The organism is Pseudomonas sp. LBUM1674 (assembly GCF_059695635.1).
Window position 1 is genome coordinate 3724158 of record NZ_CP166779.1, and the last position, 56504, is coordinate 3780661.

The window sequence follows — 56504 nt, forward strand, 5'->3', positions numbered from 1 at the left end:
AAGAGCAACAGCAACTGGTCCTGACGGCACGAAACATTGTTCGCTCCGAGCTGCAAACAATTTCCCAGTCCCCCGAGCACGACGACTACTACGGCCTGATCCACGCCGATTTTGTGCCGGAGAATCTGATGATCTCGGGCGATACCGTGCGTCTGCTGGACTTCGATGACGCTGGTTTCGGATGGCATCTGTTTGAACTGGCCACTGCGCTTTACTTCGTCCGCCGAGATGCGAATTTCAAGGTTGCTCACGACGCTCTGATCGAAGGCTACCGAGCATATCGAGCTCTACCTGAAAAGGTCCTGGCCAAACTGCCGGTCTTCATGATGGCACGGGGCTTCACCTACTTGGGCTGGGTGCAAACCCGAGAAGGGTCGGACGTCGCCAGGGAACTCGCTCCCTTCTTGACCGAACTGGCATGCGATCTCACCGCCGAATTTGTCAAGACCTATAGCAGTTCCGCCAAAGCCGAGTAAATGGCCAACCATCGATATACGACAGCCCATACAAGGGCGTGGTCAATCAAAGGGGTGATGTATGTTTAGATTGAAAGGAAAAGTAGCCTTAGTGACCGGCGCCAGCCAGGGCATCGGCCAGGGCATCGCCGAGGTGTTCGCCAAAGCAGGAGCTCACGTTGTGGTGGCGGCTCGCAATGCTGAAAAAGGTCGTAAGGTAGTCGCCGACATCATCGCCAGCGGCGGCCAGGCACAATGGCAGCAGACCGACCTCAGTACAGCGGATAATGCCAGGCATCTGGTCGAAGCTGTACTCGCAGAGCACGGTGCATTAGATGTTCTCGTGCATAACGCTGGGGTATTCCCGATGGCGACGATCGACGACCTCAGCGACGCGCAACTGGAAGAAACCTTGACGGTAAACCTGAAGGCCGCCTTCTGGCTGACTCAGGCAGTGTCACCATCGATGCGCGAACGCGGCCATGGCCGCATTCTCTTCACGTCGTCAGTAACCGGCCCACGTGTGGCGATGCCGCTGCTGGCTCACTACGCGGCCAGCAAGGCCGGGCTGAACGGATTCATCCGCGCTGCTTCGCTCGAATACGCACGAGACGGCATTACCGTTAACGCCGTTGAGCCCGGCTACATCCTCACCCAAGCAATGGACCAACTAGTCAGCCACGAGGAACAAGCGGAAATGGCCACTCAGGTACCGATCGGAAGACTCGGCCACCCTCACGACATCGCTCACGCCATGCTCTATCTGGCGAGCGACGAGGCGAACTACGTTACCGGGCAGAGCATCATCGTCGACGGCGGTTCATGCACGCCAGAAAGCTCAGTTCAATTGCAAGGCTTCTATACAGACCGCGGCCGATAAGTAGTGATGTCTCGGGGCAAGAATCCTGCCATTGCGCTGGCTGATACCGATCCGGCGCTGGTCATCGAGGGGTTAAGTCGAGTCGACTGACTGGACGCCTACTGCGAAACCAAGTCCGTGTGTTTGCGCCGCTAAGGCCGGAGAACATTGCCCCGCCTGAAAATAACGATGGGGCGATGTGATCGTCATTCCCAGGGCAGAGATAGAGCCCACTTACGCCAGATCAACCGTGACACTCGCGGCATTTACTTCACGAGTGTCCGGTAAAAACCGAAGGGGGAGCTTGCTCCCCCTTCGGTTGGCGGCCGTCAGTCATAATCTGATTTTTCAGACTCGATTTTGACTCATGTTTACCAGCACCCGTTTAGCCCACCTACTCAGTGCGATCCCGCGTCAGTTTTTCCGGCAATCCACCGAAAGGCACCGGGCGGATCGCTATGTCAAACGCTGCACGTCCTGGCAATTGCTGGTGACACTGGTCAGCGGTCATTTGACCCAAGCCCCAAACCTGCGGTCCTTGGCGAATTTCTCCGAAACTCTAGGCCCGCATACCCCAGCGTTGAGGGACCGACGAAGGCTGGAGCGAGAAAAGCTGAAGGCTGCCCAAGACAGCCTTCAGCTATGAAACGTGTTTACCGGACACTAGTGGGCGTTCACGTGGACTCATGCCGAAGCGCGCCTTGAAGGCTGTGTAGAAGTAATCGCCAGAGCCCCATTGACCAACGAGTGTTGAAAGGGGCTGCCCGACTGGTGCCCAACGTAGAACCTCGGCACAACGTTCAAGTCAGCAGCCTTTGATATGCTGCGAGACCACCAGCCAGCGGCGAGCAAACATCCGATACAGCCCCCCGAACAGAAACACCGACCTGACGACCGATCAGTTCCGGACACAGATCAGCTTCGTGGATGTGCGCATCGATAAAAGCAATAGCCTTTCGAAACAGACGATTGCGCCTGTCCTGCCCCTCACTTACCTCAATGACTGGGCGCAATAGCACCAACAGCGCCTCCAGCGTAACCTCGCCATCACGGCCCATTGGAAAATGACCCGATCTTCCCATAGAAACCTTCACTCAAGTAGCGCCCGGCAAGTGCCCCGCAGATTCGATTGATATCTCGCATCCAGTCGTCCCAGGCCACAGTTGGGCCTGATGAACTGAAACTCATAGCCCTCCCCCTGCCGTAAATTGCTCGTCAGAAAAATCAGGTTCGAAATTGCTGAACCAGCTCTCGGAGCTCTCTTCCCAATCGTGCAAGCTCTGCACTGGAAACTGCAGTTCGCTGACTTGCATCGGCGCTTTGCTCTCCAATGCCACGAACCCGGCTGATGCTTCCATTGATGACCTCTGCAACTACGCTCTGCTGCTCAGCCGCAGCGGCGATCTGCTGGTTCATTTGCTCAATCGTACTAACCGAACGGGTAATGCGGATCAGAGCATCGCCAGCTTCGCTGGCCAGAGCAACGGTGCGCTGAGTTTGCTTACAACTGCTGTCCATCTGCTGCACCGCGTTACTCGCCAAGGTTTGCAGGCCAACTATCAGCCTTTCAATTTCCTCGGTGGAGTCATGAGAGCGGCGAGCCAGAGCGCGCACTTCATCGGCGACCACCGCAAATCCCCTCCCTTGTTCACCCGCACGGGCCGCTTCGATGGCCGCGTTGAGCGCCAACAGGTTAGTCTGTTCAGCCACCCCGCGAATGACTTCGAGCACGCTACCAATGCGCATGCTTTCCTGATTCAACGCGGCGATAGCGTCAGAGGAACGCGCCACTTCAGTTGCCAGATCACCGATCTGGCCGATTGCCTGCTGCACCACCCAATTGCCTTGCTGCGCCTGCGAATCAGCCTGTTGGGCCGCCTGCGACGCCTGCTCAGCGTTCCGGGCGACCTCCTGCACAGTCGTAGCCATCTGATGCATGGCTGTAGCTGTCTGCTCGACTTCCAGCTTCTGCGTCTGCACTCCACTACTGGTCTGAGCAGTAATGGAGGAAAGTTGTTCTGCGGAGCCAGATATCTGAGTAACGCTCACACCTATGCGCCGAATCAGGTTCCGTAGATTGAGAGTCATGCCTTGCATGGCCGTCATTAGTTGGCCAACCTCATCACGACGCTCTGATGTGATGTCCTGGCTTAGATCACCCCCGGTAATGCGCTGTGCTAAGACCACTGCCTGGCGCAGCGGCAGGACGATTTGACGTGTTATCAACAAGGAGGCGGACAATCCGATCAGCACAGCTATAAAGCCCATCAACCCGAGCAGAAACAACGCGCGGTGACTGCCAGAGCTCATCGCTTGGCCTTGCAGTTTTTTGGCCGTTTCGGCCAGCGTTAGCACAGTCAGGGCTCGGTCAAGCATCACTCCTTCAATCTCGGCAGTCTTCTTAACCACACGCTGATAATTGAAGAAAGCGTCCTGGTAACTCTTGAGTGCAGCAAGGGCTGCATCGATGTTATTGCGCTGCCTCTCATCCAGCCAGATGCTCAGATTACGTGCGAGTGCGCCCTGCTCTGTGCTGATAGAGAGCCAAGCGTCCAAAGCTTCGGCAGATCCATCGATTATGTACAGACTTTCATTGCTACGCAGGTCGAGCATGCGTTTGCTCATCCCAGACACTTTTTCGGCCAAATCCAGTGGATTATTATCATTGGACTGACCGCCCTCATAGTTCTTCTCACGCAGAGCATCGTATATATCCAACTCAATTGTCTCGAACTGCCTGCGTGCCTCGTTGGCTGTCTGGGTCATTTGCTGTCGAGCCTGGAGGGCTTTAGCATGCTGCTCAACAAACGCCTCAAATTGTTCGAGATAAACCGATGCAGCCTGATCCATAGCCTGCAGACGAGCCTTCTCGTCCCCGTCCACCGACTCCGAATATTGCCCGAACAACTCACGCACACGGGCAAGCCCTTGGCGTACCGCCTGGGCGTCAACCTCGGCACGGCTGATTGCAAAGTCCCGCTCACTGCGCCGTGCTTGCAAGATCAGCGTATCAATGGTCGACAGTTGCATGACCTGCCGGTATTGCCCGAGCACCGAGCCTAGGGCAAAAAAACCTGTGCCCATCACCGCTATTGTCAAGAAAAGAACCAACCCGAAGCCACAGAGCAATTTCTTGCCCACAGAAAGATCAACTAATAAGCGCCTGACAAACTCAAACATTTTGAGCACTCCATTTTTTTGGATGGCGCGACGCGCTGGACTTCTTGGTAAAAGCTAAAACCTTTCGGGTGCACTCCCGGCCTCGTGCAAGTCGACCGTACGAATATGGGGGTTATGGCACACTTTGAAAAATCGCAAAAAAATGCCAGTCCTGCAGCTATCAGACAGACTGACAATTACTCACATCGGCAAATCGACCTCCATACGCCTTATGACTGGCAAAGCCGATTGGGCAAAAATTGGAGGACAGATAAAGAGAGCACCGCAAAGTTTTCAGCTGCATGAAATTACACCTAAAAAATGGTGCCCACTTAACTAAGTGGACACCATTTCCCGGTTTAGCGGCCTTTAACAGGTGACAGTGCCAAATATAGATAGATTATCTAGCGCAAACTGTCGCCGACCATCGAGTCGGCCGAGAACGCATCTTTGTCGAAGCGTGGGGTGAGCGCGTACTGTTTCGGTTTGTTATTAATGAGAGACTCAAAGCTTGTACCCGATATGAGGTCGTTAAAACCAAAACTTGTAATCACCACTGCCGGAGCGTCAGGTGCAACAACAGCGTCCGCATGAAGTGTCTTCCAGAGTTGACCATTAGCGTCCCAGCGATCGCCCAACAAGCATGTCCAACTGTCCTCGTCACAGTAATAGCGACTTCTCACCGCTTGGTGGCGCTTGCCATTGCGCAAGGTGGCTTCCACCACCCAAACCCGGTGCAATTCCCAACGTACGTGCTCAGGATTGAGGTGATGCTTGGACAGCAACTCTTTGTCATCTTTTACCTGAAGCGCACCGTTACTGTTGTAAGGGACATACTTTTCCTGTTTGCCGATAATTTTCCAGTCGAACCGATCGAGCCGACCCGAGAAGGTCGAGATTTCGTCGTAGCTCATCACCCCGGCAGTGGCCGTCGATGGTGTATCGCAACAGGTGTTTGGCAGCTTGCGCACCCGACGTTGGCCAACGAGATATATCCAGTATTGTGACTTGTCACCGTCCAGGTTTTCGATGCCGGCAAGCGCCTCTCCTGCACGGATTGGCGGTGCCATGGTATCCAGGCGGGAGCGCCAATAATTATTGGTCTTGGCCAGTTCTTCAAGATTACTGTCTGGCAAGTAGTAAGGCATCTCGGTGTTTTGAACAAAGTCAGAAACCAGTACGGCGTCGCCATTGGCGGTCAGCTGATAGGTCTTGATCATTTGCGATGTTGAAGTGCCACGCCAGCGCAGCACGTGATTCCACATCAACTCCGCACCGCTTTGCGGAATGGGGAAAGGAATACCGCCATAGACACCTTGCGGAATGTCACCATTCATCTTGCCATTGGTCGCATTTTTGAAGGTGTTGTCATACACCCACTGTGGTGCGGCTGCGGTTCGTTGGGTCTTGTAAACATTGACCCGGAAGCTTTCCGGGTACTTCTTCAACAACGCCTGGGTCCCCTCGGTGAGCTTATCGGCATACTGGCTGACATTCGCCGGCGTAATTGAGAACAGCGGTTTCTCATCCTTGAACGGATCGCCACGACGCCCGCCCGGCTCGTCCCCAGGAATTGGCTTAGTATAGCCACCCGTCCAAGCCGGGATTGTGCCATCCTTGTTCCCGGCCTTTTCGGCTCCTAACGGAGTGAGTTCGTTGTTCAGCTTCGCAGCCTCTTGGGCAGAGACGGCTGCAAACGCCTCAGGACCACACGCTAGCAAGGCTACTAGCAGAGGGGGGAATAATAGTTTGCTCATTTGTTTGCTCATTGTGTGCTCCTGTGTTTTAACTTGCGGTGGAGCGGCATATTGAAAGCGCCCCTGAGCGACTTTTATAAGAAGCGTTTTATCTTTCACTACTCAGTAAATTGCACCTCATGGTAATACTGATGCCTGCAAGAGTACGAAGCGCAAAAGAGTAGTGTTAGCCAGATTTGGCATAAGGTAAAACAACTCGTGCCATCCGTCAGAAGGCAGAGGCTTCCCCCATCGATAACGGAAAGTGGCGACTGCATCACCAGCCAAGCTGGCTGTCGGAACTGATTGAACGACAAACCGAACCTCTTATCTGATTTCCGTACAATCACAATTATGCACCCGAGAGAGAGGGCGATTTGCAATGGATAATCGATGCCGGGCGATGAAGGCGATGACCAAGCTGGATCTCCCATCAATGCCGATTCTGATCGGTATCGAGAAGGCTATCTATATTGGCATCGGCCAGACTGTCGATACCGAGGCGACAAGCTGCAGGAGGTTGCCGAAGACATCGCAACCCGCAGTGACGCTTTGATATTTTATATACGCACTACAGAGCGCGTATGTCCCGCTTTACGCGATTTAATGTCTCCGAAGGAAGCTCATTGAATATTTTTTTATACTCAGAGCTGAAACGACTCAAATGCCAGAACCCCCAACTCGCCACAACATCTTTTACTTGCACCGCACCATCACCCGCACTCACCAAATCACGACGAGCTCCATTCAGCCTGAGCAACCGAAGGTAACTCACCGGGTTGATATTCAACAGATCCTGAAAACTGTATTGCAATACTCGTCGAGAAACACGAAGCTCACGACAGACATCAATAATCTGCATGGGCTCTGAAATATTATCAACTAAAAATTCGCGTGCCCGGCGCACGATCTGCACATGATTGAACTCTCGATGGACAATCGCTGGTACTGTAAAATTTTTTAGGATAATAGGGGCCAGTGTCTCCATCGCCTTTTGCATCAAGGCTGAGCGTACCTCAGGATGACTAAGCATCTCCGGATCATCATGACAGACGTCGAGCATACCAATGAACACTTTGGTCATGCTTGCCGTGCATGTCGAGTCGTCGACCAGGAACATCCCACGTTTCAGCCAGTCTTTTACCGACACATGTTCGACTGACTCCATATATTCAGCAACCACTTTACGAGAGACTGCCACAATCAGCAATTTGGTCGGGGGAACCAATGCATCATAATCATTCTCGCCTCTAAAAATGACGAGGTCACTTGCCATCCAGCTTCGACCATTTATTCGTCCTTCGCGCTCCATGCACCAAGGCAGGGCAAAAACAAATGAATCAGCCCACGCAATACCAAGTTGGTGGCTCGTTACATTTCCGACCTCTGTATAAATCTGTAATCCAGAAAGCCATAATTCCTTAGTATTACATTGATATTGCCCTGAAGAAAGTTGAATGTACTCCAGATCCCAGCCATCAAACGCTGCAGAATTGGTGAACGGGTCTGAATGATGACCCGCATGAACATAGTAATCTTTAGTACGGCAAACACTCTCTGATCTCATATTGTTATAGCCTTCGAAAGATACGATTTTTGCCGACGCACCGAAAAATCCGGCCACTAAAAAACATGCAAAAGACGTTCCAGAATGCCGAAAGACTCAATAACATCATCACTAAATTTATTAATGTGACGAACAGCTAATCAAAACGCAAAAAAACCGAAGCATGGTTATAAAAACACCATTCCTACAAACATCCAGGTATTTTGACAACATCCAAAACAGACTCGACTTTGATATCGAGAGCATTTCGGCCGGCTGCCCACGTTCAAAACGTAACGGAAATTCGCGTTTTTAATGCAGTGCAACCAAAGTACACCCATCCAGAATTCGAGCTCGCCATAATCACTGATAAAGAAGAAAAAAGAGTAAAAGGTGAAAGATCGGCCGAGTCCTTATAAAGAAAAGTTACGACCGATCTGCCTCTAAAATGATCGTCTTCTAAAAATGCGCCCTATTCATGTGCATAACCGCAGTTAGCACCGCAAATATGACCTTTCATCGCGCTGCGTTTTATCGGCCGCGAACGCTCCAGGGATAACTCGCCCCCGTCTAAGCGAGGTATGACACCAGCATCAAAAACATCCTTCCCCCCCATCACCGTACGCAGGACTTGCGTGCTGGCTAATTGGTCGAGGCTGCATGTCCGAATATTTTGATCAATGATGGCAATATCGGCCTTATATCCCGGCATCAGCGCACCTATACCTTGCCATTGCATCAGTCGGGCATTGTTTATCGTCCAGGCGTCGAATGCTTGTTGCCGATCGATTGTGTTACCAGGGCCGGAATGCTTGCGCCCCGAACCTGAAAACTCGCGCGTCTCAGCAAGCGCCATGTGCTCGAATGGACTGGTTGGCCCCCAGTCAGAACCCAGCCCGACGTTGGCACCGGAAGCCATCATCTTACCAATCGGCACCAGATCCGGGAGCACATGTTCGCCAATACGCTCCTGATACAAATCTCCCTTGCCCCAGCAGAAGCTCAAGCTGCTGGTCAGATGGAAGTTCAGTTCGGCATAACGCTTGATAGTTTTCTCATCGATGAGGATATTGTGCTGCATGATCCACTCCCTCTCCCGCACATTCCATTGTGAGAGGAAAGGCTCAAGGGACTCGAGAAACTCTCTGTGATCCTGATAGCCGCCCTGTACCATGTTCAATCGAACATTGTTACGCAGGCAATATTCAATGGCGTTGCGCTCGATGCTTTGTGGTACGAATGTACGTCCATTAGTTGGACGTCCATAGGGATCCTTGTAAGTCTGATCGATTCTAAGAAAACCAGACCAGGCGCCTCCCCCCCTTGCCAGCGACATACCATTAACTCGGTACAAGGGATCGCTGGTTTGCGACAGTTTCATCGCCAGCTCGAAATTCTTGTACACATTCTCGTCAGTTAGGCCGAGCCCTAAATCCCAGGACGTTGGTGCGACATCAAGAGCGGACATGACTCGCATACTCAGCAGGCCTTCATCACGTACGCGCTGGTAAGCAGCGATATGGGAAGCGTCCATCACATGCGCCTCATAACATGCGGTTACCCCTTGATTGGCCGCCCTGATTTGACCCGCCAGCGCACCGTGATACCAAAGATCTGCGGGCGGCAGTGGCATTTGCGAAACCACTCGGGTCATCCAGAACGCGCTGTCGTTGTAGTAATTGATCACGCTACCCCGGAAGATACCGGTCAACTCACCGGAATCGTCCTTTTCAATCCAGACATTGTCCACCACATCGGGCAAATCTCGTCCGAGTCCCAGGATCTGCAATGCCTTGGAGTTCAGAACACTGATGTTCGGCACTTGCGGCGCGTAGGCCTGAATCCAGACCGGATGATCAGGCGCAGCGGCGTCGAGCTCATATCGATTTGGCAGACGTCCTTCAGGCAAGTCGCGCCAAGAGCGGCGAATAAAGTAATGGGGTTCACCCACGGGTGTGGTGACAATCCAACCATTGACGGGAGTAACTGCCGCACGCTCTCGAATCCGCGCACGTATATCATCGTGATTGCGTGCATCGTACAGATCGACACACATCGCATCAAAACTGGCGAGGTGAAGAAAATGTGGGTGGTTGTCAATGATGCCCGGAATAACACAGGCGCCACCAACATCAATTTTGTGTGCTGCGGGCCCCGCTAAACTACGCATGTCCGCCAACGCTCCGGTAGCAACCACCGAGTCCCCCTCAAGAACGATGGCTTCGTGAGTTTCCCTCCCCTGATTCTGAGTTAAGACAGGGCCACCGAAAATCAGCGTGCGACGAGTTGAACTTTCCATTTCTGGTCCTCGAAGAAGGTCTTTCTGGATTTAATCAACCTGTCCGCCAGCATGCGGCCACCCAAGAGGGTTGCAGGTCATTCTCATGAGAGTACGAGCGCGGCAAAAGTGCCCGTTATCCAGTTTTGGCATCGCGTCTTCACAGCACAGCCTATGCGTACTGAGCAGATGATCTTCATCAGTGCAATAGAAGCAGTTGCCTCCATCGTGAGCGATGTTGTGCAACCTGGTTGGGCCCCTGCCTGATCGGGAGGTGACTAATTGCTGTCTGTTGAGCAATAACAGCCAGACTGCTGCTCAATTGATGCTTTGGCAGTCAGCCCCCTATAAAGCAGCTGGTGAGAGAAACAAACCCACCGCGCATCGCCCCGCCGCTGCTTCCCCTCGAAGCAGAATCACTTGCTCATCATGCTGGTCGCTTCCTGCGTGGCTTCAGTGGTTCGGGTAGCAAGTTTCCTGACTTCATCGGCCACCACCGCAAATCCGCGCCCAGCCTCGCCCGCTCGGGCTGCTTCAATAGCAGCGTTGAGTGCAAGCAAATTGGTTTGGCTGGCAATGCTCTGGATAGTGCCCACAATTTGCGTCAGCTGAGCAATGTTCTGCTCCAGATTCTGCTGATGCTTGGCTTCGGTTTCGCGCAACTGTTCTTGTTCGTGCTGGAAATGGATGTCTACCAGCGCACCAACCGCTCGCAGTGGTGTGCCGCGCTCATCCCTACGGGTTTGGCCACGGGCGCGGAACCAGCGGAACTCACCGCTCTTGAGCTTGAGCCGATATTGAATGTCGAACGCGGTTCTGCCGGAGCGGTCATTCAAATGCTCAGCTAATGCCGTCAGGCTGCGCTCCTTGTCCTCGGGGTGCAGGCGTGAAGTCCAGCTTTCGAGTACATCCGGAAATTCTTCGACTGTCTCAAAACCAAGCAGGCGCCGGAATTGCAGAGACCACCATATAGGGTTTCGTGGGTTAACCGGATCGCCAGCGATCACTTCCATGTCCCATAGACCATCGGTTAGCAACTCGCGGGAAAGCTCGAACCGGGTAAGGGTCACATCCAGCGCTCTTTCGCGCTCCCAGTCATCATGAATATCCCGTATCGATCCGGCGATCCGGATAGGCACGCCTTGCAGGTCGCGCAGCGTTTCTCCTTGTGAGAAGAACCAGCGGTACCCACCGCCCTTCAATGCCATGCGGATATTCACGCGATACGGTGTCTTCCCGGACTTATCATTCAAGTGTCGGCCAAACGCCTCAAACGCGGTTAGTCTGTCATCTGGGTGCATGCGATCAGACCAGCTGGATATGGCATTGGGAAATTCGCGCTCGTCGCTAAAACCCAGCAACTCACGCAAAGTCTGTGACATCCAGCAGATGTTGTTCGGGCTCATTGGATCACCACCGACCACCTCCACGTCCCACAGACCTTCGTTGGACGCACGGTTGATAAGGTCAAAACGCTCCCTTTGGGCTTCAATCTTGTTCTCCGCTGCTGACAATAGCGCACGAGCTGCCTCAAGCTCGGCTTCCAATAAACTGACGTGTGCCGTCAGTCCCTTTTCTCTATTGGCTGCGCTCTCCCATGCGCGCTTGAGTTCTTGATCCCTGGCGCTTGCGCGGAACTCGGGTTGGTCTTGCTTTCCCTCTAAGGCAGCTATGAGCTGCAGGCGAGTTTTTCGATCACCGCGCGAACCTGGAAGACTGAACATTGTGGGCATGCTCTTCTTATTGGATGAGTTCTAAAGCACCTACAGGGTAAGGGAAACTCTGAAGAGGACTTCCAAATCTGGTGAAAAACCCGCCTGACACGAACACGACGGTTGAGTCCCGATGAAACAGATGTCCTTCGCCGATGCCGAGTACGCCGGCAAACGTAAGCAGACCCGCCGCGAGCGCTTCCTGATCGAGATGGATCAGGTCGTGCCCTGGAAGGGCTTGGTTACTTTGATCGAGCCGCATTGTCCAAAGGGCGAAGGGGGCCGTCCGGCGTATCCGTTGATGGCCATGTTGCGCGTTCATTTGATGCAGAACTGGTTCGGCTACAGCGATCCGGCGATGGAAGAATCACTATATGAAACGGCGATTCTGCGCCAGTTCGCGGGCTTGAATCTGGATCGGATTCCCGATGAAACCACGATCCTCAACTTCCGCCGCTTGTTGGAAAAACATGAGTTGGCAGGCGGGATTTTGCAGGTCATCAATGGCTATCTGGGCGACCGTGGCCTGCTGTTGCGTCACGGCACGGTGGTCGATGCGACGATCATTCACGCGCCGAGTTCGACCAAGAACAAGGACGGCAAACGCGACCCGCAAATGCACCAGACGAAGAAGGGGAATATGTATTTCTTCGGGATGAAAGCGCACATCGGCGTCGATGCCGAATCCGGCTTGGTGCATAGCCTGGTGGGCACGGCGGCCAATGTGGCGGACGTGACGCAGGTCGATCAGTTGCTGCACGGTGAGGAAACTTACGTGTGTGGCGACGCCGGTTACACCGGCGTGGACAAACGTCCCGAGCATCAGGATCGCAAGATGATCTGGTCGATTGCCGCGCGGCCCAGCACGTATAAGAAGCACGGCAAGCAGAGCTTGATCGCTCAGGTGCGTCGCAAAATCGAAGACGCGAAAGCGCAGGTGCGGGCCAAGGTTGAGCATCCGTTTCGCGTGATCAAGCGCCAGTTTGGTTATACGAAAGTGCGCTTTCGTGGCTTGTCGAAAAACATCGCTCAACAGACAACCTTGTTCGCTTTGTCGAATCTGTGGATGGTGCGAAAACGGTTGATGGGGATGGGCGAGGTGCGTCTGTAATGCAGGCTGATCGCCCTGAAACAGCGCGATCAGAGGAAAGAACCATGAATTAAGGGCAAGAAAGGTCTGATTTTCGACCGACTTATGATTTTTCAGCCTCAAGTAGCGAGGGCATGAAAAATCGGTGGGTACTTCAGACCTTCCCTAGATAATCCAGGTCGATTCTTCATGCGAGATATCAAACTCTCAGCTACAAAAAAACGAACTTCCGTATTTGGCCGCTCTCTGCCGGTCGTCGATACGGTGTGAGCAGGTCAATTCGAAGCAATTACGCAGACAAGCATCACACCGCTGAAACTGTGCTGAAAACGGATAGGTTCAACCTTTATCGCCCCATAAGATGCCCCATATCGTCGATTCGATCAGGGGGGCGCCATGCATACCGAGACCAACTATACACTGCCCCTCGGCTTGCTCGGCAGGTCTCCGGCGGCAGACGCTACCGAATATGGTAGCCCGACCACAATGCCTGGGGTTTACGATACCGGTGCAGGCATCAGTCCTTCGCCCACTCCAGATGTGACGCTGGGAATTCGCACATGCAATCACACCGCCAATGAGCTGAAAGGCTATCGAGGAGCGCCCTCAGATAACGCCTTCAGCCAGAACCTACTGCGCATCGCCATATTTTACCCGCGGATAATCGGCACTACCGTATTTCGAGCCAGCCATGGTTCTGGTGGAGTACTACCTTTGCTCAAGATATGTTTAGAGGAGGACGTACAAACTTCTGCAGACGCACAGACCATCAACGCCGATCCCTTCCCTCTATTAATTCCTCTGATCCTTCAGTGGAACCTGCCCCACCATCTTTTCATCCACACCGCCCCTATAGGTAACGACAGTAACTCGGGATTGAGCACCTCATACCCACACATGCGGCCAGCATTTCATGGTTGCGCCTCAATAGAGCATGAATCCTTCAGCAATGCTGATTGGATCTCTTACTAACATCCGCTGAAATAGATGGAGCCACTCATGTCCCTAAAGGACCAAATACAACTCGCAGAGAAAAAACTGGCTGACGCCATTGCCAGCCAGAACAGCCAAATCGTGGCTGAGCTTTATACCGATGACGCTCGTTTTCTTCCCGACGGCGCACCAACGCTCAAAGGCAGAACTGAGATCGCCGGCTTCTTCGAAGACATTTTTAGGAAAGGCATCGTCGCTGGGAAATTCACAACATTGGAAGTCGATGGAGATGAGAAAGCAGCAACCGAAATAGGCGCCTATCAACTCTTTGCTCAATCCCCACAAGGTCAACGCATCACTGCTGTGGCGGGACGCTATCTGGTCACTTGGAAACGTATCGACGGAGCCTGGCAGTTGCATAGGGACGTAGTCAGTCGGGATAAAAGCGACGACTGAACATAAAGCCTTTCGTCGCGCGCGCGCGCTCTTAGATCAAATACAAAAGGTAGAAACAGATGAAAACCGAGCCAATCACATCAGCATTTGAGCAGAACAATACCCCACATACCTCAAACGAACCCTGGACCTGGAGTGCGGTGGATCTGGCCAAAGCGATCAGAACTCGACAACTATCCTCTCGTGAAGTTGTACAAAGCTGCCTTGACCGTATCGATGCGATAAACCCCATCATTAACGCCTTCACCGAGGTCAATCACGAAGAAGCATTAGCCTCGGCAGATGAGGCCGACCGCGCCGTCGCCTCTGGAAAACTGCTCGGGCCTCTACATGGAGTTCCGCTATCGACCAAGGTCAACATCGACCAAACTGGCCGAGCAACTACCAATGGGGTAACTCTATTCGCCGGCAATATCGCTACCGAGGACTCACCATCGATTGCCAAGTTGCGGCAATCCGGGGCCATACTGACTGCACGAAGCAATCTACCCGCGTTCTCGCTACGCTGGTTCTCCAGCAACAACCTACACGGAGTGACCCTCAATCCATGGAGCAAGGACCACACACCTGGCGGTTCGAGTGGTGGTGCCGCGGCAGCCATTGCAGCAGGCATGATGCCGCTTGCAATCGGTAATGACATCGGCGGGTCGATCCGGTACCCCGCATACTGCTGTGGAGTGACAGGAATCAGACCGACGGTTGGATTAGTTCCTCGCTGGTATGGCCCTAAAAACCTAGATCAACCTCTTTGCGTGCAAGTCATGGCAACAGACGGGCCTATTGCTCGGAACGTCGGGGATCTGCGACTAGCTCTTTCGGCTATGAGTGGCTTCGACTCAAGGGATCTGTTGTCGCTGCCCATGCCCGGCAACACGAAAAACGCCGAACGCCCGATGCGAGTCGGAATTCTGCGCACATCCGCTGCGACAACTACCTCAAAGGAGGTCTTGGAAGCTCTAGATCGTGCTGCAACTTATCTGTCAGACGCGGGCTACATCGTCGAAGAAATAGAGTTACCCTTCCTAGAGGAAGCCTATCGTCTCTGGTATCTACTTGCGATAGAGGAGTTTCGTGAAATGCTCCCGCTCATGGAGCAAGCAGGAGATCAAGGAGCGCTGACGGCTATGAAGTTCACCCTTGAAGTAGCAGCCGATTGGTGGGGCACGCAGCCCACTTTAAGAGACTACATGCACGGCTATGCACGGCGCGGCAGCTTGATAGCCCAACTGCAAGCAGTTCTGGAGTCCTATCCGGTCATACTGCTTCCAGTATCTGACGAACAGGCCTTTCCGCAGAATCTGGACATCGAAAGTCTTGAAGGCATGCGACGAGCGGTAAAAGCCAACTGGTCCATGATGGGGATCGCCAACCTGGGCTTCCCGGCAATGTCAGTTCCAGTTGGTATCGAGAGCAGGCTACCCTGCGGAGTGCAATTACTCGGCCGGCGCTATCGCGAGGGAGACCTGTTTGACGCCGCGGAGATCATCGAAGCACGGGCAGGTCGACTAACACCAATCGACCCGCGCTGAGCAGGTGACACGATCGGGTACATCCGCGAAAAAAATCGCGGTGTACCTGACCGTCGTGAGCGCACCGCGATGTTCAATCTTGTCCCCTCCCCCCCAACGAGTATCTTCTTCTTTACTCCTGCTTTTACTGGGCCTTAGAGTACCGGCTTTTCGGAACGTGCCAGTGGATTGCTGTCCGCGGGCGTCGCCTGCAACCATCCCGCTTCAACTGCATGCAGCAGGTGGCCGAGCTGATCAAGTTCACCCGGCACCTGGGTCAATTGTTCCAGACATTCAAGGCTCGTCTCGGCTAGTCGGGTAATCGCAATATCAACCAACCGCATCCCCTCGTCACTCAGCTGGATGAGTTGGCTACGTCGGTCTTCAGGATCATAAATACGTTGTGCCACTCCCTTCTCTACTAGCCGATCTGCCCTGTAGGTGGCGGCTCCCGAGGTTACCCGAAGCAGGCGGTAAATATCCGTTGGCCGCATACAATAGGGTTTTCCGCTTCTCCTGAGCGCAAATAGCAGCATCAGATCCTTGTGGTCCAGTGCAAGATCGTCTGATGGCTGCCTCCATTATTTTTATTCAGGCAGGGCCATGCTAGGACGAAGAAATTGGGCGGACTATCCGCCGAGTGCAGACCTGCATCCGTTTTGTGCAAAGGGATGAAGCGTCAGTCACGACGCTTAAGGGTGTCCGACGGCAATTCGCCGAACTGCTTGCGATAGCTGTCGGAAAACCGTCCCAAATGCAGAAACCCATAATCCATCGCCACTTCCGTGACATTGCGCACGTTGCAGGTCGGGTCGCTCAGGCAGGCGTTGATGCGCTCCAGGCGTTTTTGCCGGATGTAGTTTTTCGGCGTGGTGCCGGCGTTGCGCTCGAACAAGCCATACAGCGAGCGCAAGCTCATCCGCGCTTGGCGCGCCAGCTCTTCGCTGTCGATGTCTTGCTTAAGGTGCTGGGCGATGTAGTCGGCAATCACCTCGAACGTGGCCGTCTGCGAGCCGAGACTGATGCGGCTGACGTTGGTCTTCATCAGGCTGAGCATCTTGCTGACCACGATTTGCGCGTAGTGCTCCTGCACCTTGGGAATCTGCTCAGTGACCTCGGCTTCCTGGCAAATCATCGCCAACAGACCGACAAAACCTTCCAGTTCATTGAGCTGATAACGGTTTTCCAGAAAACGCACGCCCTGCCCCGGATACCGCCAGCGCTGCTCGTCGCACACGGAAGTCAGCAACGGTGTAGGGATTTTCAAGATGAACTTTTCGCAATCGTCCGAATAGGTCAGGTCCACTGAATCGTCGGGATTGATCAACAGCAATTCGCCAGGGGCGAAGTAGTGCTCCTGACCGTGGCCGCGCCACAGGCAGTGGCCGCGCAGCAAAACTTGCAGGTGATAGATGCTTTCCAGTGCGCCCGAGGTGACGCGCACGCTGCCGCCATAGCTGATGCGGCATAGGTCCAGGCTGGCAAACTTGCGGTGATTGAGGCTGGCCAGCGGTCGCCCGGCCCGGGGCATCAGGATGCAATGGTTACCAACATGCTGATTGACGTAGCCCGACACCGCGTAAGGATCGGCGTGATCAAAAACGGTGCTGCGCTGACTCAACAGTTGCGCTTGCATCATCGGGTCACTCTCATTGTTGTTATAGGGTGCGTCGGGACGATCCAGCGTAACGCCGGGAATGCAGAAAGCCACGGGATAAACGGTCGGTTATCTCGTGGCCCGGCTCCGCTTTTCGAGGATATCAGTCCTCTAGGGCGCGGGCTCGTTCGTGACGTTGCTGCTCGTCGGGTTGCACGGACGTCTGCAAGGTGAAATCGAAGTCGATTTCGGCAAAACAACCGCTGACGCCGTGCGCAGTTGCGCAACACTCCATCACAGCTAGTTTGCGGTTCGCATGGGTGGTCTTCGCTAGCAGCAACTCGATGTTTAACTCCTGCCGCTCGAGACGTGATCAGATCCTCGCCGCAATGACGACCGAGCGGAAGAAAGGGAACGGGGTGTTGCAGATGTGGTTCGAGGCCCTCGCCGCATCCCCTGCACCGCCGCAAGCTGATGCTCAGTTGGTGACCTGCGATCACGAATGGACCGATGACGGAATGTTCATGCTGGTCTGTACGAAATGCGGGGTGCAGGAGAACCACGACCCGAAATGGCGCGACATGGCAAGCGCGCCAAGGGACGGCACGCTGGTTCGTCTACTTGTCGAGTTCGATGAACACTCAACCGATGCCGATGATGAGGCCGCCACGATAGGCGCGAACAACTTCGACAATGACGAACAAGATGAATGGCGGTTTGCCGGGTGGTGCTGGACTCACGACCACTTCACGCAAAGCGTCGGCGCCCCTATAGGATGGTTGCCGATGATTGACGCCAACCCCGATGCGGGTGAGATCGAGCGCCTAACCGCCGAGCGTGACGCCCTGCAGCTGCGCCTGAACGCAGCGGATCAGCGAGTTGATGAGCTGGAGTGCGTGCTTCTGGAGTTGCGACAAACCGCACGGATGACCTTGGAGAATGCTGTCGATGCAGACGGCGCCGACGAGATCGTTGTCCAGCGGTCGGACGCTGTTGAGCTTCAGGCGCTGATCTCACCATTCAAACTCGCAAAATCAGGAGCAATCGCATGACGACCAAAACCTACACCGTTGCCGAGCTGCGCCACTCGACGATGACGGGCGGTTTCGTGCGGGCCGAGGAGTTGGCTCGCGTCCAGAAGATAAGCGACAACTACTACGCCATCTGCGTCGAGCGCGAGCAAGAGCTGGTTGCGTTGCGGGAAGAACTGGAATCTCACAAGACCGCTTTGCGGGAAGAGATGAAGGACGCATTCGAATTTCAGCAGAAGAATGCAGCGCTGATCGAGCTGCTGCGTGAAACATCGGACTACCTAGACGGAAGCACCAGGAATTCCGTCTGGTGCGACTCGATACTGCATAAAAAGATGAAGGCCGCCATTCCGCCAGTCGAATCTGGAGCAAGCGCATGACCACCCACCACCTGAAGATCCATCGCCAACCGTTCACGGACCTCGTAAGCGGCCGAAAAACAGGCGAGATGCGCAACTGTGCCGACCGGGAGTTCCGCGAGGGAGATCAAGTCGAGTTGTTCCTGATAGACGAAACCGGGAACCCGGCAAACAAGAGCATCGTCCGCACCATCACGCATATTCAGCGCGGCCACGGCCTACCGGATGACATCTGCGTGCTGAGTTACGCCGCCCCTGTCGCTGAGCGCCAAGAGCCGGTTGCGTGGTTTACCGACGACCATCTGACCGATAAATCGGCTACCACATATGATCCTCTCGTCTGTTTTCGCTGGCTCTCGAAGGGATGGCCTATTACGCCCCTCTACACCTCGCCGCCCGCGCCGGTATCGGTGGTGCTGCCTGCACGCAAAGTTGAATTGACGACTTATGAGCAATTAGACCCTGATTGCAATCACGAAGGCGGCCTCATAGACGGCTGGAACGCCTACGACGATGAGCTGAAACGCCTCACCCCCTCCCTGTAACTCCCTCCCCCTTCAAAGTCAGCCGCTATAGCGGCAAGGACCACGTCATGCCTGAAACAATGCATCTGGACTTGGACGCTCTCGAACTCCAAGCCTCCGGCCTCATCGGATGGGACAACCTGACCGAGTGCTGGCCCGCCGAAAACAAATGGGACTGGGAAGTCGGTCACCGCTCCGAATCCGGCAACACCTATCCAGTTTTGACGATATCCACGGCTGATTATGGCGCTCCATATGACACGGAAAAAATGGCTCGCTACCACGCAGCACTTCGCCCTTCCGTCGTCCTGTCGCTAATCCAAGAAATAAAAGCTTCTCGCAAGTTCGGTCCCGCTGAAGTGAAACGGGACCACAACGGCTGGTGGTGGCACCAGGGGATCCCGGATTTCGGCGGTACCGAGGACCCTGCGCCATACCATGCCTGGCTGACCGAACAAGGCCTGGAGTTGCGCGAGTGGGGAATGGAGCGCGATCTCGATGTTCACCCCCACTTCGACGGAACGGTGGGTTGTGAGGGTTGCGTCGGCTGGGATCCGCAGTCACCAGGTCCGGAATGGTTTCTCCTGGGAATCTTCGACACAGAGGACGGCCCGCATGTGCACTGGGCGCGCCGGGCGGTGACCGCATGATCATCCCAGTCTATGCCCTCGCCTACATGGCCTGGCTCATCTACTCGGGGCCACGGCGATGAACGAATACCAGCTCTATCTCGGCGACTGCTTGGAGGTGATGAAGCAGTTGCCAGACGCCAGCGTCGACATGGTGCTGGCCGATCTACCCTACGGAACAACCCAGTGCGCCTGGGATACCATCATTCCGCTCGAGTCACTCTGGCGGGAGTACCTGCGGATTGCGAAACCAGAAGCAGCGATCGTGCTCTGCGCCGCCCAGCCGTTCGCATCCATGCTTGTGGCGAGCAACCCGAAGCTCTACCGGTACGAGTGGATCTGGGAAAAAGGCAACGCCACCGGGTTCCTGAACGCCAAGAAGCAGCTACTTCGGGCGCACGAAAGCGCCCAAGTCTTTTACCGCCAGCAGCCTGTGTACAACCCGCAAATGACGAGCGGACATGAACGCAAGACCAGCAAGCGCAAGACAGTCAATTCGGAGTGCTACGGGAAAGCCTTGGCGCTTACCGAATATGACTCGACAGATCGGTACCCGCGTTCAGTGCAGTTTTTTTCGAGTGACAAACAGACCGGCAGCTTCCACCCGACGCAAAAGCCCGTCGCATGGATGTCTTTCCTGATCAGCACCTACACCCGACCGGGGCAGGTGGTGCTCGACAACACAATGGGCAGTGGCACCACCGGCGTGGCCTGCATGCAGCTCGGCCGAAAGTTCATCGGGATAGAGCGCGACCTCGATGAGCACGGCCAACGGATCGGGTACATGCCTATCGCCCATGCGCGCATAACTGACGCAATCGCCGTGCGCGACGCCCCGGTACCGCAAATCGATTTATTCGCAACAGCCTAACCCCTCTTCCACCTACCAGCCTGCCGGTGAACGGCGGGCGAGGAATCGCTATGTCTGACGAAAAACACCAACTCCGCGAGGCCGCTATCGACGCAATCTCGGATATCGCCCAGCACCTGCCGCTCGACTGTGAAATGTTCCTCATCGCCTGCCGCCCCGGGAAAAAGGATTTCGACCTGGTGCTGCCATCGCCAGAGGCGAACCTGAACAATGCCCTCGACGCGCTCCGCCGCCAGGGCCTGAGCATCGATGGCGACAACGCCTATAAACGCGACTTGCTTGATTCGGCCGTGGGAGCGATGGCCTTCGGCGTTCAGAACCGGAACCCGCCGCCCGCCGGGCACTGGGGACAGCGCTTCTGGGATATCGGCCGAGAAGAACGTGCACAGCAGAAAGAACTGCTACGAGCAGCCCAAAAGGTTCTAACCGGTCTCAACGCGCGAATTGATGAGGCGAGTGCCAGCGGCTCACCGGTTCCGGTCTTTGACGGTATCGCCCAGCTGCATGCCGCGATCGCCAAAGCCACCCAATAACCACCTTCTGCCGCTACGCGCGGCATGGAGCAGCTCTTGAGCATCCAGTTTCTATCTCACGATGAGGTTTGCGAGCTAACCGGCGCGCGGACCAAGGCAGGCCAGATCCTCAACTTGAAGAAGAACGGCGTCAGGCACACCATCAAGGTGAATGGCTGGCCAAGCGTGACGGCGATGGCCGTGACTGCGGTCGGTATGTTTGAAGCAGAAAAACCCGCATGGACACCACGCAAGGCTGGCTGAAATGGGACGACGACCAAGTAAACCCGGTTCAATAGCCCGGCTGCGAGAGCGCAAGAAAGCAAGCGGCCGGGTTTTCTATTACTACGAGATGGGCGGCAAGGACCGCAAAGAAATCGCACTGGGTAGCGATTACGGCTTGGCCATCATGAAGTACGCCAAGCTGGAGCGCGACCGCACCGCGACAGACCTGGTCGCCAAGGTGATCACGTTTCGGTACGTGGCCGAGAAGTATATGCGCGACGTCGTGCCGTCGAAAAAGCCCGCCACCCAGAAGGACAACATCCGCGAGTTGAAAAACCTGATGTCATTTTTCGACGATCCGCCGGCGCCTCTTGAGACAATCCAACCGCTACACGTTCGACAGTATCTGACCTGGCGCAAGGCGGCGCCTGTTCGGGCAAACCGCGAGAAGGCCTTACTCAGTGCAATCTGGAACTTTGCGAGGGATGTTGGATACACAGCCTTGGCCAACCCATGCGCAGGGATCAAGGGCAACAAGGAGACAGGTCGGGACATCTACATTGAGGACGCATTGTTCAAGCGCGTGTACGAAAAAGCAGATGTCGGCCTTCGGGATGCGATGGACCTTGCTTATCTGACTGGTCAGCGTGTGACCGATACCCGATTACTGGACGAGCGTGATGTTCGCGACGGACAAATTTGGGTGCTGCAGGGCAAGACGAATGCAAAACGTCGGATCGAGATAACTGGCGAACTGAAGGATCTGATCGATCGAATTATGTCGAGGAAGGCAGGACACAAGGTCCGCTCGACGCGGATGATCGTAACGGAGGATGGCACACCGATGTCGGTGGCAATGTTGCGGGGAAGGTTTGATTTGGCCAGAGAGGCGGCCGGTGTCGCGAAGTCCGAGTTTCAGATGCGTGATTTACGCGCTAAAGCTGGTACGGACAAAGCCGAATCAAGCGGGGACATCATGCAGGCGAGAGATCAACTTGGGCATACTACCGTCGTAATGACCGAGCAATACATCCGCAATCGGAAAGGAAAGAAAGTCTCGCCGACCAAGTGAATTGCGACCCAACTTTAAAATTGCGACCCAGAAACGAACAAGGGTTTGCATCAGCTTTCGCCCGCAAACCCCTGATTTTAAATGGTGCCCGAAGCCGGAATCGAACCGGCACGCCCTTACGAGCGGGGGATTTTAAGTCCCATGCGTCTACCAGTTTCGCCATTCGGGCGGTAGCGCGGTGAAGCTGTCTGAATACTGCAAATAACGATCTGGCAGTTCTGACGCTTGTGCAGCAGAGGTGGAAATATATACATACCGCCCCGGTGAAGCAAGTTTGCAGATGCCCATTTCAAGACTAAATCTTGCTGGACTATGCAAATAAAAAAGCTCCGTAAATCATAGATCTACGGAGCTTGTTTAAAGTGGAGGCCGAGGTCGGAATCGAACCGGCGTAGGTGGATTTGCAATCCATCCACAACACAAGCAATTTCAATAGGTTAGCATTATTAGCGTTCCGCAAGCTACTGATTTTTCACAGCTTGCATCCCTCAGCCTACAAGGACACGGTGTTTGGTTGCGGAACGGATTTCTAAAGTTTTTGAGTCCCACAGATACCAAGGCTTGGCAGGTACTGCGCAACCATTATGGTCGTAGGTCAACGACGTGGTTTTGTCTAATCTTTTCGGTGTGCCGATTGAACGTCGTCCTCAGCGCAGCGCCCTCAGAACATTCGACGACTCAGTGAAATAATAGGGAAGCCCGTCTCCCGGCAGGGTCAAGCCCTGAGACCTGGGGCGAATTCCAAATGAGAATTTGTTGAAGCTCCAGCCGGGCGCATTCACCGCCATATAAGAGAAAATTTGTCTGAAATGTGCCTCTGAGATCACACTCAAAAGCTCCACATCGGAGCGAAGCAGTTCAATAGCCTCCTGCGTCTCACGCAAGCTTCGCTCGGAGGAAGCAATGCAAGAATCAAGAGTGATCATGAAAGCCAGAAATTGAGCTAGGTCTTCCGTGCCCTCATAGCCACCTATCCCCTTGGAAATGTATTCCTCTCCGAACGCCAAGCAAGCATGCAGAACCGCTTGGCGTGTTTCTGCCCGCTCGAGATACCCAATGATCGCAGCCAACTCTATCTTTTCTTTACGCAGAAGCTGTAAATCACCCGATATTCGCTCAAGATCTTGCGTGTAAGCGGCCATCATTTCCTGCGCTGCTTCAGCTTGCTGGACGACCGCCTCGCGATTGATACATGGAATTTTCATCGCCTGCTCCGAAAGAGTTAACTTCTAAAAATTGTCAGAATAGAAATCTTTGGTGAAATTCGATAGGGATTCGAACCCCTTCACGCGCGCCAGTGGACCGCTCAAAGCCATTAAAAGCGGAATTTTCGTATCATGGCTAAGGCGCATTGCGGCCTACGGCGACCATGAATTTGCCCTAATTTTACCCTGAACCTTTCCCGCCCTTATTCGCCCAGGCTAGTCATCTTCATCCTCTAGAGCTTCCTTTGATTTTCGTTGACGTGCTATCGCAACGCGCGCGCCCTTGAGTAGGTCATCGTACAGCTCAAATGAGGGCTCGGCGCGGCTGAGTGATGCGAGCATCTTTACGCAGTGTTGCTCTTGCCGAACGTCCTCCGGGAACGGCTCACCGGGTGCTCCTCCTCGCATACCAGAGTGTACTGAGGCCTCGATTGATGAACGAATATCAGCTAGCGCGTCTTCGCCAATGAGTTCTGCCGCGTTGAGGATGTCCCGGATGAACTTTGGATGATCATAAATGAGGGTCGGCTGACTATCGAACAGTACTCTGGCTACGAGCCGGGCATGAGCTTGCGAACCCGACGACATCCATGCAAGGAGTAGGTCAAGCAGTAGTTCGTCGTAGTCGCCGCAGAGGCCAGAAATTGCCTCGCCAAAACGCTGCACCCCCTGAGTATCTGCCGGTTCGTTGAGCGCCCAGTCAAGAAGCTCTCTTATCAAACGGGGCCCAGCCTCCATACTCATGAGTCTAAGGCTGTTTTCGTTATGTTCTTTGCTCAGGGGCTCATAAGACCAGTCGTTTCGACGCGTCGCCTCGATGAGACGCGCTTTGACCAACGCGACGACAGCGGCGGGGTCCTCTTTAATTGACGATGCGAGGAAGAACTGTACCCAGTAGTCATCAAGCTCCTTCAATACTACAAGCTTCTCCAATAGCTCGCTTCGTCTGCTGACGACATAATCTTTTGGAATGGGTTTTCCGCCGGCGATCAACATGAACATGCCATGAGTTGCCGTAGAATTAACTTCGAAATCTGCCAAGCAAATGAGTTCGACTGCCAGAGCCGGGCTTTTATCAGCTACCTGACGCGCAAGGTTCGACGCGGCCAACAGTACACTCGGGGCTTCAGACTCAAAGATGCGCCTGAACAGGGTAACTTCTTGCGGAGTATAGGGGCGTGATGGTTCAAATCTCGTGTATGCCTCAGCGAGTTGGGCCAATACCTCGGCGGAACCCTCCGAGCGAGTGACGTAGTCCACTACTAAGTCCGAGTTTCCGGTCTCAATGGCCACGCTCAGAGCTTTGCCTACATACGGGGCGAGTTGACCGACTCGGCACTCGTTGTTCCTACAAAGCAATTCGATAGCAAGACCTGGCACGAAGCTAAGCAGATGATTCACGAGCAGGAATGGAGAGCCATATCCCTCGGGGACTACGTTCACAATGTCTTGCAAACAGTCATGCAATTCATCGAATAAGCTACCTGCATCAGGGAACTCAGCCATCAACTCAGTCGTCAAGAGCTCACGGTCGCTCTCATGCTCCTCGCGTTCAAGCGACTCGCTGAGTTTCCATGTTTCCGTTCCCCAGCCGTCGATAAGCGCCCGGAGGAATCGGGTCCTCAAGTCTCGGTTCAACAAAGCCATGATGGCGCGAGCCTCGTCAGATGTCTCCGGCCAGCCGCGAAACGCATGCCAGGAAATGGACTGTGCGAGACGAACCAATACTACGGGCGATACGTATACTTCACGCAGCACCACCTGAAGCTCCCGCAAGAGGTTCTGGTGTTCTCGTTTCCATTCTTGATCGGACGTGTCGCCATGCATTGGACCACGCAAGGCTTGAGCAATCGTCTGTGCTGCGAGAAACGCTCTTCGCGGCGGGCCTTCCCGCAGGTACTTGAGCAATGCTCCGGTTACCTCATCCCTAACGATTTTTGCCGCTTTAAGGGAAAGCTGGTAGCGGGTGATAGTGAAGGTCGAGCGTGAATAATTCGTCGCCTCAATCTCAGTGCCCAGCGCTCCCTCAAGGATGGTGAAGGGCGTGTAAACCGAGCTGAGCGAGGCAGGCCTTTCCAGAAGCGCGAATGCGAACCGAATAACCTCGCGCACGTACTCGACCGGCTTGTTCAACTGAAACGTAGCCAGTTCCTTGAGGATGCGAATGCCGTGGCCCGGCTTCTGATTTAGCGCGCGGGCATCGCTGCGGCCTGCGGTCCATAGAAGGTGACATGCTTCTTGGACGTGGTCGTACGTATATGCTGCATTGCGCACCATGTTGCACACAACCGAGCTGTCTCCATGCTTTTCGGCGATGAGCTGCTTCGCGAAGTCAAGCGCAAACCTGGGCTGGTAGTAGGCAACGGCCTCCACTGCTTCTACGTGCGGATTGTTGTACCTGCCGCCCCAACACAGCTTGGGACTGAGACTGGTCAGAAGCGCACTGTCGTCTGTTTTTCCTTCGCGTAAGCGCCAGTCCAATCGTCCCAGATTGACGAATAAGTGCTTCAGTTGGTCCGCACCCGCGAGGTCGAAGATTTGTGTAACGAGCTCGTTAGCTCCGCCATCCGAATTGAGGTAGTTCGAACGAATGATCTGATCCGCCAGCAAGTCTGGAGCGAGCCTCGAGCGAACCCCGCGTTTGAATAGAACTCCTGCCTCCCCTAACAAGCGCATCAACCGACTGGCGTCTGGCGCCTCGATCCTTTCGACCTTAAACAAGATATTAAGCAGACCCGGATCGTCCGGAATGATGGGCTGAAGCAGCGCGACTACCCGTAGGACGGCCCTCAGCTTCGCAACATCCTGCCCCGAAACCAGGGTAACAGCAATGACGTCTTGAAGGCGCGACAGCACATAGGTTTGAAACTCCCCCGAATTGCACAGCAGCGTCAACGGCACATCATCGCGTGCGACCAACTGCGCCGCCAAGACTGTCACCAAGGGCGTCGTGTACGTTGCGCGGGCGATTTCAGCAGCGGCTGCCAGTGGGCCATTGCACTTGGCGAGAACCGATTCGGCCAGTGCTTGCGCTTCATCTCGCGTTTGCTGATGCATATCGACAAATTGGACCAAAGACCCCAACAGGCTTACGTCAGCCGCTTGAAGACGCAGCGCTTCCTTTCCGTAGGGACGAAGCGATAGAAGCAACCGCGTTCTATTGTCCGGCACTGCCGCGTGTCTAAGGAGGATGCCGAGGTCTTCTCGCTCGTGAGCATCATCGACAACAAGCAGTGTCACGCCACCGAGGCTGTCGCGTAGTTTGTCCAGGTGGTGAGCCCTGACGTCTTCGGTCGGCGACACAAATCGAACTTGCAGGGAAGTGTTTTCCGCCAGTTGATGGGTGACTTCGCGAAGAACACGACTCTTTCCAAACCCAGGTGCCCCGACGAGGCAGGTTAGGAGTACCGACTCGTCTCGGACGTAGTCCATAACCTGTGAAACCTCTGTGTCGCGACCAACAAGAGCCCAGGAATGGTTGAAGAAGCGGTCAGGAACTAGGAACGGTTTGAAAAAGGCATCTACAGTCTGAATGGGTCCCGGCTCATCAATTCCAAGTAAATCTAGGCGCTGACCATTGAAGTAGCGATCCACCAGATCCAGGCGGTCGTACATCGAGAGATCATGAAACTTTCGGGTGATATCCTCTCGGTCCCACAACTCCCAGCCAGCATGTACAGCCATTGCATCGCGAGCCCTTGGACTCGCGACGCTAGACAACAAGAGCACCTTTAAGTCTGCGACGTAGGTCTGCTCAGCCACCGCGGTATGGACCTTCTGGGCACCAAACTCATTAACTCGCTTGCACTGAAACGAGTAAGTACCGAATGAACCGGTGGCGACGATGTCGATGCCATGCTGCTTATGGCCTGTGCCCCCATAACGATGCACGCTGCCTGCGCTTGGCCGGTACATGCGATCCAAGAGGGCCGAGCAGAAACTTTCGAATGTATCCGGCGGCAGGGCGGAGAGCGGGAGCGAGCGGTCGTATGTGGTCGCCGTTTCGATGCGAAGATCTGCTAGTGCCATTTTGTATCCGGCGGCTACTAAGAGCTCGTTTTCCTTGGCTCCAACCAACCTCTCCAGCAAGGGGATATCATTCGAGCGTGGGCGAGCGACCCCCTTCTCCCAGCGACTCACCGACTGCTGGGTTTTGCCTAAGGCTGTTGCCAGTTCTTGCTGCTTTGGGAATCCCGCCGCTACGCGAAGTCGAACCAACAGTTCGCCGAACGATGCGTAGGGTACCGGCTTAGGAGCTGTTTTCATTTTTTTGTACCAGTTCACGTACACATAAAATAGTGTTCCACAAATAGCTTCGCACAGCATGCCACCAAAAACCTTCACACAGTTCTCAGCTCGTAGATTTACCAGGATGCAGCCGGGACCAACTTGGGAAAATCGGTGGCAGACAACGATTAATTTAGCGTCTGTTTAATCATTCAAGCCAAAAATCGTGGCCTGTCCCCGAATTACTCGAATGACTCGAATTACTTCCGCTGCTAGTTTCGGTATTCTGGTATCTCATCAACATGTACCGAGGCGGGATCATGGAGCGCTATCGCTACCCCAATGTGTTCAATCTGCTGGTCGACACGATTCCGCTGTTCTGCAAGGGCAAGAACGACATCTTGCTGTTCCTGCGCGGTGCTGGTGTGCCACGATGAAAAGGGGACACCCATTAGCCTTGACTCGAGACCAGCTAATGGGTGTCCTTTCTTCGCAAAAGTGCCGCTGAGCTAATCTGATGTTTCAGCAGGAGGACATCACCACGTGCGGACGACTTCCTCAATACGATGGCATCCATGAATGCCCAATGCGTTCGTAAAAAATACCGGCGACCATCGGTTCGAGTGGTACAACGCCGTATCGACAACGTAGCTCGCCATCTCCACTAGGAAACAGTGCGCAGCGGTCGCGCCCGCACTGGGCCAAGGACCGCGCCGCTGCGAGCCACCCGCCCGTGATGAATACTGCGTCATTTAGTTTCAGCAGTTGATAATTTGTATTGCGATAAACAAAGGTTGCCTTAGACCAAGTTGAGGCGTGAGTGGTTTAAAAATGAGTCTATTCTTTATCTGCTGCGGAAGCTGTCAGTGCAGCCCATCAACAAAAGGATAGGGTCATGAAAAAAATGCTGGGTTTATTGGCGTTGGCGTTGAGTATAAATGCTGCTCATGCGCAGGAAATAGTTGAGGTCAGAGCACAGGATTATGTAGCCTCGCAAAACGTCGCAAGCGGGGCGCCTGATGGATTTGGCGATTGCATCGTTACGAGAAGGCCTGGAAACCTGCCAACTTCCGCTGAATATGAAATCACCGTTCAAGAGTCGGGCCCCTATCGACTCTCGCTTAGTTACGCAGCTCTAGATCCGCGCCCCATTACAGTCAATGTGAATGGCCAAGTGATCTCCAGTAACGCTGCGTCTGCGCCGACTGGAGGGTGGTATGAGGGTAATCGTCTTGTGACAAACGAAGGTACCATCAGACTCAATGCTGGAGTCAATCGCATTCTCATCTCAAGAGGTTCAGATTTCCCCCATTTGCACTCTATTAAAGTAGTCGGCCCATAGAACTGATCCGAATATCCTGCCACTTCTTTGCTTCTAAATGGGTCGCGGCAGGGATTCGATTTAGGCATCTAAAGGCCGAGTTATATTTTTCCAAACGAGGTGCTTTGCTATGCTCCCTCAATCAAATACTTCAGCAGTAGCACGTTGGCTCGTGTTGTTGGGCTGCACTTTTATTGGCGTTGTGTTTATCATCGGCACGACGTTGTCGATGTTATCTACTACAGAACTATTTCAGATCGTTGTGCACCACTTCCCCACAGTAGTTGGACTACCTTGTGCCGCCCTAGCCTCTCTTTGTCTTGTAATGTTCCTTGAGCACACCTCGGGCCCAATCGAATTCGAAGGTTTTGGCTTCAAATTCAAAGGTGCATCAGGTCCCGTAATTTTGTGGGTAATCACATTCCTAGCCATATGTGCCGCAATCAGATTGACATGGAATCTGGTCTGACCTCATCTTTGGGCGCCTGCCGACGGAACACAGACGAACCTCCCTGCACTACCACGACTGCGCATAAAGGCTGCCGTCGATTTCCTCCAATCTGTTCAGTAACCCACTTCTCTGACGTATGCCTGGCACGCAGCAAGCGCAATCAATCCTTGATCGCCGGCATCGGTGATGCTGATAATTCGTTGAGCATGCGCTGGGTCAAGTTGGGCTTTTGTGGGGCCATGAACCACGCCGCTGGCAGGGGTGGTAGTTGGCACTGCACAGCCACTGGCTGAATCGGTGACAGCGAGTAGGACTGACAGGCGCAGATCAGCAGTGGCAAGGCGGTCGCGCAGGCGACCTTGATCACGTTGGGCATCGCTTAGGGCTCGGTAATGGGTTTGTTCACTGGCTGAAAGGCGCTGCTCTAATGCCAGGTGTTTGTCGTGCTGAGCTCGTTGCTGTGCTGCAGCCGTCTGCGTGATTTCGTTGAGCGTGTCGGTCTGCAAGCGGGCTTGTTGCTCTAGTTGCTGGCCGAAGCGCCAGTCCTGTATCTGCCAGGCAAACACGGCAGAGCCACTGATTAAAACTGCCAGCCCGACGCCGACGGCAAACAGGCGATAAGGCATTGGGATCAGGTCGACGAGACGCATAGCACCGTCCTCGCCCGAGCCCACAGCTGCAACCGATCTTCCAGACCGTTCAATCCGCCGTTGATCTTGCGGGTGATCGCTTCGAACTCGTCTCGATCCGCCAGGGCATTCAATTCACGCACCGACCAGAACCACGCGGCTGACTCTGCGGCCCATTGCGGCAGTTCCAGCAGATCAGGCGTGTGCAGCAATCGTTCATCACCAAATAGCGCCAAGCTGCAGCGCAGGTAATTGTTGCGGCCGGTGATCTGAATAAGTCCCCGCCCGCGATAACGCTGGCCATCCCCATCCGCTTCCGGCGTGTTACCCAACTTCACGGCCAGGGAGCCGGTGTCGTACTTGCTCAGATACTGATTGCCACCCAGCTCACGGACATACTGCAGTTGGCCAGACTCATGGCCGACCTGCGCCAGGAAAGCGGCCTGACGGTTGGGGGTATCAATCTTGCGCCTCGCCATCGCATCGTTGAGCGCCCGGACATACGTTAAAACTGCGTTATGAGCATTCGGCATGATGCGCAAGAGTTGTCGTTCAGTGATGGACATGCTGCCTCCAGAGACGAAAAAACCCGCTCAAGGGCGGGTTCGCGTTGGTGTCGATTCAGTGCTGCAGAGCGTGCTCCGTTAAAGGTCGAGCACTTTGACCTCCTTCGATTTTTTCGCTTTCTTACCGGCAGCCTTGGCCTTGCCCTTCTTGCCGGCATTGCACTCGACCGTGGTGCTCCAACCTGACTGGGTAAAGACCTGCTCGACCGAGTCCACCAGGTAATCCCCATCAAGGCCGACCTTAAAATCCATGGCCATGATCTGGCGCTCGGCGAACAAATCGGTACGCCCTGCCATCTCCAGCCGGACATCCGCCGTCGAGCGATTGAAAGCCACGAGCCGGGCCTTGGCCGCCTGCTCGGCCGCGCTCTTGTTGGTGTAGATGTGCCGGTCGGTGTGCACCGGAGGCAGACCGGCCGGGGCTTCATCGTTGTCGAGACTGAGGTTCACCAGTTCGCCGGTTTTCTGGTCCTGGTACTTGGTCCGGACCGCCTTCTGCGTACTGCCATCATCAAACGAGAACTGCCACCGACTGACGTCGCTTTTTCTGATGGTGAGCATCGGTAGTTTTTTGCCACTGGCGGTCGTACCGTTTTGTCGGGGCAGCACCAACAGCTTGTTGTCAGCCACCTTGGCCGTACAGTCGTGCGACTTGGCCAAGCGGGTGATGAAGTTGAAGTCCGACTCGTTGAGCTGATCCGCCCGCGGTACCACAGTGCCGACCGGACACTCCGGACTCCAGCCGTTACGGGCCGCGATGTCGCCGACGATCCTCGAAAGCGGCACATCTTCCCAACTGCCACTGCGGGTGGTTTTGCCGCTTCCGCGCATATCGCTGGCTCGACCGCGAATGACGATCGTTGACGGTGGCCCGGAGGCTTCAACACGATTGACGGCATAGCGACCCACGCGAACCAAGGAAGAATCGGTGTACCCCAGGTACACCTCAATGCTCGCCCCACGTGCCGGCAGGGCAACCGCGCCGTCTCGGTCATCAATGCGTAGCTCGAACTCATCCGAGTCCATACCAGGCTTATCGAGGGTACGCAGCATCAGAAGGCGGTCGTTGATCAAGGCGGTGATATCCGCCCCATCGGCCACAATTTGAAAAGTGGGTTTCACAAAACAAACCTCCAAGAACAGAAAAGCCCCGCACAACGGCAGGGCTCAAATGGGTGAAGCAGATTTAATCTGTAGGCTGATTGGGCACTGCGAGCACCCGGATCAACTCCACAGCTGAACTTGTTCCAGATCCGCTACCACCAACTCCGGCAAGTGGATCAAAAGCCCCGCCCGATACGGTTGCGGCTCGTCCGCCAACCCCTGATTGGCTTCCAGCACCGCCTCTACTGAACCGTTGAGATGGCCATAGAAGTGGTAGCAGAGTGTGTCGAGCAGGTCGCCATCAGACGTTCTGCATATCGTCGCCATAGCGCACAAACTCCAACGTGAAAGACTGTTTGCGTGGGATGCCGCCCTGCAGGAACGCACTCTGCTCTTCCTCCAGATTCTTGAGGCACCAGTTGCCCAGTACGTCGCCATAGCCGGTGGTCAGCCCCAGCGGCATAAGCTGGGCGCCGATACTGCGCAGGATATCCAACTGCTTGAGGCCACCCTTGAAACCCGGAAAGATCGCACCCTTGAGGGTCAGTTTTTCTACGCCCATGCCAACAGCCTGTTGCGCCGGGCGCCGGGTGAGCCGTTCTTGTGAGGCCCAACGAAACTCAGTCTGCCGCCGCAGTTCATCAAAGGCTGCCGTGTCCAGATTGAAGTAGTACGGCTGGGTATTGGGCTTGAGCGGCTGGATGATCAGCAGGTGCGGAAACGGTTTAACCGCCTCCGGTACCGGCGTCGCGTCAATGCCGAAGCCTCCCGTAGGCAAGATGTTGGACAGTGCCGGGCTGACCTGGCCAGCGAGTTTATTGACCATCGTGGCCGCTTTCGCTGCCTGCTCTTTCAACGTACCCAGCCGCTCTTGCACTTGCGTCGCAGCGCGAGTGGCACGGCCGTAAGTGGCCAGGACCGTTCCAGCTTTGGATTGCGCGGCGTTAACACTGCGCATCACCCGCTGCAGCTTGGCACCCACCTCCGGCCCAATGAACGGGATGTTTTCCAGCTCGTCCGTTGCGCCGGTGATCTCGCTAATGGCGCCGTTCACCGGACCCAGCATGCCATCTACATTACGGCGGCCTGCCTCCCCAGCTTCGACCAGGTTTTTGAGGCCCGATTGCATCTGTTCCATATAGGCCATGGGAGATCCTCACAAATGGGGTTGATCAAAGAGGTTACTGGCCGCGTTTTGTTTGGCGGCATCCGTCATCATTCGCTGCATGTGAGGCATGAGCTCCTGAGCCAGGCGGTGTGGATCTTTGACGTCTCCGTGTACGGCGACCGGCATACTCAAAGAATATTCAAACTTCTGATCCACTTTGGTCGGCTTGGTCTTTTCCGGTACCGCCGGCTGTAGAACGACCGCTGCGGTCTTCGCCGCCGGCACCGCCATCGTGCGCACCACGTCACCCAACTTCGTTCCCGGTTCAGACGATGCTCCCGCGAAGTCTTTCGGTGCTCCCAAAAACGATTGCCCCATGCTGGCGAGAGTGGGTACGGCTGGACCCGGCCGAGGTGCAACAACCAGCGGCGTGACCAATGTCGCCGCAGTCGCGGGTCGCTCCGGTTCGTCACTGCCGAACCACGACTTGCCCGCCGCACCACCGAGTGCGGTGCCGCCCATGCTGCCCAGGTACGCACCGACCAAGCCGCCGATGGCGGTGCCAATGATCGGCACCACCGAACCAATCGCCGCACCGGCAGCAGCGCCGGCCATGGTGCCCGCTAACGAACCGGCAGCCGCACCGTAGCCCTCGGCCTGTTTATCCTGAGTGTCGGCGTTCTGAAAGGTGTCCAGGGCCATCGATCCGGCCTCGATAAAAGCCCCGCCAGGAATCATCTTGCCAACCGTGCCCACTTTGCCGACGACACCACCCAGTTTTGACAGCATGCCAGGCGAAGCAGGCACCTGTACGGGAGGTCTAGGCGGTACGGGTGGTCGAGATGGCCGATCTGGAGCAGGAGGACGGGCTGGACGAGGCCCGCCAGCAGGTCGACGTCGTTGCGACCGGGTACGGCTTGACCCACGACCTCGACGCGGCCCGCGATTGCCAGCCCCTCCCCCTATCACAGGAGAATTGACGACAAACACCTTCTGCACACCATCACCGGACTCACCCTCGGATCCCACGGAGTCATTGTCACCAGCAGTATCCTGAATCAGCGAGACCACTTTTAACCCGGTCGAGACCACGTCAAAGCCGCCCGCGTCCTTGCCCCCATTCGGACCGTCATCGGCCTGCGATTTTCCCTTGAGCGCTGCTGCGGCTTTCAGTCCAGTTTCGACCAACGACAAAGCAACTCCAGCCTTGCCCTTCGGTGTCGCTCGACCGCCGTCAGTGCTGACGTCTTCGGCATTGGTGACAAAGACCTTCTGCACCTCATTGCGCTCACTTTTCCCCAGCGTTCCGCGAGCGAGGTTGAACAACCCCTTACCCATTTTGAAAGCACTGAAGGCGGTGACCGCTGCACCAATGGCACCGACCGCAAGGGTGGTACCGCTAATGATTTTCGGGAACTCACCCGCCAGCCCGGCAATGCTGTTACCCACCTTGGTCAAACCATCGGCCGCCATGTCCGTCAGCGGCCGTAGTGCATTGCCGACACTGGTCATGGAGGCTTCCATGCTCGAGGTGGCGGCGCTCCATTTTGCATTGGAGGTTTCCCTGGCCTTGGCCGCGTCAGCCTCAATCTTTGCCTTGCCATCAGTGTCCTTGATGGCCGACATATCATCCTTGATCTTGCTGCCGTACTTGATCTGGGCCAGCAGGCCATCACTGGCGCTCTGATCACTGACGATGGTGGCCAGGCCGGCCGCCTCGATCAACGCGACCATGGCCTGTTCTTCCTCGACGCTGCCATCCCTGGATGCCTGAATCTTGGCCTTGAGTGCTTCGACCCGTTTGGCTTTCTTCGGATCCTGCTTGGCGATCAACTTTTCGCTGAGCATGATGAAGGCTTCTACCGGGTTGGCCGCCTTGCCGCTTTTCGTCGCGGCTAGGATCGAACCAGCCAGGTCATAGCCTTCCTTGGCGAAACGCTCCTGACTGGTGCTGCTGATCACCGCGTTCAGCAGGTTGTTCATGTTGGTGGCTGCTGCAGCGGCGTCCTGCGTTTGCGAGAACTGCGACTGCAGACTGGCACCCAAGAAGCGAACCGCTTCCGGGCCTTCCATGCCCAGACGCTTGATGGTGCCGAGCAACGCCGGCATGTACTTGGCCATGTCCTTGGGACCGAAGGCGCCGATGTCCCCCGCCGCCGCGACCTGACCGAGCATCGCGCCCATATCTTCCTTTTTGACCCCGGCTTCCTTGAACGCACTAAACAAGGTGGCGACGGTTTCGGCTTCCATACCCTGACCATCCACCAGGTCGGCAATCAACGGCGCGTAGTCAACCGACTCCTCCCAATCGATGCCCTTCTCGATCAGGCCCCCGACCGCCCGAGCCAGAGCCTGCTGGCCCATGCCCTTCTTCGCCGCGACCTCGCTGATTTTGTCGGCCATCTGCTGTTCAGCGTCGGTGCCGGCGGTGTGCGCCCAAAGGGACATCTGGCGGATCTGTGTCTGATAGTTCGCCGAGACCTTGGTGGGAATGGCAATGATCGCAGCAGCCGCTGCTGCACGCCCGACGGTCCCATTCAGGCCCTCCCTGCCGTCATTGATTTGGGCAAGGCCTACCGCTTTCAGCTCGGACTTTCGCGTCACCTGCCCCATCGTTTGATAAGCCTTGGCCAGGTTGCGGACCTCAATCCCCTGCTTTTTGAGGCTACTGAGGTTCGATTCCAGCTTGCGCAGTAGCGTGTCGGCCCCTGCGGCGCCACTGTCATTGGCCTTTTTCCACTCATCACGCAGACGGATGGTGTCGCCGATGGTGCGTTGCAGGACGCGGGCTTTCGTCCCTTTCGCCTCCAGGTGCTTGATGCGCCCTTCAACATCCTTGAAAGCGGCGCCGACCGTGGGGCTGACGGCGCCACCAATGACCAGCCCCAGCGCGAGATTGTTCGCCATAAGAAGCTCCCCAACGTGCAGTTTTACCGCCAGTGGCTCAGTCCGTGAGCCACCAGAGCATCTCGGAAAACGGCATAGCCTGGATCTCGGCGGCGGAAAATCCGGTATCCGCCGCCAGACGTTTTGCCGCCAGTTTCATCAGGACAGGATCAAACCCCGACGTCCTGCACCAGGCGAAAATAGCCGGCCTGCAGACGGTGGTAATCAACCAGTTTCAGGCCCTCCAGATCACTGACACCAGCATCCGCCAGCCCGGCGAACAGCATCAGTTCGCGCTGCTCTTCGTCTCCACCGGAGGCGCGATCAGCGGCGCGCACTTCGCGCACCGTCGGGGAACGCAGGGTCAGGGTATCGACCTTTACACCGTTCACATCGCTGGGTCGGGACAGCGTCACCACTGCATTGTCGGCAGTGACCTTCAGCCAGGCTGGCAACAGTTTCAAATCAGCGGATTGAGTAGTCATAGTGCTTGCTCCTTAGAGGCCCAGCGCGGTGCGCATTTCGGCAAGTTGGTCCACGCCATCGATCACCTGGATCGCGGCAATCATGTCGATCTCGTAGATCAGGCGGCCATCGACTTCCAGTTTGTAGTAAGTCGCGGCCACGGCATGTTTGATCTCGGCGGCATCGCCGGCCTTCCAGTCGCCCATGTCGACTTCCTTGAGCATTCCGCGCAGGGTGGCGACCACGGCCGTCATCTTGCCTTTGTGGCCCTTGAAGGCACCCCGGAATACCGCGTTGAAGGCTGAGCCATCGGCCAGGCCGAAGTGCTTCAGCGATTCACGACGCACGCCCTTGGTGACGAAAGAGGCTTCGAGCTTTTCCAAGCCCATGGCCATCTCGATGGGACCGGCCATGCCACCGCCACGGTACTCATCGGTTTTGGTGGTCAGTTTGGGCAGTGACAGGCTGGGCACATCACCGGTGAAGTTGATCCCGTCGACGAACAGGTTGGTGTTGAATAGCGTTTGAGGAATCATGCAACGGCCTCCTTAGGCAGCTTCGAGGACTTCGGTCAACCACTGGTTGGTGATCTCGACGCGGAAGTTGGGGTTTTCTGCAGGGGGCACATCGGTAAAACGGATGTTCCAGTACACCTTGCCCTGCTCCAGCTGGCTGGCGGTGTTCAGTTCGGTGTCCGCGAAGACTTCAAAATTGATGATCGCGCCGAGGTTTTTCAGATCGCGCATGAACGCCTGCAGGCCGTTGGTAACGTCCGAGACGTAGGTCTTGGTGATCGATCGGTCGACCGCCCATTTGTGCCCGTAGAGAATCGCGTCCATGACCATGTCGAGAGTGCGAACCCGGGTGACAAATGCCCATTTTGGATCACTGGAACAGGTGCGGTTACCCCACAGGCGATAGCCGTCATCACGGATGATGGTGGTGATCTTCGCGTTGTTGAGCAGGTTGGCCCGGCAGGTTTCATCGCCATCCAGAAACTCGATGGGCCGCTTGGTGCCGGTGATGCCGACAAACTCTTTGTTCGACGGCGAAGCCCAAAAGCCGTACTCGGCATCGGTCCAGGCAAACAAGCCAGCGGTCCAGGCCGAAGCCGGTGCATCGATGGTTGCGCTTGTGACGGTGTCCCACATCTGCACACCTGGATCGACCAGGAAGACCCGCTTGCTGCCAAAGTTTTCAACGAAGTCGATGGCCGCTTCATCGGTAGTGTTGGGACCGTCAACGATGGCAACAGCGCGCAGTTTTCCGGCCAGAGCATCCATGGCGGTGGCGACCGCTTGCGTACTGGAATGACCGGGTGCAATCACCAGCCGCGGCTGTGAGTTGAACTTGCTTTTACCGTCGAGCAAGGCTTGCAAACCGGTTCGCACGCCGGTAACGAGCACGCCACCGATGATGGCCGAAGTCAGCAAAGCAGGGTCTGCTTTCAATTCGACACCGACCGCGACGATGACGGCCTTGGCACGCGTAAACACAGCCTTGGCCGATTGCGTAATGGCCGCGCCTTCACCGAAAGCGGCGACCGCCTCGCGTTCACTGGTGAGCAGCATCAGTTGATTGGGTTTGGCTGTCACGTCCGGGCCAGGGGTGAAAGTGTCACACAAGCCAATGATCGAGGACGACGGCAGCGCAATGGTGCGCGTACCCGTGTCGACATTGGTGACGGTGACACCGTGAAAAAATCCAGCAGCACTCATATGGCGATCTCCAGAAACGAAAAAAACCCCGCATAGCGAGGTCGTGGTGTGTTCTTTAACTACTTGCAGCAGGATTGAAAAAGCCTGATCAGGGCGTTATTGGAGGTGTACAGCCAGCCAAGGTGGCGCAACAGGACGATGATCCACCAATGGAAACTCAGTCCCTCGCGGCCAGTCGCGTAACTGACGCCGGAAGGCTTGCAGTTCGCTGTATTGCTCGGACAGCAGCGTGGCGGACGCACCGCTTTCCATCTCGTCACGGTGGCGCGACACCACACTGTCAGTTGCCGCCAACTGCCCATTACGCCAACTGCGCTCAATGTCAGCCAATTGCTCAGAAGACATTGGCGGACGATCTACCAACGAGGGCGGATCAGAGTCAAAATTGATTTTGATGGCGGCCGACTGACTCCCCATCAGATGGGCATGCAGCTCTGGCGATATTTCGATCGCATCATCGGGCAAAGGACCTAAATCCGGGTCGTGAAACGATTCAGTTGTCTTGCTGGAAAAAAGCATAGTCGTACCCTCTTAGATCCCGAACGACAGCACGCGGACATCCGACTGACTGGCGGAGTAGTTGGACTGCAGTAGCACTTGGCCGAGGCCATTCACCATTCCAGCGGTGTGTGGCGTCGCGATGGATTCATAGATCGCACTACCCGTCAGGCTGACGTGGCATCCAAGTTGTAGAGTTGGGTATGCAATTGGCAGGTTGAATGCGATAGATTTTGCCGGACCTGCGAATGAAGCGGTCATCCATTGAATGATCAGCCCCGAGGGCAGCTTCTGGTATCCGTTTACGCCGAGCGATGCCCCGAACACGCGCGTTTTGCCCATCACGCCTGTGCCTGTTAGCAGCCAGTACTTGGTGCCAATGTACAAACAGTCCACATAAGAGTCAGGCGGGATAGATCGGGGCGTGCTGGTCCAGCCGCCGTCGATGTTCTCCTGCATCTTGTCCGAGCCTTGTACGCCAAGAGCCAAGGATGTCACCCCCCAGTTCTGAACCCGGATGGTCACCCCTGGTATGAGTTTGTTTGTGGTGCTGTCCGGCAAGGTGTACGCGTTCGCGGTGGCCCCCGAGCAGTGAACGAGGCCGCCTACATGCGCAAGAACACCGGCAAGCGTTCCCGTAAACTGAGTGAAGTTTGCGTACTGATGACCACGATTTTGCAGCGCCTTGGCGGTCGCGATCCGATCACTGGTTTCGAATCGTGGAATTTCCGGCGCTGTGGGCATCCCCCTCAATGCAGGACTGATGAAGTCAGTCTGCTGCAACTGCACATTCACACCATCGCAGAACATCAGCGAGGACATGCCTCGCGTGATTAGCTGGCCAGTGCCGGCGGCTGTCTTAACGGTGACGGTGAAATTACCGGTCGTGTTGTTGCAGATCTGATAACGACCGACCGCAGTCGGCACCACCACCGTCTTGTTTCCAGTCAGTGCGCCCGTCAGGTTAATGGTCGCGGCGCCGGCTTGTGTGGCCGTCAACGTAATCGAACCCGTACCGGCAATGCTCACCGCAACGGAACCATTCATCGTGGCCTGGACAAACGCGGTGGTGGCGACAGACGTGTCATTGTCCCCCGTCGCCGGCGTCGGTGCTTTCGGATCGCCAGTGAACACTGGGCTCGCCAGCGGAGCCTTGAGCCCTAGGGCGGTCGCCATCGACGTCGCAAAGTTTGGATCATTGCCCAAGGCATCGGCCAGCTCTTTGAGCGTGTCCAAGGTTGCTGGTGAGGAGGCAACGAGCGCCCCGAGGGCAGCTTGAATAAAGGCCGTCGTGGCAATCTGGTTGCTGTTGTTGCCCGCGGCGGCCGTCGGCGCTGTCGGTGTTCCGCTCAACGCGGGGCTGGCCAAGGGTGCCTTGAGACCAATCGCCGTGTTGAGTAGCGCCTGCACCGCTGTCACGAATGCCGTTGTGGCAATTTGCGTTGTGTTGTTGCCGGCAGCTGCTGTCGGCGCCGTTGGTGTGCCGGTCAATGCCGGGCTAGCCAATGGCGCTTTAAGGCCTAAGGCGGTGGCCATCGACTGGGCGAAGTTCGCATCATTGCCCAGAGCCGTCGCGAGCTCTTTTAGCGTATCCAGTGTTGCAGGTGATGAATCTACTAACGCTGCCAAAGCCGTCTGGATAAACGCCGTCGTGGCGATTTGTTGGGTGTTGGTCCCAGGCGCTGCCGTCGGAGCAATCGGGTTGCCGGTGAACGCCGGGGAGTTGATCGGCGCAAAGCCCTTAGTGACGTTTTGGAATGTCAGGGCAGTAGTGCCTAGAACAATCACTCCATCAGTGACCAGTTGCCAGCGGGTATCGGCTAGCGTGGCACCCTGCTCCACCGATACCAGAAGCGCGGAGGTCACTTCGGAATTGTGATCGGCATCGCGTGCGCGCAGCCAGGTGCCAGCGGCCGCAACGTACAAGCCGTTATCTTTAGCGGCCGTCTGGTTTTTCACCAGCACCCTATCACCCGCGACCAAGGTGACCGCATCAATGCTCTGAAGCCCGGCTAATGCGATGTTAGCGGTCGTGGCCACCCGCACCGACTGCTTGCTGTCGAGCTTGTTCAGCTCCTCCAGCACCTTGGAATCAACGTAGTCACGAGTCGCCAAGACAATGCTGGGGTCTATTTTCAGCTCGACGTTGGCGGTGCTGCTGACTATCAGATTCATCCGCACGACCTGGGTGCGGCCTGAGCCTTGATTCAGCAACGGCTTAAAGCTTGGCGCGCAGTTCGCGACAGCAACCAGATCACCCGCAGCGTCGTACAGCCCGATTTCACGAATCCACCAGCCTCCGACGTTTTCCGGAATGACCTGCTCGGCGATGATGATGCTTGCGTTGTTCGGATCTGTTTTCAGCTGATTCAATGGTGCGCGACGGCGCTCGTTGATCAGCGTTTTCTGCATACGATCAGGAATAGGGTCGGTGCCATTGGCATCACCAACGCCCATCTGGGCAAATGTCCAGGGTACGCCGAGTGCATCGGCATTGGCCTGTTTAGCCTCACCCACGGCAGTGAGGATGGCGAAGAACTGACTGTTCTGATCAATCATGAGTAGATGTCCATCGTATCAATGTGATGATCGCGTCCGCCCTGTCGGAGGTATCCGCTGACCTCGATGTCACGCTGAGTCGGCGGGTAGACGCTGATTTCGTCGCCTTCATACACGCAGGCGCCGATGTAAAAGTTGCCTGTGGTTTGCAGACTGATCGCCAGCCCCGTCATCTGTCGGCTTACCGGTTTGGCGTCGTCGATCAGGCGCTCGAGCTCCTGATACATCTCCTCGGTGATGCCTTCATCAAGAACGCCGACCTTCAATGCGAAAGTGCCAGGGATACCCTTGGGCACGGTCTGCCACCACTCCAGCACCTCGATCAGGTACCCCAGTGGCTCGACCACTCTGCGCAACGAACCGATAGTCCCTTTGCGCAAATGGATGTAAAACGCCGAACGGATCGCGGAGCGCTTCACCGCCTCCGGCCATTTGCTGTCCCAGCGATCCACTGACCAGGCCCAGGCCAACCACGGCAACAACGCCACCGGGCAGGTGTCCGGGTTGTACAAGGTTCGCAACGGGATTTCGGTGTCTTCATCGATGGCGGCCTCAATGGCGCGTTCGAGTTGGGAGCTGTTGAGCGGTAGCAAACTGCGCATATCAAGCTCCCTGAACGACGGTAAAACCGGTGCAATACGCCGATTGGAATTTGGTCGGAACGACATCGACCCATCCGACCAATTCCACTCGGCGCACGCCACTGAGGTGCAGCTGCGCATCTATCGCCGAGCGGGCGACCTCGATGCCGAGCCGGCGCCGAGGATTGATCCAGGCCTCAAGCCGGCGATTGGCTTCCGCGAGAATGGCTTCGTTCTCAGAGCCCACGCCTTCCAGGTGCAATACCGCCTCAATTCGATACTCAAGTACCTGCGTACTTTGCACGGTCAGACGGTCCGCGACCGGACGGACGTCGTCATCGCTCAGGTAAGCCATGACGATGTCCAGCAGGGCTTGATCCGCATGCCCGTTACCCTGCAGGTCTTGCACGGTGACGACCACCTCGGCTGGTGCCGGGCTTTCCGCCGTAGCATCGCCCACCAGCGCCGACGCACTGCGCGCGTGCAGGATGTAGCTGCTACGCGGCCCGGCGGTGGTCAGCCCCTCATAGGCCCACTGAATACGCTCACGTAAGGCGTCATCCGACTCTTTCACTTCAGTCGTCGGTGGCACCGTCAGCAAGTTTTCAGCCTGGATGATCAAGCGTTTAAGTTTGACGTTGGCCGCCAGCTGATCGAGGTCGGCGTCTTTGGCATAGGCCAGCAACAATGCCTTGGCTGCATCGTTAACCCGGGCACGGTTCTGCATCCGCCGATAAGCCCCCAGTTCCAGCAGCTTGACTACTGGATCGCTTTCCAATTCGGCCGTCCAGTTCTCCCCCATGTACAACCGGAAGGTTTCCAGCTCTTCTTCATAGAGCGCCTCAAAGTCCAGCGACTCCAGCACCTGCGGCGCAGGCAGTGCTGACAAATCCACCGTGCTCATGCGGACACCTCCAGCAATCGGGCTTCGCCCTGGTATTCGCCCTTGAGTTCGAGGTCGATGCGGCCACCGATCACCGCCACCACGCGCACCTGGTCGAGCTTGATCCGTGGTTCCCAACGGCCAAGTGCCCGAGCGACCTCGGCTTGTACGGCACTCTTCCAACCTTCACTGACGGGGAGATCGACAAAGCGGCGCAGCTTGCTGCCGTACTCTGGTCGCATACGGCGGCTGCCGAGCGGCGTGCCGAGGATGTCTTCAATGGACTGCCGGAGATGGCTGAGACCGGATAGCGGCAGGCCGGTGCGGCGGTCCATTCCGATCATGTAGGGTTACTCCGGCATGAGTTCCAGGTCAGGGTGAGTACTGAAATAGGCAAACTGATCATCACCAAACGCTGTCACCTGGCCTTTGGCAACTGAAGCCGTACGGCCATTGGGTAGTACCAGCGTGCGAGAGGTGAATACCGTGTCGCGAAAGATGCGTGGAGGACCGAGGGGCCTCACTGTCTGAACTGGTTCGACCGAGCCATCAGCACTTTTAGACTTACTCATAGGGCATGCTCCATATATGAAAAAGCCCGCACGCGGCGGGCAGAGAAAAAAGGGTGGATCAGTGTTGGTGGTTGGGCGTGTTGCCACCCACATCGATGACCTTACCGGCGCTATTGATGTCGCCGGTGGTGTTCAGCGTGCTGTTGATGGTTACCGGTCCATCGACGACGACCTGACCGATCAGGGCGATCTTGTTGGCCACCACTCTCACCTGCTCTGGGGTGACTTCGAGCACTGAGCCACCGACTTTAACGGTCGCGGTGCCGACCGGCAGCTCGATGGTGTAACTGTTGGCCTCCCAGTCATAAACCAGCGAACCGCCGTCGTCGAAGCGCCAGACTTCTACATGATCGCGGTTGTCCGGCTGGGCCCCGGCGTTGCCGTACAAGCCAGGAATAAAGGTGCCCATCCCCGCAACACCACTTGGGCTGAGCAAAGCGCCCTGCTCGCCGACACTCGGTGCCCGCCAATGCCGCGCCTTGCCCGCTGCCTGGCTGTGCCAACGCACCCAGGCGCTGATCCATTCACCGGACTGAACCCGCACCATGCCGGCCGACAGATCCACGCCGACCACCACACAGGGCATAAGCATGGCGGCGATCATTCGGTCATGCTCGGCAACGGCATAGCTCATTCACATATCCTCCGGCGCGATGTAGTCGCCCTCATGACCTGGCCCGGTGTCCTGGTTGAAACCGAACACCAATGTGCCAGGCGGCTCATCCGGCCACGGCCATTCCTCGGCGCCGAGGTAAACCGTTTGGGTCCACTCGAGCAGCCAGACGGTGTAGCCATCCAGCTCCGGGCGGGTCCAGTCCTGCACTGCCTGCACAAACTCGGCGGGTTCGACATCAAGCCCCCAGGTCTGCGCCCGCAGCAACACTGCCAGTTGCGTGGCCAAGTGCACGGCCTGTCGTTGGTGGTGATCCCTGATCACGTCGACGACGATCCGCGCTTCGAACTTGCAGACCAGCGTCGTTTCTCCGGTGCCAATGTCCTGACCAGGCTCAACCTCGGCCAGTTCAAGCAATACTGCTGGCAAGGGAATGTGTTGTCTGCTGCTCAAATCCGGCCACGCGGCGACCATTTCCACGCCCGGCAAATTGGTCTGCAGATGCTGCTCAACACCCTCGAGGAGCTGTTCGAGGCTAAATGGTTCATCAGACACGGGCAGTCCCTCTCAAGTACTTCTGCAGTTCAAAGTTCAGCTCTTGTTTGAGGATCTCCAGCAAGCGTTGATCGGCGCGTTTGATCCAGCTGTCGAAGTGCGGACGAGCCTGCTCCAGCGACACCTTGGCCTTGGCCAGGGGAAAGCGGTTGCCGTTTTCCTCGACAAAACCTGAGCGACGACGGCCCTGCTCGGAATCGGGATAGTCATTCGCTGAAAAGTGCTTACTCGCGGTGCGAATCCAGATGTCGGCTTTGCTGCCGTACACCTTTTTGTAGAACGCCCCTTGGTAACGGCGACCGGCCACCGACACACCCCTGCCCGTCTGGCGAGCGCGACCGGTGCGACTGGCCTCAATCGCATTGAGGCCAAACCACAACTTTCCGCGCATCGTTCCACCCGAGACCGGATAGGCTCGCAAGCGTTGCCGGACCGCAGCGATGGCGATCCGCTCTTGTTTGCCCACCGCCCGGGCGATGTGGGTGCGCAGCCAGCCCAAGGTTTTGTTGATCGCCCTACGTTGCGCCGCCGCTGCAGCTTTCGGCAGCAGTTTGGCAAAGTCCTGAAAGGCTTGAAGGTGCACCGCGGACGGCTGGATGGTGAGCATCCCGCTGTTACGCTTTTGCTCCGAATAGCTGCCGACGCTCATGCGCGTTTCCTCAGAATCAAGGCCACCAAACCATCGCCGCTGGGCTCCAGCTGCAGCAAGTCGTAGTCACCGCCACCGTCCAGTTCCGGCAAGTCGATGCTGACCCGCAGGCCCTTGTTCAACCCATCAGAATCGCAGACACGAATCTCGAAGCGCGGCTCACGCAGCCCACTGTTGAGCTTGCCGAACTTGGGCTGCAGCCAGGGCGCCGCGAACATGCCCAGGACCGGCTCGTCCCTGCCTTCAATCCGTGCGGTATCACCCAGGGTTTCGAACACGACCGCGTCGACCTCGGTGATCAGATCGCGAAAGCCCATGATCAAAGCTCCAGCAGGATTTGTGCGAGAGGTCGGGTGCACAGGTGCAACGGGTTCGACTGGGCTTCACCCGCCATGCCTTTATTGAATGGCAGCGGCTCGATCTTGCTGTAATACGGCACGCCTTCGGTGTTGACCGTCTCCATATAGTCCGCCGGGGCGAACACCGAGATGTACAGATCCGGCACGCCTTCGGGAATAAGCAGCGCTTTGTCTTCATGGACAAACGACACCCCGGCGATCTTGCCGCGATAGCGTTCCCAGACAATGCCGCCGAACTCGAAGCTTTCGCGCGCGTCACCACGCAATGCCGCTGCTTGCTGGCTGTTGAGGTAAGTCTCCTTTACTGATCGATGGCTAATCAGCTTGTTCCAGTAATTCTTGCCACAGAAAGCGCGCGAGCCGCTGCTGGTGACGCTGCCCAATGCATCTTCCTGCAGGTCCAGGGCCTCGCCGCATTTGACGCGGAGTTCGGTATCGGGACTGTTGAGTCCCATGGACATCTTCTTGCGAGTCACTCCGAAGGTCTTGTACAGATCCAGCAAAACAGTCTGGCCGTCAGCATCAAGGATCTGTCCATTCAGCGCGCCCATGCGCTGGAATTCGTGCGTGACATCGAGCTGTCGCCGGCACTTGGCTAAGCGCTTGTTGACCACGTCCTGTACCGCCTGCAGTTCAGAACGAGTGCCAAAGGCACGAATGCCTTGGATCTCGTCGGCCTTGATCGCAAAGCGCTGCGGCAGGTGCACGGTGTTGAACGGGATCAGCTTGCGTTTGGTTCCCGCAACGACCAGACCCGAGGTGCCGCGCTCACCGGCCGGGACCAGGGCCAGGGTGTCCCCGTCCTTTTCGATCTGCACCGTCAGCGTGGTGATGCCCTCCTCCTGGAACAAGCCCAGGCTGCTGATGCGCCCCGGCAGGTATTCCTGTTCATTGATGGCGGCGGTGAGCGACGAGACCGTAAACGCATCATCGTTAAAGATTTCAATGTCAGCCATTAAACTATCTCCAGAATGCAAAAAACCCGCACTCGGCGGGCTCAGTAATCAGGGGTGGTCATCCTAGCGGACGATCAGAAAATGAGAGGCCAAGGCCCTTTCGGCTGCCGGATCCAGATCAGTCAGGTGTGCCTCGCTGACCTCAGCCAGCCGCACGACGGCGCGACCGCGACGGACTACGTCCGATTCCCCCAGTGGCCCGTACAGAATCGCCAGTGGGTTCTCGGTGCCGTCCTCGGCGGCCGGGTTATACGGCGCGAACTCGCTGGTCGCGGCCACCAGACCGAGGATCTGCCCGGGCTCCAGTGCGGGGCCCGCGGCGACGTTGATTGCTTCCCGGGAGATCGTGCCGGGCGCTTCGGACAGAAGAAATTCGCCGGCGTGCATCGGCTCGCGTTGAATGGTCATGGTCTTGCTCCAGTAGTAATGGATTTCCCGCTGCGCGCGGCTTGGCGCGCAGACCAGATCGAGGGTTGATCGATCTGCCTGGCCTGCACTTTCGGCGACGGGTCATCGGCCAGCGGCAGGCTGTTGTCGATTTCAAAACCCTTGCCACTGCCCACGATTTTGTCGAACAGCCGCGCCCGTACAGCCGATGCATCCAGACCAGCCGCGACATATTCGGCACTGAATTCCGGCAAACGAGCGGCCACACAAAGATCATTTACCGCCTTGGCGCGTGTCAGCCCTGCCTGGACGATCTCTTCGCTTTCAAGCTTGGTCGAGCTGAGCAGCGGTTCGACCAGGTTGCTGATGCCCGCCTCAGCGCAACGCTGGGTGATCATCAGGGCCAGCTTGGTCGAGTCGACCACGGGCGGCGTCGGTGGTGTGTCTTCAGGCTCAATGTCCGGATCCGGCTCCTCGGGCGCATTAAGTTGGGCCAGCAACTCAGCCGGCGCATGCTGGTAACGCTGCAGCACCGCACCCTGGCCGAGGCAGGCCTTGACCTTGACGCCATCTCCAACTTCATCGGCCAACCCGAGGGCCACCGCCTCACTGGCGGTGAGCCAGGTTTCGGCGGCGACCAACCGCCGTAGCTCGGCCTCGTCGATGTCCGGTGCTTTTGCCTTGTAGGCCGCGATGATCGCCTCCATGGTCTGGTCGAGAACATCGGCCACCTTGCGAAAGCTTTCGGCATCACCTGCCGCATACGTCCAGGGGTTGTGAATCATCAACATGGCGTTGGAAGCAATCACCACCCGGTGCGCACCGCACACGGCCACGCTGGCTGCACTGGCCGCCAACGCATCGACCCGACCAGTGCAACGCTCACCCAAACGTGACAGCGCGTTATGCATGGCCAGGCCGTCGAACAGGTCGCCGCCGATGCTGTTGAAAGCCGCAATCACCGGCGAGGCGCCGTCGTCCATGGCACGCAGATCCTGCACGAACTGATTGGCGGTAATACCCCAGGTGCCGATCTCGCCATAGACGAAGACCTCGATCACTCGCTCAGCAGCCTCACCGCTGGCCTGCAGGGTGTACCAGGTTTTATCCTGCACCTGCACCCGCTTGCCCACCTGGTTATAAATGCGCGGTCGCGCCTTCTTGCTCATGGTTGCTCCTTGTCGTCGATAGGGACGACAGCTTCGAGAGTGGTGTAATTGAGGCCGAGGGTTGTGGCTCTCTGCAGATCAGCCGCGTTTTCAGCGTCAACCGTTTCGGCGTCGTAACCGGTGCGCAGCACCATCTCGCTACGCGAGGCGAAGCCCGCTTGGACTTCCATCCGCCGCGCCTGGACGTCCTGCACAGGCTGGATATAGGCCCAACCTTGCGGTACCCAACGGGTACGCAAATATTCACGGCGTCGTTTCGTATAGTCATCCAGCATCAGGACACCCGACAGCACCGCCATGTCCATCCAGGCCGCCCGCACTGGGCGGCAGAGTTGATGCACGTAAACGCCAAATTGCAGCTGCTCCAGGCGACGCCGAAACTCGTTGAGCACCACTCGCAGCGCCCGGTCGTTGACCTCGCGCATGTCGCCGGTGAGGATCTCGTAAGGCGTTCCCGTGCCGGCTGCGGCTGCCATCAGCTGCTGCCGCATGAAATCCGGATAGTTGTTGCCTGCGTCCGGCGGCTTGGAGAACTCGACCTCTTCACCAGGTCCCAGCTCCTGCATGGTGCCGGGCTCCAGCGCGACCATTGGCGTGAAGCCGTCGCGATCAAGGTTCAGCGGCTGACCGGTGACGGGATCTCTGGGCACGAGGCCGGAGTCCGGTGCCGGCCGGCTGATGAAACCGGCAAACAGGTTGGCCACCTCTTGGCGAAACAACACCGCATCGTCGTAGTTATCGAGACTGCGCAGGCGCTTCAACACCGGCGACAAGCGCGGTACGCCACGTAGTTGACCGGGCTCGACCGGCTCGAAGATGTGCAACACCTGAGCGGCCGGCACACGAACCAGCTGGTTGTAAACCGCATTCAACGACGAGGCATCACGCGGGTGTGACAGGTACATCCAGTACGCCACCCGCTTGCCGCTGGGGGTGAACTCGATCCCGGCGCGGATAATGTTGCCGTCCCGGGTGGTTTCGAATTTGTCGTGCGGAACGAATTCCGGCGCGAGCGCTTGGATCTGCAGCGGCACAGCGAGGCCTTCGTCGAGACCGCGAGGTCGCAGCCGGACAAAGCATTCGCCTGAGGTTTCCACCGTGCGCGACACCAGGGCCTGTTGCCCGTAGAAGTCGGTGCGCTCATCGGCGTCCGATTCATCGACCCAGTCCTCCCACAACTCCTGCAGCAACTTGCGCAGGGCATCGTCATCGGTTTTCGGCCTCGGCGTGATACCGGTACCGATCAGGTTGCTGACGCGTTTGTCGATCACGTTATAGGCATACGGATCGTTGCGAACCGCAGCCCGAGAACGCGAGCGCAGGTTGCGCAATGCCGGGGTGTTGATGCTGTTGATGCCGGTGTCGGGGGCATCCCAACCAGTGGAACGTCGGCCCTCCCCGGCGCCTTCGTAACTGGCCTTGATGTTCGACGGCAGCAAGAATCCGTTACGGGTCAGCGTCGGATAGTGGCGGGCCATTAGACTCCCTTGCCTCCGTGGTACAGCCTGACCACGCGTGAGCGCGGACCGGCGGCGCGGATCAGTGACGTGCGGATTTCTTCACGCGCCTTGAGCAGTTCGTCAACGGTGCGGTATTCCACGGTGCGGTCTGTGTAGCGCACGGTTTTCTCACCGCGAGCGATGGCCGCCTCAACTGCGTCGAGGTGCTTTTGGGTAAAGGACATGTGAATACCATTGTGTTTGATTTGATCAGGGCACTAGAGATGGCCCGGCGTTCTGGCTAACCTGAAACGTCGCCCCTCTTGGAATAGGTCGCTACGTGACAACATCAAACATTGAACGATTCGACGTATACACCGGGCTGATCTTCGCCCGTCTTTACGCAGCATTCCCTATTCGGACGGACCTGTTTGACCACGACGTCATACCCGGAGCCTGGCAGGATGGAGAGTTCATGCCCGAGGCTTACAAAGCAGATAATGAATTTGTCAGAGCCACTATTTATTGGCTTAAGGATGCAGGGTTCATCGCAGGTGAAATCAGCAACCTCGGCTTGTTCCGCGCCGTTCTGACATCGAAGGGTCTCGAAGTCTTGAAAGCTACTCCGTCCAGTTTGAGCAATGGACCTTCCTTAGGTGAACGGATTACAAATGCCGCCAAAGAGGAAGGCAAAGAAGCTATGCGCAGTCTGGTCTCCGAGGCACTCGGCATCGGTGCTCGATTGATCAGTCCGCTGGTGGGCCTCTCCTCCTGATTATCTTCGCTTCAGATAACCGCTGCTGGAGCTGCGCCGTTGTGGGGACGCCACAGGTTTTACTTGCGCAGCCGGGATCACAGGTTGTGTCAACGGTTGAGGCGATGTAGCTGCTGTTTTGCTCACCATCACCCGTTCAGCTGACACCACCTTTTCATCAAACAGACCCGTCTGCGCCAGTGACTGCCGCACCCGTTCCCAGTCATGCTCCTGATAGCGGTTGATGCCCAGGTAATGGGCCATCGCCAGGCAGTACACCATCAGGTCGAGTGCTTCGTTGCGTTCGGCCTTGCCCTTGATCCACTCGATACGCTTGTGGCCCCTGATGTATCGAGCGACCTTACGCTCAGCTACGCACTGGGCGAAGAATTCGTCCGGCAGATCGTTGGCAAAATGCAGCGCGCCCGGTCCGTCTTCGAAGGGATAGCGGTTGTAGATCCAGTCCTTCGCCGTATCGGTACCGACAATCCACAGCTCGGCTCCGCCACGTTCGGTCTGCCCTTTCCAGGTCACATCGACCATGGAGGGACGTTGCGCGATCACCGGCCTGCCTGGCTTGCTAGCGCCCTTAATGGCGAATACGTTGCGCCAGCGACGGACACGGCAAAACTGATAGACCTCATCGGTATGGTGACCGCCGGAGTCGACCCCGGTCGCAAGTATCGCCAACCCGACACCGCACGGATGTCGGTAACGAACTTTTAGTTTTTCATCCAGCACCGCCCAGGTACGGTCATCCGCTGGATCACCCCAGATCACCTGGTGGTCGACCACCCACCGCTCCATGCCGACGCCGAAGCCCATCACCATCAACTCCAGACGGTTGGCCTGTACGTCGACGGAGCCGGTCAGCATCAGTGCACCAGCAGGCATCGCGCCGAGGGTATAGATTTCCAGACGCGCTCGAGCGATCAGTACCTCGGCCTTGGTTTGCTCTTGTGCGCTGTCCCAAACCTTCGCCAGGCGGGTGTTGTAGAACACCTGCATCAGGCCCATGTCGCCCTTGGCCTGGGCTTTCTTGGCCTCTTCAAATTCCTTGGCAAGAGAGCGCCAGTCCATCCAACCCATCGGCGAATACAGCGCGTTGAGGTGGAAGCCGACCGTCTCGCCGTCGCCTTCGACATGGGCGCGCCACTCGCCACGGGCGAGCATAGTGCCCTTGTGGTGCTCCTCGATCAGCACGTCGCACTCAGGGGCCGCGCACTCGTAATGCGCGGTATTGAAGTCCTGGCTGTAGTGCAAACGCTCCCACTCCAGCACCTGCATATGTCCGCAGGTTGGGCATGGCACGTAGTAGTGCCGCTGGTCGCTGGATTCAAACAGGTCCGAGATCCGCGAGGCGCCCTTGATGGTCGGCGAACTGGAAAAATAGATCTTAGCGTTGCGGCCAAAGTTGGTCGCTCGAGTTTCCGCCAGCCCGATGGGATCACCCTCTTGACCTACGTCATTTTCCCAGCGGTCGACCTCATCGCCGTAGATGTAGCGAGCCGACAGTTCCGACAAGTTGGCTGCCGATCCAGCCGTGGTGACGTACAGCGAGCCACCCTCGAATTCCTTAGTGTCCATCGTGTTGCGCGCATCTCGCGAGCGACTGGCCGCCACGCGCTCGCGCAGCACTGGTGTGGCTTTGATGGTCTTGCTGATGCGCCCCGACACCCGCTTGGACAGGCTCAGACTGGGCAGTAACGCCAGGATGTTGGACGGTGCCATATGGATCAGGCCGCCCATCCAGTTCAGCGCGATCTGAGTTTTCATCAACTGCGAGGCCACCATGGTGACCACCCGCCGACAAGGATGAGCCGGTGACAGGCAGCGCATGGGCTCCCGAGCATAGGGCGTGCGCGAGGTGCGATACTGGCCAGGCTCTGGTGCTCCGGTATCTCGCGGGATGCGCATGTATTCGTCGGCCCACTCATCGATCCAGAGGTCTGGGTCGGGTCGTAGCCCACGGAAATACGCCTCACGGTATACCTTTGCACCGTCAGGAAATTCCGTGTGCATGGGTTCAACTCTGGATAAGGGCGTGTTCAAGATCCGCTGATGACAGCCGCTCGGCCTCTTCCAGCGTTCGACGGATAGTCGCCGTCAGGTGTTTTTCGATTTGCCAGGGGTCGGTCATGGCCGCGAGATCATGGGACAACTGAGGCAACGGGCCGAACAATTGATCGCGTAGCAGGCGACCCGCGTTGTAGGCACCGGTTTCGACTGCTGTCCTGTCGACCAAAGAGCCCTGAGCCTTATGCAATTCGATCTCGGCCAACTTCGCCATGTTGTGTTCGCGCAGGGCGCGGGCCTTTTGGAAGTCCGGCGACTTGCCATCGCCGCCAATCGGTTGCTGCGGCGCAGCCGTGGACGTCGGCTCGGCCAGTGGGGACAGTTGGCTGTAGACATCGCGCTGAATCCGGTCCTGGTGGTGGCGAGCCGCGACGGCGACCTTGCTCGGGTCAGCCGTTTCGAGGATCAGGGCTTCGGTCGCGAGGACATCGACCTGTTTGCCATTCGGTGTCAGCACCAGGCGGTTGTTATCTTTGAGCCAGGTGATGTAGCTCGGCGTCCTGCCGATGCGAGCTGCGAAAGCGCTTTTAGACAGGAAAAGTGATTCCGTCATGAGCCCTCCCTTTCAACGACTTTTCAATGAAAACCTTTCGATTTCAATGGTTTGAATTTCAGTAAGCTGGGAGCACAGCCGCTAACGCTTTCCCGCGGGTTTCCGACCCCGTACCCCCCGGATAATCCCAGGGTCCCCGGCGATTTACGGTGCACCGAAACGGTGCATCACCTCTGATCACCGGCTGCCGGTGGCACTTCGCAGACGCCCAACCGCTTGGCGGCCCAGCGCTCGTAGAGGCCAATGGCAACATCGGCACCGGCCATCGCAGTCAGGCATCCAATGCCACCGGCGGCCACGATTGAAACTCCGGCTGCGTGCAGCAACATCATGGTCGATAGTCCACACACCACACATGCGCCAGACCGCAGGGCTAAACGTCGAACCAACGGCCAGCCCCTCACACCTGCTTTGTCTGCCCGCCACATCTCACCCGACACCCCGCCGACCAACGACAGCGTGATTACCATCCAAATCGGCATATCCGCCAATGCTTGCTGCTCGTTGGTCATGTTCACTCCAGCCGCAGACGTGAGCGGCACTTGGTTGTTGGCACAGAATGTAAGAAGCTCTCCTCCGAACGATTCCAATGGACCGGAGAAAGGCTGATGAGCGTATTCGTTGATGTTGTAACCGTAGTGGGGGCGATCGTGCCCGTGATGATGGGCTGGGTTCAGCTCTCACGAGAAAAGAGAATCGAGCTGCGAACATGGCTTCTCAAAATCTGGATCTTCCTTTCTGTACTCATACTGCTGGGCAGCGCCGTACGGGAAATCGTTCTGTTCTCAATGAGCGACGCCCCACTCACGCGCAAAGACGTGCTCTGGTTATTGGTCAACGCCTGGAACGCCATGATCTACCTCGGGATAGGCGTTGCATTCGTGGCCTACTGGACCAGTCCCAACCGAAACAACAAGGGCGCGGACACCGCTGAAAGCGCATTACCCAAGGCGTAAAAAAACCGGCCAAATGGCCGGTTTATCGAACCGCTCTCTGCGGTCGCACCTATCGAAGATGACTACTTTTTACAGGTGGATTCCGGTGGCAGCAACCCCACTTTAATGCCACCCGGTGAATAGGTGGGCAACGCAGGGTGAACGCCTGGCGAATGTCGGTGAATACACCCCCTCGGCTATTCGATGTTGTTGCGTTGTCCCATGTATCCCACCAATCAGAATCAAGGTAGGACACCTGAGAGCAACTGAAATCGGGGCCTCGCCCCACTGTCCCACTGTTTTATCTCCTTTCTCGTGTAAAGGAGGAAATTGAATAACACGCGTGCGCGCCGCAGGCGCGTGCTGGTGTCCGCTGCGCTCACATGGGCGAGGCACTCCGAAAGGCGGGACAGTGGGACAGCCCAGCAACGACGCGGCCCGCGCTTGCCCCTCCACGTTAAAACGCAATGGGACAAGGTGGGCCAGTAGGACAGCACAAGCCGGAGTCATGCCTGGGGTCACGCAGCCTTCCCCATCAACATGCCGGCAATACACAGGTGCGCGTCATGGAGGCGCTGGTAATAAGTGTCGCGACCACAGCCGCAGTGCGCGTACCTCAATGACATATTGGTGTCGTGGTTACAGTAGTGCTCTCGGACCACCTTTGCCAGTTCGGCGTCGAGGTGCTTATTAACAATCAGTTCAACGTCCAGAGAGCTTTCCAATGGCGCACGGCTCGCGCGCCTGCCGCGAATCAACTGCCCGTTGCTCTCCATCATCATGGCGACCATGTTTCCTCCGGCGAGCCCTCCTTTGGAGAGTTCGCTGTGCAGTTCCTGAGCCCACAAATGAAGTAACGCGTCGATTTCCTTAATCATCGAAGCAAGGCTCCTCGAACGCTTCCCGCTGCAACCCCGAGGCACCGCCCCACGCTGCCGGCTTCTTGTAAGCCCACGGCCGCTGCCCGCTCTTCACCAGGGCCGGCAGGCGCACACGTCTCCAACCCAGCCGATGCATGATCGCGCCAACCCGCATCTGCTCCGGCTTGCCCCAATGACCGAAGTCGAGCTTCAGCGCGCTGGTCAAGACCTCGCTGCCAGTCGTAGTCTCGCCAATCTGCGATTCCTCCAGCCAAGTCAATATCGGTCCTTCCCATTCATCCACTACAAAGCGCTCGTCCTGCTCCTCACTGAACAGCGGGGCCTCATCCAACGTCACCCACCAGAGATCGCCCGCCTCGTAGCAAAATACCGCCTCAGCCCAAAGCTGGTCGCGGATTTCGCGTAGCAGGTCTAGTTCGACTTTGGTACAGGCCACCGGCCAATAGCGCCGGTTGCCGGTGGCATCCTTTAGATATTCGTCCTGGTTGGTTGTCCCCACAAACACACACTGGCGTGGCACGTCCATGGTTCTACGGCCATAGCTCTCGCGATAGGTGTCGGTGGATGCCGAGAAAAACTGCTTGGCTTTGGTGCTTTCAGCCTTGTTGAAGCTGTCCAGCTCGCCTAGTTCGACGATCCACTTACCACGGATCGCCTGGAAGCCGTCCTTGTCACCCAGAGCGAAAGGGGTGTCCATGAACCACTCACCGCCGAGAATGCTCATCGCCGTCGATTTACCGGCACCCTGCGCACCCTCAAGAATCATTACCGAGTCCGCCTTGCAGCCGGGCTTCATCACTCGCGCCACCGCTGAAAGTAACCAACGCTTACCAACCTTGGACGAGTAGTCGCTGAACTTCACCCCCATGACATCGGTGAGCCAGCGTTCCAGCCGCGGCACCCGATCCCATTCCAACTTTTTCAGGTACTGACGCACTGGATGAAAAGCATGATCATGGGCAACAACACTCACCGCCTCGATCACCTGAGTCGACTTCACCCGCAGGTTGTACTGCTGCGCGAGCCACTTCATTACACGCACGTCATCGATATCGGCCCAATCGCCGGTACCACCGCCGTAGGGTGCAGCCCGCAACTTGACGATCTTCGAACTGAAGGCGCTGTAACTGATTACCCCAGCCCAGCGTTCATCATTGCCAAGGATCAGCTCAACGTTCTGCATGTGCGCGATCAGCGAGCCGTTTTCAGTACGGGCCAGTTGGTCCTTCCAACCACCTGCTGCAGGCGGTTTGACTACCGCCAGTACCTGGCGCCGGACCGCTTCCAAACCTTCGACGACATGCAAATCATTGAAGTCCGTCCACTTGTCTTCCCGCTCGACAGAGAAAATCGGCGCGACCACTTGACCACCGACAATCAATGCGGCGTTGTTCGCCTTCTCTTCTCCTGGGTTCCAAGGCTCACCATTCGGCCGCTTCGTCTTCCAATCATCATCTCTGCAAATAATTAGCGGGCACCCAGGAAAGCGTTCCCGCATCGCCTTGCAAACCACCAGCAAATTGCCCGCATCAAACGCGATAGCCACCGTCAGCGACGTCGCCATGTGCAGGCTGGCGCCGGTGGCGTAACCCTCACACACCAACACTGGCTCACCCGGCTCCGGGTGCGGTCCGATCAGGTGAAAGGCGCCCTCCTTCGACATCCCATAGGGCCAATACTGTTTATCCCGCCCAGTACTTTGCTGCTTGGCGGGAAAGACCACCTGCAGCCCGACAATCTGATCCCGTACATTGCACATCGGCACCAGAAACGCGCCGGAGCGCGGGGCGTAACGCACGCCCAGCCCGACGATCTGCTTGCGATCCAGATAATCACTGCGCCCCTTCTCCGGC

The 56504-nt window shown here is 56.7% G+C and carries 57 protein-coding genes, 2 tRNA genes and 4 pseudogenes (2 of these 63 cut by a window edge); 19 read left to right on the forward strand and 44 right to left on the reverse strand.

Going from position 1 to position 56504, the window contains the following annotated elements; all coding sequences use genetic code 11:
- The 3 genes from ACA067_RS17050 to ACA067_RS17060 form a co-directional block, all read left to right on the forward strand.
- On the forward strand, window positions 1-476 hold the end of the coding sequence (locus tag ACA067_RS17050; RefSeq protein WP_497457653.1) for a phosphotransferase enzyme family protein. It extends 577 nt beyond the left edge of the window; the window shows 476 of its 1053 coding nt (coding positions 578-1053); its start codon lies off the left edge, out of view; its stop codon occupies window positions 474-476.
- A 61-nt stretch (window positions 477-537) separates the two neighbouring features.
- A complete protein-coding gene (locus ACA067_RS17055; RefSeq protein WP_497447601.1) occupies window positions 538-1335 on the forward strand; it encodes an SDR family oxidoreductase in 798 nt (265 codons plus the stop codon).
- A 346-nt stretch (window positions 1336-1681) separates the two neighbouring features.
- Window positions 1682-1960 (forward strand): DUF4372 domain-containing protein, encoded by a 279-nt coding sequence (locus ACA067_RS17060; RefSeq protein ID WP_497457654.1) that lies wholly within the window; start codon window positions 1682-1684, stop codon window positions 1958-1960.
- Window positions 1961-2114: 154 nt separating this feature from the next.
- On the opposite strand, the gene ACA067_RS17065 is transcribed toward ACA067_RS17060, so the two are convergent.
- The 4 genes and pseudogenes from ACA067_RS17065 to ACA067_RS17080 all read right to left on the reverse strand — a co-directional run bounded on the left by ACA067_RS17065 (window position 2115) and on the right by ACA067_RS17080 (window position 6242).
- Window positions 2115-2408 carry a hypothetical protein gene (locus ACA067_RS17065; RefSeq protein ID WP_497457655.1) on the reverse strand — a complete coding sequence of 98 codons (294 nt, stop codon included), beginning with the start codon at window positions 2406-2408 and terminating at the stop codon, window positions 2115-2117.
- Between the two features lie 130 nt (window positions 2409-2538).
- A complete protein-coding gene (locus ACA067_RS17070) occupies window positions 2539-3420 on the reverse strand; it encodes a methyl-accepting chemotaxis protein (RefSeq protein ID WP_497462794.1) in 882 nt (293 codons plus the stop codon).
- A pseudogene (locus ACA067_RS17075) lies at window positions 3397-4494 on the reverse strand (HAMP domain-containing protein); the annotation flags it as partial. The gene ACA067_RS17070 and the pseudogene ACA067_RS17075, both read right to left, overlap by 24 nt.
- A 383-nt stretch (window positions 4495-4877) precedes the next feature.
- Window positions 4878-6242 carry a DUF1329 domain-containing protein gene (locus ACA067_RS17080; protein ID WP_497457656.1) on the reverse strand — a complete coding sequence of 455 codons (1365 nt, stop codon included), beginning with the start codon at window positions 6240-6242 and terminating at the stop codon, window positions 4878-4880.
- Window positions 6243-6591: 349 nt separating this feature from the next.
- Between ACA067_RS17080 and ACA067_RS17085 the strand changes: the two genes are divergently transcribed.
- On the forward strand, window positions 6592-6765 hold the full coding sequence (locus ACA067_RS17085) for a hypothetical protein (protein ID WP_497457657.1): 174 nt from the start codon (window positions 6592-6594) through the stop codon (window positions 6763-6765).
- Window positions 6766-6780: 15 nt separating this feature from the next.
- Here ACA067_RS17085 and ACA067_RS17090 read toward each other — a convergent pair whose 3' ends face one another.
- From ACA067_RS17090 to ACA067_RS17105, 4 genes and pseudogenes are all read right to left on the reverse strand, one after another.
- Window positions 6781-7833, reverse strand: a complete 1053-nt coding sequence (locus ACA067_RS17090) for a helix-turn-helix domain-containing protein (RefSeq protein WP_497457658.1) — start codon at window positions 7831-7833, stop codon at window positions 6781-6783.
- 394 nt (window positions 7834-8227) lie between these two features.
- The gene (locus tag ACA067_RS17095) at window positions 8228-10054 is read right to left on the reverse strand and encodes an amidohydrolase (protein ID WP_497457659.1); all 1827 of its coding nucleotides are present in this window, start codon (window positions 10052-10054) and stop codon (window positions 8228-8230) included.
- Window positions 10055-10452: 398 nt separating this feature from the next.
- Window positions 10453-10749: pseudogene (locus ACA067_RS17100) on the reverse strand (methyl-accepting chemotaxis protein); the annotation flags it as partial.
- Window positions 10744-11766 (reverse strand): annotated as a pseudogene (locus ACA067_RS17105) (PAS domain-containing protein); the annotation flags it as partial. The pseudogenes ACA067_RS17105 and ACA067_RS17100, both read right to left, overlap by 6 nt.
- A gap of 112 nt (window positions 11767-11878) precedes the next feature.
- On the opposite strand from ACA067_RS17105, the gene ACA067_RS17110 reads away from it, so the two are divergent.
- The 4 genes from ACA067_RS17110 (at window position 11879) to ACA067_RS17125 (ending at window position 15753) form a co-directional block, all read left to right on the forward strand.
- Window positions 11879-12856, forward strand: a complete 978-nt coding sequence (locus tag ACA067_RS17110) for an IS5 family transposase (protein ID WP_497457660.1) — start codon at window positions 11879-11881, stop codon at window positions 12854-12856.
- A gap of 375 nt (window positions 12857-13231) precedes the next feature.
- Window positions 13232-13807 (forward strand): transporter family protein, encoded by a 576-nt coding sequence (locus ACA067_RS17115; protein ID WP_497457661.1) that lies wholly within the window; start codon window positions 13232-13234, stop codon window positions 13805-13807.
- A gap of 27 nt (window positions 13808-13834) precedes the next feature.
- Complete coding sequence (locus ACA067_RS17120; RefSeq protein ID WP_497457662.1) at window positions 13835-14224, forward strand: YybH family protein; 390 nt, start codon at window positions 13835-13837, stop codon at window positions 14222-14224.
- A gap of 59 nt (window positions 14225-14283) precedes the next feature.
- Entirely contained in the window at window positions 14284-15753 is a 1470-nt protein-coding gene (locus tag ACA067_RS17125; RefSeq protein WP_497457663.1) for an amidase, read from the forward strand.
- Window positions 15754-15887: 134 nt separating this feature from the next.
- Here the strand turns inward: ACA067_RS17125 and ACA067_RS17130 are convergent, their stop codons facing one another.
- The 3 genes and pseudogenes from ACA067_RS17130 to ACA067_RS17140 form a co-directional block, all read right to left on the reverse strand.
- Entirely contained in the window at window positions 15888-16268 is a 381-nt protein-coding gene (locus ACA067_RS17130; RefSeq protein ID WP_497457664.1) for a MarR family winged helix-turn-helix transcriptional regulator, read from the reverse strand.
- 143 nt (window positions 16269-16411) lie between these two features.
- Window positions 16412-17371, reverse strand: a complete 960-nt coding sequence (locus tag ACA067_RS17135; RefSeq protein WP_497457665.1) for an AraC family transcriptional regulator — start codon at window positions 17369-17371, stop codon at window positions 16412-16414.
- 121 nt (window positions 17372-17492) lie between these two features.
- Window positions 17493-17612, reverse strand: a pseudogene (locus ACA067_RS17140) (catechol 1,2-dioxygenase); the annotation flags it as partial.
- On the opposite strand from ACA067_RS17140, the gene ACA067_RS17145 reads away from it, so the two are divergent.
- From ACA067_RS17145 to ACA067_RS17180, 8 genes are read left to right on the forward strand one after another with little or no spacing between them, the layout of a single operon-like run.
- Window positions 17560-18381 (forward strand): hypothetical protein, encoded by an 822-nt coding sequence (locus tag ACA067_RS17145; protein ID WP_497462887.1) that lies wholly within the window; start codon window positions 17560-17562, stop codon window positions 18379-18381. The pseudogene ACA067_RS17140 and the gene ACA067_RS17145 sit on opposite strands and share 53 nt — an antisense overlap.
- Window positions 18378-18740: a hypothetical protein gene (locus ACA067_RS17150; RefSeq protein ID WP_497457666.1), complete on the forward strand. Its 363-nt coding sequence runs from the start codon at window positions 18378-18380 to the stop codon at window positions 18738-18740. The genes ACA067_RS17145 and ACA067_RS17150 overlap by 4 nt, the downstream gene beginning before the upstream one ends.
- Complete coding sequence (locus tag ACA067_RS17155; RefSeq protein WP_497457667.1) at window positions 18737-19264, forward strand: DUF3850 domain-containing protein; 528 nt, start codon at window positions 18737-18739, stop codon at window positions 19262-19264. The genes ACA067_RS17150 and ACA067_RS17155 overlap by 4 nt, the downstream gene beginning before the upstream one ends.
- 47 nt (window positions 19265-19311) lie before the next feature.
- Complete coding sequence (locus ACA067_RS17160; RefSeq protein WP_497457668.1) at window positions 19312-19893, forward strand: hypothetical protein; 582 nt, start codon at window positions 19312-19314, stop codon at window positions 19891-19893.
- Between the two features lie 58 nt (window positions 19894-19951).
- The gene (locus tag ACA067_RS17165) at window positions 19952-20743 is read left to right on the forward strand and encodes a DNA-methyltransferase (RefSeq protein ID WP_497457669.1); all 792 of its coding nucleotides are present in this window, start codon (window positions 19952-19954) and stop codon (window positions 20741-20743) included.
- Between the two features lie 50 nt (window positions 20744-20793).
- Window positions 20794-21276 carry a hypothetical protein gene (locus ACA067_RS17170; RefSeq protein WP_497457670.1) on the forward strand — a complete coding sequence of 161 codons (483 nt, stop codon included), beginning with the start codon at window positions 20794-20796 and terminating at the stop codon, window positions 21274-21276.
- A gap of 36 nt (window positions 21277-21312) precedes the next feature.
- Window positions 21313-21519 (forward strand): DUF4224 domain-containing protein, encoded by a 207-nt coding sequence (locus ACA067_RS17175; protein ID WP_497457671.1) that lies wholly within the window; start codon window positions 21313-21315, stop codon window positions 21517-21519.
- 1 nt (window position 21520) lies between these two features.
- Window positions 21521-22552, forward strand: coding sequence for a tyrosine-type recombinase/integrase (locus ACA067_RS17180; RefSeq protein WP_497457672.1), 1032 nt, complete (start codon window positions 21521-21523; stop codon window positions 22550-22552).
- Window positions 22553-22634: 82 nt separating this feature from the next.
- Here ACA067_RS17180 and ACA067_RS17185 read toward each other — a convergent pair.
- The 4 genes from ACA067_RS17185 to ACA067_RS17200 all read right to left on the reverse strand — a co-directional run bounded on the left by ACA067_RS17185 (window position 22635) and on the right by ACA067_RS17200 (window position 28101).
- Window positions 22635-22721: transfer RNA gene (locus ACA067_RS17185), tRNA-Leu, on the reverse strand.
- 194 nt (window positions 22722-22915) lie between these two features.
- A tRNA-Ser gene (locus ACA067_RS17190) sits at window positions 22916-23046 on the reverse strand.
- A 153-nt stretch (window positions 23047-23199) separates the two neighbouring features.
- Complete coding sequence (locus ACA067_RS17195; RefSeq protein WP_497457673.1) at window positions 23200-23757, reverse strand: hypothetical protein; 558 nt, start codon at window positions 23755-23757, stop codon at window positions 23200-23202.
- A 216-nt stretch (window positions 23758-23973) separates the two neighbouring features.
- On the reverse strand, window positions 23974-28101 hold the full coding sequence (locus tag ACA067_RS17200) for a helix-turn-helix domain-containing protein (protein WP_497457674.1): 4128 nt from the start codon (window positions 28099-28101) through the stop codon (window positions 23974-23976).
- Window positions 28102-28879: 778 nt separating this feature from the next.
- Between ACA067_RS17200 and ACA067_RS17205 the strand changes: the two genes are divergently transcribed.
- Window positions 28880-29326 carry a carbohydrate-binding protein gene (locus ACA067_RS17205; RefSeq protein WP_497457675.1) on the forward strand — a complete coding sequence of 149 codons (447 nt, stop codon included), beginning with the start codon at window positions 28880-28882 and terminating at the stop codon, window positions 29324-29326.
- Window positions 29327-29869: 543 nt separating this feature from the next.
- Here the strand turns inward: ACA067_RS17205 and ACA067_RS17210 are convergent.
- From ACA067_RS17210 to ACA067_RS17325, 24 genes are all read right to left on the reverse strand, one after another.
- The gene (locus ACA067_RS17210) at window positions 29870-30406 is read right to left on the reverse strand and encodes a lysis system spanin subunit (protein WP_497457676.1); all 537 of its coding nucleotides are present in this window, start codon (window positions 30404-30406) and stop codon (window positions 29870-29872) included.
- The gene (locus tag ACA067_RS17215; RefSeq protein ID WP_497457677.1) at window positions 30388-30951 is read right to left on the reverse strand and encodes a glycoside hydrolase family 19 protein; all 564 of its coding nucleotides are present in this window, start codon (window positions 30949-30951) and stop codon (window positions 30388-30390) included. Before ACA067_RS17215 ends, ACA067_RS17210 begins: the two co-directional genes overlap by 19 nt.
- 78 nt (window positions 30952-31029) lie before the next feature.
- Window positions 31030-32073 (reverse strand): phage late control D family protein, encoded by a 1044-nt coding sequence (locus tag ACA067_RS17220; RefSeq protein WP_497457678.1) that lies wholly within the window; start codon window positions 32071-32073, stop codon window positions 31030-31032.
- 102 nt (window positions 32074-32175) lie between these two features.
- Entirely contained in the window at window positions 32176-32382 is a 207-nt protein-coding gene (locus ACA067_RS17225; protein WP_497457679.1) for a tail protein X, read from the reverse strand.
- Window positions 32357-33202, reverse strand: coding sequence for a phage tail protein (locus ACA067_RS17230; protein ID WP_497457680.1), 846 nt, complete (start codon window positions 33200-33202; stop codon window positions 32357-32359). The genes ACA067_RS17225 and ACA067_RS17230 overlap by 26 nt, the downstream gene beginning before the upstream one ends.
- A gap of 9 nt (window positions 33203-33211) precedes the next feature.
- Window positions 33212-36070, reverse strand: coding sequence for a phage tail tape measure protein (locus tag ACA067_RS17235; RefSeq protein ID WP_497457681.1), 2859 nt, complete (start codon window positions 36068-36070; stop codon window positions 33212-33214).
- 149 nt (window positions 36071-36219) lie between these two features.
- Window positions 36220-36534, reverse strand: coding sequence for a phage tail assembly protein (locus tag ACA067_RS17240; RefSeq protein ID WP_497457682.1), 315 nt, complete (start codon window positions 36532-36534; stop codon window positions 36220-36222).
- A gap of 12 nt (window positions 36535-36546) precedes the next feature.
- Window positions 36547-37050 carry a phage major tail tube protein gene (locus ACA067_RS17245; RefSeq protein WP_497457683.1) on the reverse strand — a complete coding sequence of 168 codons (504 nt, stop codon included), beginning with the start codon at window positions 37048-37050 and terminating at the stop codon, window positions 36547-36549.
- A gap of 12 nt (window positions 37051-37062) precedes the next feature.
- Entirely contained in the window at window positions 37063-38232 is a 1170-nt protein-coding gene (locus ACA067_RS17250; protein WP_497457684.1) for a phage tail sheath subtilisin-like domain-containing protein, read from the reverse strand.
- Between the two features lie 96 nt (window positions 38233-38328).
- Window positions 38329-38751 (reverse strand): phage tail protein, encoded by a 423-nt coding sequence (locus tag ACA067_RS17255; RefSeq protein WP_497457685.1) that lies wholly within the window; start codon window positions 38749-38751, stop codon window positions 38329-38331.
- 12 nt (window positions 38752-38763) lie between these two features.
- A complete protein-coding gene (locus ACA067_RS17260; RefSeq protein WP_497457686.1) occupies window positions 38764-41289 on the reverse strand; it encodes a phage tail-collar fiber domain-containing protein in 2526 nt (841 codons plus the stop codon).
- Window positions 41286-41891 (reverse strand): phage tail protein I, encoded by a 606-nt coding sequence (locus ACA067_RS17265; RefSeq protein WP_497457687.1) that lies wholly within the window; start codon window positions 41889-41891, stop codon window positions 41286-41288. Before ACA067_RS17265 ends, ACA067_RS17260 begins: the two co-directional genes overlap by 4 nt.
- Window position 41892: 1 nt before the next feature.
- On the reverse strand, window positions 41893-42774 hold the full coding sequence (locus ACA067_RS17270; protein WP_497457688.1) for a baseplate assembly protein: 882 nt from the start codon (window positions 42772-42774) through the stop codon (window positions 41893-41895).
- Window positions 42771-43097, reverse strand: coding sequence for a GPW/gp25 family protein (locus ACA067_RS17275; RefSeq protein WP_497457689.1), 327 nt, complete (start codon window positions 43095-43097; stop codon window positions 42771-42773). Before ACA067_RS17275 ends, ACA067_RS17270 begins: the two co-directional genes overlap by 4 nt.
- 6 nt (window positions 43098-43103) lie before the next feature.
- The gene (locus ACA067_RS17280) at window positions 43104-43325 is read right to left on the reverse strand and encodes a hypothetical protein (protein ID WP_497457690.1); all 222 of its coding nucleotides are present in this window, start codon (window positions 43323-43325) and stop codon (window positions 43104-43106) included.
- Window positions 43326-43383: 58 nt separating this feature from the next.
- Complete coding sequence (locus tag ACA067_RS17285; RefSeq protein ID WP_497457691.1) at window positions 43384-43959, reverse strand: phage baseplate assembly protein V; 576 nt, start codon at window positions 43957-43959, stop codon at window positions 43384-43386.
- Window positions 43960-44493 (reverse strand): hypothetical protein, encoded by a 534-nt coding sequence (locus ACA067_RS17290; protein WP_497457692.1) that lies wholly within the window; start codon window positions 44491-44493, stop codon window positions 43960-43962.
- On the reverse strand, window positions 44486-45142 hold the full coding sequence (locus ACA067_RS17295; protein WP_497457693.1) for a hypothetical protein: 657 nt from the start codon (window positions 45140-45142) through the stop codon (window positions 44486-44488). The genes ACA067_RS17290 and ACA067_RS17295 overlap by 8 nt, the downstream gene beginning before the upstream one ends.
- Window positions 45139-45459: a head-tail joining protein gene (locus ACA067_RS17300; RefSeq protein WP_497457694.1), complete on the reverse strand. Its 321-nt coding sequence runs from the start codon at window positions 45457-45459 to the stop codon at window positions 45139-45141. Before ACA067_RS17300 ends, ACA067_RS17295 begins: the two co-directional genes overlap by 4 nt.
- A gap of 2 nt (window positions 45460-45461) precedes the next feature.
- Window positions 45462-46457: a major capsid protein gene (locus ACA067_RS17305; RefSeq protein WP_497457695.1), complete on the reverse strand. Its 996-nt coding sequence runs from the start codon at window positions 46455-46457 to the stop codon at window positions 45462-45464.
- Between the two features lie 63 nt (window positions 46458-46520).
- A complete protein-coding gene (locus tag ACA067_RS17310) occupies window positions 46521-46865 on the reverse strand; it encodes a head decoration protein (protein ID WP_497457696.1) in 345 nt (114 codons plus the stop codon).
- Window positions 46862-48013, reverse strand: a complete 1152-nt coding sequence (locus tag ACA067_RS17315; RefSeq protein ID WP_497457697.1) for a head maturation protease, ClpP-related — start codon at window positions 48011-48013, stop codon at window positions 46862-46864. The genes ACA067_RS17310 and ACA067_RS17315 overlap by 4 nt, the downstream gene beginning before the upstream one ends.
- A complete protein-coding gene (locus ACA067_RS17320) occupies window positions 48010-49491 on the reverse strand; it encodes a phage portal protein (protein WP_497457698.1) in 1482 nt (493 codons plus the stop codon). Before ACA067_RS17320 ends, ACA067_RS17315 begins: the two co-directional genes overlap by 4 nt.
- Complete coding sequence (locus ACA067_RS17325) at window positions 49491-49697, reverse strand: phage head-tail joining protein (protein WP_497457699.1); 207 nt, start codon at window positions 49695-49697, stop codon at window positions 49491-49493. Before ACA067_RS17325 ends, ACA067_RS17320 begins: the two co-directional genes overlap by 1 nt.
- Before the next feature lie 230 nt (window positions 49698-49927).
- Here ACA067_RS17325 and ACA067_RS17330 point away from each other — a divergent pair, with 230 nt between their 5' ends.
- A complete protein-coding gene (locus ACA067_RS17330; protein WP_497457700.1) occupies window positions 49928-50227 on the forward strand; it encodes a hypothetical protein in 300 nt (99 codons plus the stop codon).
- Here ACA067_RS17330 and ACA067_RS17335 read toward each other — a convergent pair whose 3' ends face one another.
- The 3 genes from ACA067_RS17335 to ACA067_RS17345 all read right to left on the reverse strand — a co-directional run bounded on the left by ACA067_RS17335 (window position 50228) and on the right by ACA067_RS17345 (window position 53347).
- The gene (locus ACA067_RS17335; protein WP_497457701.1) at window positions 50228-52228 is read right to left on the reverse strand and encodes a phage terminase large subunit family protein; all 2001 of its coding nucleotides are present in this window, start codon (window positions 52226-52228) and stop codon (window positions 50228-50230) included.
- Between the two features lie 4 nt (window positions 52229-52232).
- Entirely contained in the window at window positions 52233-52835 is a 603-nt protein-coding gene (locus ACA067_RS17340; RefSeq protein ID WP_497457702.1) for a terminase small subunit, read from the reverse strand.
- Window positions 52836-53002: 167 nt separating this feature from the next.
- Window positions 53003-53347, reverse strand: a complete 345-nt coding sequence (locus ACA067_RS17345) for a phage holin family protein (RefSeq protein WP_497457703.1) — start codon at window positions 53345-53347, stop codon at window positions 53003-53005.
- A gap of 96 nt (window positions 53348-53443) precedes the next feature.
- Here ACA067_RS17345 and ACA067_RS17350 point away from each other — a divergent pair, with 96 nt between their 5' ends.
- The gene (locus tag ACA067_RS17350) at window positions 53444-53791 is read left to right on the forward strand and encodes a hypothetical protein (protein WP_497457704.1); all 348 of its coding nucleotides are present in this window, start codon (window positions 53444-53446) and stop codon (window positions 53789-53791) included.
- Between the two features lie 497 nt (window positions 53792-54288).
- Here ACA067_RS17350 and ACA067_RS17355 read toward each other — a convergent pair whose 3' ends face one another.
- Both ACA067_RS17355 and ACA067_RS17360 read right to left on the reverse strand, forming a co-directional pair.
- The gene (locus ACA067_RS17355) at window positions 54289-54648 is read right to left on the reverse strand and encodes a PA0613 family protein (protein ID WP_497457705.1); all 360 of its coding nucleotides are present in this window, start codon (window positions 54646-54648) and stop codon (window positions 54289-54291) included.
- A protein-coding gene (locus ACA067_RS17360; protein WP_497457706.1) for a VapE domain-containing protein crosses the window boundary here: on the reverse strand, window positions 54641-56504 show its 3' portion. It continues 356 nt past the right edge of the window; 1864 of the gene's 2220 nt are visible here — the last part of the coding sequence; the start codon falls outside the window, past its right edge — the gene reads right to left on this strand; its stop codon occupies window positions 54641-54643. Before ACA067_RS17360 ends, ACA067_RS17355 begins: the two co-directional genes overlap by 8 nt.

Excerpts from the sequence above, each read along its gene's own strand:
- ACA067_RS17055 (WP_497447601.1), top strand. The coding sequence starts at position 538 with ATGTTTAGATTGAAAGGAAAAGTAGCCTTAGTGACCGGCGCCAGCCAG.
- ACA067_RS17060 (WP_497457654.1), top strand. The coding sequence starts at position 1,682 with ATGTTTACCAGCACCCGTTTAGCCCACCTACTCAGTGCGATCCCGCGT.
- ACA067_RS17070 (WP_497462794.1), bottom strand. The coding sequence starts at position 3,420 with ATGACGGCCATGCAAGGCATGACTCTCAATCTACGGAACCTGATTCGG.
- ACA067_RS17080 (WP_497457656.1), bottom strand. The coding sequence starts at position 6,242 with ATGAGCAAACAAATGAGCAAACTATTATTCCCCCCTCTGCTAGTAGCC.
- ACA067_RS17085 (WP_497457657.1), top strand. The coding sequence starts at position 6,592 with ATGGATAATCGATGCCGGGCGATGAAGGCGATGACCAAGCTGGATCTC.
- ACA067_RS17095 (WP_497457659.1), bottom strand. The coding sequence starts at position 10,054 with ATGGAAAGTTCAACTCGTCGCACGCTGATTTTCGGTGGCCCTGTCTTA.
- ACA067_RS17110 (WP_497457660.1), top strand. The coding sequence starts at position 11,879 with ATGAAACAGATGTCCTTCGCCGATGCCGAGTACGCCGGCAAACGTAAG.
- ACA067_RS17115 (WP_497457661.1), top strand. The coding sequence starts at position 13,232 with ATGCATACCGAGACCAACTATACACTGCCCCTCGGCTTGCTCGGCAGG.
- ACA067_RS17120 (WP_497457662.1), top strand. The coding sequence starts at position 13,835 with ATGTCCCTAAAGGACCAAATACAACTCGCAGAGAAAAAACTGGCTGAC.
- ACA067_RS17125 (WP_497457663.1), top strand. The coding sequence starts at position 14,284 with ATGAAAACCGAGCCAATCACATCAGCATTTGAGCAGAACAATACCCCA.
- ACA067_RS17130 (WP_497457664.1), bottom strand. The coding sequence starts at position 16,268 with ATGCTGCTATTTGCGCTCAGGAGAAGCGGAAAACCCTATTGTATGCGG.
- ACA067_RS17135 (WP_497457665.1), bottom strand. The coding sequence starts at position 17,371 with ATGATGCAAGCGCAACTGTTGAGTCAGCGCAGCACCGTTTTTGATCAC.
- ACA067_RS17150 (WP_497457666.1), top strand. The coding sequence starts at position 18,378 with ATGACGACCAAAACCTACACCGTTGCCGAGCTGCGCCACTCGACGATG.
- ACA067_RS17155 (WP_497457667.1), top strand. The coding sequence starts at position 18,737 with ATGACCACCCACCACCTGAAGATCCATCGCCAACCGTTCACGGACCTC.
- ACA067_RS17160 (WP_497457668.1), top strand. The coding sequence starts at position 19,312 with ATGCCTGAAACAATGCATCTGGACTTGGACGCTCTCGAACTCCAAGCC.
- ACA067_RS17165 (WP_497457669.1), top strand. The coding sequence starts at position 19,952 with ATGAACGAATACCAGCTCTATCTCGGCGACTGCTTGGAGGTGATGAAG.
- ACA067_RS17170 (WP_497457670.1), top strand. The coding sequence starts at position 20,794 with ATGTCTGACGAAAAACACCAACTCCGCGAGGCCGCTATCGACGCAATC.
- ACA067_RS17180 (WP_497457672.1), top strand. The coding sequence starts at position 21,521 with ATGGGACGACGACCAAGTAAACCCGGTTCAATAGCCCGGCTGCGAGAG.
- ACA067_RS17195 (WP_497457673.1), bottom strand. The coding sequence starts at position 23,757 with ATGAAAATTCCATGTATCAATCGCGAGGCGGTCGTCCAGCAAGCTGAA.
- ACA067_RS17205 (WP_497457675.1), top strand. The coding sequence starts at position 28,880 with ATGAAAAAAATGCTGGGTTTATTGGCGTTGGCGTTGAGTATAAATGCT.
- ACA067_RS17210 (WP_497457676.1), bottom strand. The coding sequence starts at position 30,406 with ATGCGTCTCGTCGACCTGATCCCAATGCCTTATCGCCTGTTTGCCGTC.
- ACA067_RS17215 (WP_497457677.1), bottom strand. The coding sequence starts at position 30,951 with ATGTCCATCACTGAACGACAACTCTTGCGCATCATGCCGAATGCTCAT.
- ACA067_RS17225 (WP_497457679.1), bottom strand. The coding sequence starts at position 32,382 with ATGGCGACGATATGCAGAACGTCTGATGGCGACCTGCTCGACACACTC.
- ACA067_RS17230 (WP_497457680.1), bottom strand. The coding sequence starts at position 33,202 with ATGGCCTATATGGAACAGATGCAATCGGGCCTCAAAAACCTGGTCGAA.
- ACA067_RS17235 (WP_497457681.1), bottom strand. The coding sequence starts at position 36,070 with ATGGCGAACAATCTCGCGCTGGGGCTGGTCATTGGTGGCGCCGTCAGC.
- ACA067_RS17240 (WP_497457682.1), bottom strand. The coding sequence starts at position 36,534 with ATGACTACTCAATCCGCTGATTTGAAACTGTTGCCAGCCTGGCTGAAG.
- ACA067_RS17245 (WP_497457683.1), bottom strand. The coding sequence starts at position 37,050 with ATGATTCCTCAAACGCTATTCAACACCAACCTGTTCGTCGACGGGATC.
- ACA067_RS17250 (WP_497457684.1), bottom strand. The coding sequence starts at position 38,232 with ATGAGTGCTGCTGGATTTTTTCACGGTGTCACCGTCACCAATGTCGAC.
- ACA067_RS17255 (WP_497457685.1), bottom strand. The coding sequence starts at position 38,751 with ATGCTTTTTTCCAGCAAGACAACTGAATCGTTTCACGACCCGGATTTA.
- ACA067_RS17260 (WP_497457686.1), bottom strand. The coding sequence starts at position 41,289 with ATGATTGATCAGAACAGTCAGTTCTTCGCCATCCTCACTGCCGTGGGT.
- ACA067_RS17265 (WP_497457687.1), bottom strand. The coding sequence starts at position 41,891 with ATGCGCAGTTTGCTACCGCTCAACAGCTCCCAACTCGAACGCGCCATT.
- ACA067_RS17270 (WP_497457688.1), bottom strand. The coding sequence starts at position 42,774 with ATGAGCACGGTGGATTTGTCAGCACTGCCTGCGCCGCAGGTGCTGGAG.
- ACA067_RS17275 (WP_497457689.1), bottom strand. The coding sequence starts at position 43,097 with ATGATCGGAATGGACCGCCGCACCGGCCTGCCGCTATCCGGTCTCAGC.
- ACA067_RS17280 (WP_497457690.1), bottom strand. The coding sequence starts at position 43,325 with ATGAGTAAGTCTAAAAGTGCTGATGGCTCGGTCGAACCAGTTCAGACA.
- ACA067_RS17285 (WP_497457691.1), bottom strand. The coding sequence starts at position 43,959 with ATGAGCTATGCCGTTGCCGAGCATGACCGAATGATCGCCGCCATGCTT.
- ACA067_RS17295 (WP_497457693.1), bottom strand. The coding sequence starts at position 45,142 with ATGAGCGTCGGCAGCTATTCGGAGCAAAAGCGTAACAGCGGGATGCTC.
- ACA067_RS17300 (WP_497457694.1), bottom strand. The coding sequence starts at position 45,459 with ATGGGCTTTCGCGATCTGATCACCGAGGTCGACGCGGTCGTGTTCGAA.
- ACA067_RS17305 (WP_497457695.1), bottom strand. The coding sequence starts at position 46,457 with ATGGCTGACATTGAAATCTTTAACGATGATGCGTTTACGGTCTCGTCG.
- ACA067_RS17310 (WP_497457696.1), bottom strand. The coding sequence starts at position 46,865 with ATGACCATTCAACGCGAGCCGATGCACGCCGGCGAATTTCTTCTGTCC.
- ACA067_RS17315 (WP_497457697.1), bottom strand. The coding sequence starts at position 48,013 with ATGAGCAAGAAGGCGCGACCGCGCATTTATAACCAGGTGGGCAAGCGG.
- ACA067_RS17320 (WP_497457698.1), bottom strand. The coding sequence starts at position 49,491 with ATGGCCCGCCACTATCCGACGCTGACCCGTAACGGATTCTTGCTGCCG.
- ACA067_RS17325 (WP_497457699.1), bottom strand. The coding sequence starts at position 49,697 with ATGTCCTTTACCCAAAAGCACCTCGACGCAGTTGAGGCGGCCATCGCT.
- ACA067_RS17330 (WP_497457700.1), top strand. The coding sequence starts at position 49,928 with ATGCCCGAGGCTTACAAAGCAGATAATGAATTTGTCAGAGCCACTATT.
- ACA067_RS17335 (WP_497457701.1), bottom strand. The coding sequence starts at position 52,228 with ATGCACACGGAATTTCCTGACGGTGCAAAGGTATACCGTGAGGCGTAT.
- ACA067_RS17340 (WP_497457702.1), bottom strand. The coding sequence starts at position 52,835 with ATGACGGAATCACTTTTCCTGTCTAAAAGCGCTTTCGCAGCTCGCATC.
- ACA067_RS17345 (WP_497457703.1), bottom strand. The coding sequence starts at position 53,347 with ATGACCAACGAGCAGCAAGCATTGGCGGATATGCCGATTTGGATGGTA.
- ACA067_RS17350 (WP_497457704.1), top strand. The coding sequence starts at position 53,444 with ATGAGCGTATTCGTTGATGTTGTAACCGTAGTGGGGGCGATCGTGCCC.
- ACA067_RS17355 (WP_497457705.1), bottom strand. The coding sequence starts at position 54,648 with ATGATTAAGGAAATCGACGCGTTACTTCATTTGTGGGCTCAGGAACTG.